Raw genomic sequence first — 57671 nt, 5'->3', positions numbered from 1 at the left:
GCCCGCGCCCGCCCACCCGCACAGCAGCCGCAGCACGCGCGGCCCGGGCAGCAGGTGCCAGGGCAGCAGCGCCAGCAGCGCCCCGACCCCGAACTGCCAGACCCGGGACGGTGTTCCGAGGTACGCCAGCGAGACGGAGTCGCCCGTCCAGCGCAGCGCCAGGGCGAAGGAGACCAGGGTCAGCACGGCGGTGACGGCGACGGCCACCGGCCGCAGGGCCCGGCCCCGGCGCACCGCGCGGGCGGTGAGGAGGGCGAGCAGGGCGAGCAGCGGGCCCCAGCACAGATAGAACTGCTCCTCCACCGCCAGCGACCAGAAGTGCAGCAGCGGGCTCTCGTCCTGACCGGCCGCCAGGTAGTCGGTGCGCTGGTGGACGAACCGCCAGTTGGCCACGGACAGGGCCGCCGCGACGACGTCGTTCTCCAGGTCCGTGCGGCGCAGCGGCACGGTCAGCCAGGCCCCGGCCGCCGCGACCGCGACCAGCACCACGGCCGCCGAGGGCAGCAGCCTGCGGGCCCGGCGCGAGAAGAACTCGCCCAGCCGGACGCGGCCGGTGGTGACGGCCTCCCGGACGAGGAGCCCGGTGATCAGGTAGCCGGATATGACGAGGAAGACGTCCACGCCGACGAAGCCGCCGGCCAGCCCCGGCACGGAGGCGTGGAAGGCGAGGACGGCCAGCACGGCGAACGCGCGCAGCCCCTCGATGTCGGGGCGGAAGCGGGTCCGGTGCGCGGGCGGGGGAGCAGGGGTGCGGCGGGCGGGCCGCAGGGCGGCGGGAGCGGACATCGCGGGTGAGGGCCTTTCAGCTCAGCCAGGGCAGCATGGGGTTGACCCAGCCGGACGCGAGCAGCGCGGTGAGCACGAGGGTGGCGGTGACCGCCAGCGCCTCGGGCCAGCGCCTGGGCAGGACGGCGGTGCGGGTACTGCGCGGGGCGCGGGCGGGCCGGGGCGCGGCGGCGGGGCGCAGTTCGGTGAGCAGGTCCCGGATGAGCGGGACGTTGATCTGGAGCTGGACCAGCAGATACAGGCCGAGCCCCCAGTTGGGCTCCCAGCCGTTGCGGGCGACGGCCAGGGCGAGTCCGGCGGACGCCGCCGAGGTGGAGCAGGCCAGCCAGCCGAGCGAGACGAGGACCACCCGGCGGGCCAGCGCGCCGGACTTCCCGCCGCCGGCCGCCCCGGTCGGCACCCAGGCGGCGCTGCGCCCGCGCAGGGTGTGCCAGACGGCGGCCCCGGCGGCGACGCTCATCAGGACGTTGGCCCGGATCACCTCGATCCGCCAGCGGGTCCGGCTGATCCGGGGCAGCAGCACGTGCCACAGCCACAGCGGCGCGAGGAGCGGCAGGACGTGCCAGGGCCGGATGTGGTCCGGGTACCAGATCATCATCACGAGCGGCGGCAGCGGCGCGGCGAAGGTGTTCACCACCGTCGTCAGGTAGCCGACGATCCCCTCGTGGAAGCAGAGCCGCATCCGCCAGGGCGCGCCCATCCGTTTGAGGACCGGCGTGCCCAGCAGGTGCAGGTTGCCCATCGCCCAGCGGTACTGCTGGTTGAGGTAGGAGGCGAGGTTGTCCGGCGAGGTGCCCTTGGCGACCAGCACCGGCACGTACAGGGTCCGGAACCCCTCGGCGTACAGGGCGAGTCCGGTGTACAGGTCCTCGCTGTGGTCGAGCCGGGCGAAGCCGCCGGCCCGGTCGACGGCGCTGCGCCGGTAGACCGCGTTGCTGCCGCAGCAGATCGCCGCGTCGCTCGCGTCCCGGGACGGCTGGATCCACCGGAAGAACCACTCCTGGGCCGAGCCCGCGGCGCGCTGGATCCACCCCATGGTCTCGTCGGTGTCGAAGCACTGCGGGCTCTGCACGATGCCGACGCCGGGGTCGGCCAGGTACGGCACGAGGTGGCGCAGGAAGTCGGGCCTGGGTGCGAAGTCGGCGTCCAGGATGGCGATGTGCTCGGCGCTGCTCAGGGTGAGCGCGTGGTTGAGGTTGCCCGCCTTCTTCAGGTGGCCCCGGTCGGGCCGTACGACGTAACGGAAGCCGTACGCACCGGCCAGCGCGGCCACCTCGGGGCTGTCGGCGTCGTCCAGCACCCAGACGGTCAGCGCGTCCGGCCAGTCCAGGGCGGCGACCGCGCGGTAGGCGTTGTCCAGGACGGCGAGCGGTTCCCCGCAGGTCGGCAGGTAGAGGTCGACGGTCGGCAGCTCGGGCGGGTCCCAGGCGTGGACGAGCACTTCGTGCGAACGCCTGGTCAGGCGGCGGGCGCGCAGGCTGTTGACCGACGAGAGCGCGAGCGCGACGACGTTCAGGGAGAGCACCGCGAGGAAGGCCCAGAGGGCCGGGGTGCGCAGGGCGAAGGTGAGCATGGTCGCCGCCGTGAGCACGAAGGCGAGCGAGGAGCTGATGAGTACCCAGCGGCGCTGCGGCCCGAAGTACCAGTAGAGCTCACGGTCGGACGGTGGTTGCGGCAAGTGATGCACGGTCATAAAGCCCCCCACGGCTGTGCATGTCCCGGTATCGGGTGACCCACCCTAGTGCCAAAGGTATAGACCACTTGCCGTCCGCCGGTGAATGAGACAGGGGTTGGCGCAAAGTCAGTGGTCTATACCCATTTCACGCCGGGAGGTGGAGCGGAGCGGAAAGTTCCAGGTCACGGCCGGGTGAACGGTCACTCAACATCAAGCCCACGAACGACCGGGACGCCGCGCACCCGCCACGGCACAATGGCCCCATGCCGATACCCAGCCGCGCCGCCCTCGTCGAACAACTCGTCCGTACGCGCATCGCGGGGGACGTCGCCACCCCGCGCGACAACAACCTCGCCCACTACCGCAGCCTGGCCAACGGGGACCGGCACTACTGGCTGGGCCTTGAGCTGGGCGACCGGTGGCGCGACGAGCAGGACGTGCTGGCCGTGATGGCCGAGCGGTGCGGGGTCAGCGACGATCCGGAGCACCGGTTCGGGCAGGACACCATCGACCCCGAGCTGACCGTCGACGCCCTGGACCGGGCAGCCGCCCGGCTCCGCAAGGCCGTCGAGGGCGCCGAACGGGTCCTCTTCGCGACCGGCCACCCGGGCGGCCTGCTCGACGTGCACCACCGGACGGCGCAGGCGCTGCGGGCGGCCGGCTGCGAGATCGTACGGATTCCCGGCGGTCTCATGGCCGACGAGGGCATGGTCTTCCAGTTCGCGGACGTCGCCGTCCAGGAGCGCGGCGCGACGCTCTGGCACACCCACTCCCCGGCCCCGATGGCCGCCGTCCTCGACGGCCTGGAGCGGGAGGGCCGCCCGCTGCCCGACCTGGTCGTCGCCGACCACGGCTGGGCGGGCTGTGCGGCGCAGCGCGGCCTGGACGCCATCGGCTACGCGGACTGCAACGACCCGGCACTGTTCCTAGGCGAGTCCGAGGGCACCCTTCAGGTGTGCGTCCCGCTCGACGACCACGTCCTGGACCCGCGCTTCTACGACCCGATGACGGACTACCTGCTGGACGCGGCGGGACTGCTCTGAGGCTTCACGGCCCCTCCTCCTCCGCCGCGCGGGCCCGGCGGCGCGCCTCCCGCCCCGAGGTGGGGTCCAGGTACACCCGCTTGATGGACGCGTACCGCTGCCGCAGCCGGCGCTCCGCCTGCTCGCAGGCCGTCTCGACCTGCTCGGCGCTCACCGTGTCCAGGAAGTCGACCTTCGCGGCCACCAGGATCTCGTCCGGCCCCTGGATGAGCGTGGTCAGCTCCATTACGGCGATGACGTGCTCCACAGCGAGCAGTTCCTCGCGGATGCCCTCCCGCATCGGCTCCGACACCGGCCGCCCGATCAGCAGCTGGACGTTGGACCGGCCGAGCACCCAGGCCACGTACACCAGCAGCACCCCGATCAGCAGCGAGGCGATGCCGTCCCACACGCCGGACCCCGTCAGCTGGCCGCCGAGCAGACCGCCCGCCGCGAGCAGCAGCCCCAGCAGGGCCGCCGAGTCCTCCATCACGACGGCCTTGACCGCCGTGTCCGGGGTGCGCCGGAAGTAGTGCCGGGCGGGCGCGCCGAGGCGCACGGCCTCCTCGCGGACCTGCTTCAGCCCGGTCCGCAGCGAGAAGCCCTCCAGCCCGAACGCCACCAACAGCACCAGGTACGAGAGCAGTGGGCTGCCCAGGTCCTCGCCCGCGAGCAGCGTGTGCACCCCGTCGTAGATCGAGAAGACCGCGCCGCCGACGAAGGTCGCGACGGAGGCGAGCAGTGCCCAGATGTACCGCTCGGGGCCGTACCCCAGCGGATGGTCCTCGTCGGCGGGCTTCTCGCTGCGCTTGAGCGCGGTGAGCAGCAGCACCTCGGTGACCGTGTCCGCGACCGAGTGGGCCGCCTCGGAGAGCATCGCGCTCGATCCGCTGATCAGCCCGGCGACCGCCTTCGCCACGGCGATGCCCAGATTGGCCAGCGCCGCGACGACGACGGTGAACGTGGACCCCCCGCCACTGCTTTTCGCGTCAGTCATGCCGGTGAGTATGTCCGCGACCGGCCCGCTCATGTCCGACGCGCGGCCGGTCACCGGGGGACCCGGACCACACCCTCCTGGATGACGGTGATCGCCAGGCGGCCGTCCTGGGTGTAGATGCGGGCCTGGCCGAGGCCGCGCCCGCCGGACGCGGACGGCGACTCCTGGTCGTACAGCAGCCACTCGTCGGCCCGGAACGGCCGGTGGAACCACATCGCGTGGTCCAGGCTGGCGCCGACGACGTCACCGACCGCCCAGCCGCCGCGCCCGTGGGCGAGCAGCACCGAGTCGAGCAGTGTCATGTCGGAGACGTACGTCGCCATGCAGACGTGCAGCAGCGGGTCGTCGGCCAGCTTGCCGTTGGTACGGAACCACACCTGCGACCTCGGTTCGCGCGGCTCGCCCACCGTGCCGAACGGCGGCGCGTCCACGTACCGCAGATCGACCGCGGCCCGGGCCTCGACCAGCCGGTCCACCATGCCGGGGTCGCTGAACCGGTCGGCGTAGCGGGGCAGCATCTCGGCGGCCGTGGGCAGCGTCTCCGGGTCGGGCGCGGGCGGCATGCCGGCCTGGTGCTCCAGGCCGACCTCGTACGTCTGGAAGGACGCGGAGAGGTGGAAGACCGGCTGCCCGTGCTGGACGGCGACGACCCGGCGCGTGGTGAAGGAGCGGCCGTCGCGGATGCGGTCGACGGTGTAGACGATCGGCGCGCCCGGGTCGCCCATCCGCAGGAAGTACGCGTGCAGGGAGTGGGCCGAGCGATCTGGGGGGACGGTGCGGCCCGCGGCGACGAGCGCCTGGGCCGCGACCTGTCCGCCGAAGACCCGGGGCACGACCGCGGAGCGGCTGGTGCCCCGGAAGATGTCCTGCTCGATCCGCTCAAGGTCGAGCAGATCGAGCAGGGAATCGAGTGCGGTGCTCATGGGAGGGAGGCGGTCCCTACAGGCCCATGGACTTGGCGATGATCGACTTCATGACCTCGCTGGTGCCGCCGTAGATGCGGTTGACGCGGTTGTCCGCGTACAGGCGGGCGATCGGGTACTCGTTCATGAAGCCGTAGCCGCCGTGCAGCTGGAGGCAGCGGTCGATCACGCGGTGCGCGACCTCGGTGCAGAACAGCTTCGCGGAGGCGGCCTCGGCGGCGGTCAGCTCACCGGCATCCAGCGCCTCCAGCGCGCGGTCGGCGACGGCCTGGGCCGCGTCCACCTCGGCCTGGCAGGCGGCCAGCTCGAACTTGGTGTTCTGGAACGAGGCGACGGTCTTGCCGAAGACGGTGCGCTCCTGGACGTACTCCTTGGCGAACCGCACGGCGGCGGCGGCCTGGGCGTACGCGCCGAAGGCGATGCCCCAGCGCTCGGAGGCCAGGTTGGTGCCGAGGTAGCCGAAGCCCTTGTTCTCCTCGCCGAGCAGGTCCTCGGCCGGGACCTTCACGTCGACGAACGCCAGCTCGGCGGTGTCGGAGACCTTGAGGCCCAGCTTGTCGAGCTTGCGGCCGATGGAGTAGCCCTCGGACTTGGTGTCCACGGCGAACAGCGAGATGCCGAAGCGGCGGTCGTCCTCGCGCGGGGCGGAGGTGCGGGCGCAGACGATGACGCGGTCGGCGTGCACACCGCCGGTGATGAACGTCTTGGCGCCGTTGAGGACGTAGTGCGTGCCGTCCTCGGAGAGCTTCGCGGTGGTCTTCATGCCCGCCACGTCCGAACCGGTGCCCGGCTCGGTCATCGCGAGGGCCCACATCTCCTCGCCGCTGACGAACTTCGGCAGCCAGCGCTTCTTCTGCTCGTCGGTGGCGAGCATCTTGATGTACGGCAGGCCGAGCAGCGTGTGCACGCCGGAGCCGCCGAAGGACACGCCGGCCCGGGCGGTCTCCTCGTAGATGAGGGCCTCGTACTTGTGCGAGTCGATGCCCGCGCCGTCGTACTCCTCGTCGACGTTGATCCCGAAGACGCCCAGCTCACCGAGCTGCTTGTAGAACTCGCGCGGCGCCTGCCCGGCCTCGAACCACTCGTCGTACACGGGCACGACCTCGGCGGCGATGAAGGCCCGGATGGTCTCCCGGAACGCCTCGTGGTCCTCGTTGAATACCGTACGGCGCACGGGGTGCCTCCCTGGTCGGCTACGTCTGCTGCGACTTCTACGCATGGCTAAGCGCTTGCTCAGCCATACTCAAAAGTTACCCGGCGGTCACGGGGCTGTCCAGGGTGATGCTGAGCACGCCCTTCTGAGGGCACATCCCGGCGGTGGTACGCGTGAGGCGGCGCCTGCGCTGATCATCTGTTCGGCAACCGAATCAAGGCGAGAGCGGTAGGTTTCGGGAGGCCGAAGTCGGTCCTCAGGCGCCCGGATGCCGGTGCCGGCCATTAGTCTGACCGCGAGAACATGCGAGAGGAGGACGCCGTGCTGCTGAGATTCCGTGTTGCAAACTTCAGGTCCCTTCGTGACGAGCAGGAGCTGTCCTTCGTCGCCACATCGGACGAAGGCCACTCGGTAGCCCGAAAAGTGGAGTTGGCCGACGGGCCCGTCTCCGTGTTCCCTCTGGTCGGCATCTTCGGCGCGAACGCCTCAGGCAAGTCGAACGTGCTCGACGCGCTCGCCGCGATGCGGACGGCGGTCCTCAACTCCTACGCGCAGTGGGCTTCGTATCAAGGCATCCCCCGCGAGGTCTTCGCACTGGACGCGAAGAGCACCGCCGAGCCGACCTTCTTCGAGGTCGACGTGGCCATCGACGGTGTTCGCTGGACCTACGGATTCGAGCTCGGCGAACAGCGCGTCGAGTCCGAATGGGTGCACAGCTACCCTCTGGGGCACCAGCAGGAGTGGATGGACCGGGACGCCTCGCGGTCCGACGTCTACAGGTGGCCGAGCAGCCGCGTGAAGGACCGCGCCCAGCTGGTTCGCCGGACCCGCCCCAACGCCCTGCTGCTCTCGACGGCGGGCACGGACAATCATCCGCAGTTGTCTCCGCTCTTCCACTGGTTCCGTAGCCTTTGGCAGATCGGCCCGGAGACGGAGCGCCCGCAACGCGAAGCCTTCACGGCCTCGAAGCTCACAGGTGAGCAGGGGTACCGCATCAAGGAACTCCTGCGCGTCGCCGACCTCGGTATCACGGACGCTGTGGTCGAACCGTCCGCGAACGGGCCCGGCAAGGTCCGGCTGCTGCACCGCGCGGCCTCCGGGGAGGTCGCACTCGACTGGCAGCGGGAATCCTTCGGCACCCGTTCCTGGTTCGCTCTCCTGGGCCCCATGCTGCTGACTCTCGACGACGGAGCGGTCCTTCTGCTTGACGAGCTCGACGCCAGCTTGCACCCCCGGTTCGCTGCCGAGGTCATCCGCCTCTTCAAGGACCCGCTGTCCAATCCGAAAGCCGCTCAGCTGGTGTTCACCTCACACGAGGCGACGGTGCTCGGCACGCCGACCGGAGAACGACTCCTCGACGCCGGACAGATCTGGTTCACGGAGAAGGACAAGGACGGCGCTACCGAGCTCTACCCCTTGAGCTCCATGTCGCCGGGCGCCCACGAAGACCTGGCGAAGTCCTACCTGGAAGGTGCGTTCGGCGGCGTTCCGTCGCTCCTGGCCGGGCAGATCGTCCGCCGCCTGGGGGCAGTGCGGGACGAGGGCACCGAGAGTGCGGAGCACGTCTGATGGCGAAGAGCACCAAGGGGAACGCGTCCCTCACATCGGGCAAGGCGCACGGCCGCGGGCGCAGCCGAGTCGTGTACGTCTTCACCGAGGGCAAGGTCACCGAGCCGGAGTACATCAAAGCCGTCCGGCAGCTCGGCACGCTGAAGCAACCGGGGACCACCGTCGACGTCCATATCGCCAATGCGTCGGACGAGGGGTCGCAGCGCAAGCCGCTGATCCTCGTCGAAAAGGCGATCGCTTTGCTTCGCGAGAAGAGCAGGGAGGCCAAGCGGGCCGGCCTGGCCAAGGGGCTGTGGCCCCAGGTCTGGTGCCTGTTCGACAGGGACCAGCACGAAGGGGTGGAGACCGCACTGTCCCGAGCCAAGAAGGCCGGCGTGGAGGTCGCCTATTCGCACCCCTGCTTCGAGATCTGGCGCGTGCTGCACCTGAAGCCCGTCACGGGCACCTTCGGCGGGGTCTGCGGTATGGCGGAGCAGCGGCTTCCCTCTGACTGGCACCAGGTGCCCGGCGGCATCAAGGCCGTCATCCCGAAGCAGATCGAGAACCGCTTCGCCGATGCCAAGAAGCACGCCCTCGACATGAATGCCGAGCACCCCGACTACATCGCGAAAGCTCACCGCGATCCCTACACGGACGTCTTCGATTTCGTCGAGAAGGGCCTCGGCATCGCGTCGTACTGACGCCCGCTGCCGGGGCCTCGGCACCGGACCAGCGGATTTCTGCCCCGGCCGGTGGCCGCCTTAAGGTGCCCTGGATATCTCAGTCTAGGGAGTCGGTACGTGGCCAAGCTCACGCTCGCGCAGTTGGAGCGGCATCTGTTCGCCGCTGCGGACATCCTCCGGGGCACGATGGACGCCTCCGAGTACAAGGACTACATCTTCGGCCTGCTGTTCCTGAAGCGGGCGAACGACGAGTTCGAGGCCGCCCGCGAACAGATCAAGGACCAGGCGGTCAAGGAGCTGGGCCTGTCCTCCGACGATCTCGAGGGCTACCTCGAAGAGGAGTCCGCCTACAGCGACCGCGACGTGCTGTTCGTCCCGAGGAACGCGCGCTGGAAGTGGATCTCCTCCGGCACCCACAACCTCGTCGAGGACCGGCTGCGCCCCGCTCTCCAGGCACTGGAACTCCAGAACAGCAAGCTCAAGGGCCTCTTCGACCACCTCGACTTCAACCGCATCGGCGGATCCGGCGCGGCGGCCGGCACGGCCAAGCTCGCCGACCAGCGGCTGAAGCTCCTCATTGCACACTTCGGGCGCATCCGGCTGCGCACGGACGACTTCGAGTTCCCGGACCTCATCGGCGCTGCGTACGAGTTCCTGATCAAGGAGTTCGCGGACACGGCGGGCCGTAAAGGCGGGGAGTTCTACACTCCGCGGGCCGTGGTCCGCATGATGGTGGAGCTGCTGCGCCCGCAACAGGGCATGCGAATCTACGACCCGTGTGTCGGCTCGGGCGGCATGTTGATCCACGCGAAGGAGTATGTGGAGGAGCACGGCGGCGACTCCTCGGACATGTTCTTCGCGGGCCAGGACGCGAACAGCGGCTCGTGGATCATGTCGACGATGAACATGGTGCTGCACGGGGTACGTCGCTTCGATCTGCGCACAGGGGACACGCTTGCCGAGCCGGCGCACGTCCCGAGGTCTGATGCGGACCGTTTCGACGGAGTCCTGAGCAACCCGCCGTTCTCCATGGACTACACGCTCAGCGACCTTGCGCATGTCGCGCAGCGCGCGACGTACGGGGCGACGAGCGAGCGCGGCAAGGCCGACCTGATGTTCCTCCAGCACATGCTGTGGGAGACGAAGCAGGAGGGGCGCGGGGGCATGACCATCACGGTTATGCCAAATGGGGTGCTGTTCCGCGGGGGCGGCGAGCAGGAGATCCGGACGAAGCTGCTGGACGAGGGGGCGATCGAAGCGGTCATCGGGCTGGCCCCGAACCTCTTCTACGGCACCGGTATCCCGGCCTGCATTCTGGTCTTGCGCCCGCCGAGGTGGCAGAACGCGGATGCAGAGAAGCCGGTGCTGTTCATCAATGCCGATCGTGAGTACCACTCCGAGCGAGCACAGAACGTTCTGCTGCCGGAGCATGCCGAGAAGATCACATCGGAGTTCCACGCTTACGTGGAAGCGCCGGACATGTACGAGGGAGTGCCTGGTTTCGCCCGCCTGGTGACCCGGAAGGAACTGCGCGAGAACGACGACAACCTCAACATTCGTCGCTACGTGGACAACACGCCTCCGCCGGAGCCGCAGGACGTGCGGGCTCACCTGGTGGGTGGAGTCCCGCGTGCGGAGATCGAGGCGAAGCGGGATCTGCTTGGCGCGTACGGAGTGGGGCTGGGGGACCTCTTCGCCGAGCGTGACCCGGTGGATCCTGAGTATGTGGACTTCCTGCCGGTGGGGGAGCGGCCGGACGCGGCGCGTCTGGCGGAGCTGGCACGCCCGAAGGAGGACGCGCTGCGGGCGGCGTTCGACCAGTGGTGGGAGTCGGAGGCCAAGCGCTTGGAGGCGGTGGCCGCTGACCCGGTACGCCTCGCCGAGACGACGCCCTCGGAGCGCAAGGCTGCACTGATGGCGGTGCGTGGCTCGCTGATCGAGTCGTTCGTGGAGAAGCTGGACAGGGTGGGATTGCTGGACCGGTATGCGCTGGCGGGCGCGGTGGCCGGCTGGTGGTACGAGGCCAAGTACGACCTGCTCGCGTTGTCGGAGAACGGGTTCGCGGGGGTGCTTGACGGGTGGGTGGAGAACGTCGACACGATGCTCGCTCCTGAACAGGACCCGAAGACGCGGAAGTTGCGTAGGCGCACAGCCGCCGAGCGGCGTCAGGCGTATAGCCACAAGGTGGTCGCGGCGATCGCTCCGGAGTTCCTGGAGGAGCTCGCGGCCGCGGACGCGCGGGACGCGGATTTGCGCGAGAGTTGGGCGGAGCTGCGGGCGGAGACGGGGGATCCGGAGGACGGCGCGGCCGAGGGTGACGGCGCTGCTGCACGCGAGGATGCTGCCTTGAGAGCCGAGCGGTCGGCGGTACTCAACAATGTGAAGAGGGAGCGCGCGAACGCGGCCAAAGTGACCAAGCATCTTGAGGCGGCGTTTTGGTTCCCGTGGCCGAGCGACCCACCCAAGATGGGCGAGGAGGCACCGAGACTGTTCCAGGCGAGGGCCGTGCTGGACGCGGAGGGGGAGCGCCGGACGGTCACGGAGACCCTGCGCAAAGGGCTGGAGGACAGGCTCGATGCGCTCGTGCGGGACCGACGCCAGGAATTCCTGCGGTCCTACGAGAATTGGTGGGACAAGTATGGCCTGTCATTCCGGGAGATCGAGCAGCAACTGACCGGAACCGCGGGAAACACCTTCGCGAGCCATCCCTGGTCTCAGCAGAGTGCCTGGGACCTGATGGCCGATCGCGCAAGCATGATGGACGACCGGAATGTCGTCGCCAGAATCGTCCACTCGTTGATCGATGCCGAGAAGTCCGTCGAAGGGGAACTCGCCAAACTGGACGTCGGTGAACTGATGTTGCTGCTTCCGCTGGTCGACCCCGGTGCGTCAGGCCAAATGCGTTGTCCGCTGCGCGAGGTGGTCAAATCGGCGCGGACCGGAGGCATTCACCGGCTGGAGGGCCGGTCCGGAGTGCTGGTCGTCAGGGCGGCAGACCTGACCGATCGTGAACTGAAACTGTCCGGGCCTCGGTCCGACAGGGCCGGACTGCATTCGCGTATCTATCGAGGAGACGAGATGTTGAGTCCCGAGGATGTCTTGCTCGCCGCCGCTGACGTAAAAGGGCGAACGTTTCGCGCCGCGGTATGGCGGGACCGGCAGGCGCAGGCGACACACAGCGGCAACGTCATACGTCTTAGGCCCGACACCAGCCGCCTGACCGCGGACTACCTGGTGGCTTGGTTGATGCTTCCCGCGGTCCAGAAGCGAATCCACCTGGTGGCACGGTCCGTTGATAGTTTGCATGTTGTCCATCCGAGCAGACTGCTCGACGTCGACATAGAACTACCCAGCAGGGCCGAACAGGAGGTCTTCGCTCAGGGCCTCGCCGCCCTGACCGGGGAAAGGCGAGTCCGTAGTGCCCAGCTTGCGAAACTTCACCGGGTGAAGGAGATCCTGATGAACAACCTCACGCAATCGGGGCGCGAGTAGCTGCGGTGAGCGACGGCCTGATCGGTTCCGCCGAGTCCGGTGATGCACCCGGTGGGCTTGCTCCGAGTGCTCGCCTGTACCGCAAGGCGATCCACAGCTCCATGTGGACGTCCAGGTGGTTCCGGTCCCGGTCGAGGAACGCCGTGTAGTGAGATCCAGACGCGAAGCGTCTCGGTGCGCGGCTCGGCCCCGAGAGTCCAACCGGGCTGGGGGGAGTCGTACGGTTCCGGTCCGGCGGTTCCAGGGCTGTCGCCGGCATGTGACGAGACCCTTGACATGACATTGGCCGGGAGTCCTTGGGGGTTCAGGCGGGAAACGTGCCGTCCTTGACGGCCGTGACGAACGATGACCAGCCGGCCGCCGGGAAGAGCAACGCAGGGCCGCGAGGGATCTTTGAGTCGCGGACGGGGACGCCCATCGGGTATCCGTCCAGTACCTCGACGCAGCTGCCTCCTTCGGTGTTGCTGTAGGAGGACTTGCGCCATCCGGTCCACGCGGAAGCGTCTCGAATGATGTGCTCAGTCATGAGATTCGTAGTCCTTCGCCGTCGCCCGCAGCAGGGTAAGTGACTGTCTGAGCGGCAGTGCGTCGCTCATCGCGAGATCGTAGATGCCCTGCAGGCGTGTGACCATGGCCGGGGAATCGTGCAACTTGCCCATGTGGAGGCCCTCCGTGTACGCCACCGGAGGCTGGTCCTCAAACCACATCAGGGTGAGCATGCTCTGGACGAGCTGATACGCCCCGACGCTGTACGGCATCACGTGGATGCGCGTGCGCCCCCGTTCCGCCAAGTGGACGAGATGCTTGAGCTGCTCCGACATGACATCTGGGCTGCCGACCGTGCGATGCAGTACACCCTCGTCCAGCAGGGCCCAGACTACTGGCGACACCGGGTTGTCCAGGACCTTTGCGCGCTCAAGTCGCGTGACGACGAGCCGGTCACATTCCGCTTCACTCACAGGGGGGAAGGCCGCGCTCAGAACAGCCCGCGCGTAGCTCTCCGTCTGAAGGATCCCGGGGATGAATGAGTACGCGAACTCGCGGATCATCGTCGCCTGTTGTTCGAGCAGCCGGGCCGCCTCGAAATAGTTGGCAACCGCACTGTCGTCCCCCGGCAGGGAACTGCTAAGCACATTCCCCGTGCCCAGCGCCCTGTCCAGCCGTCGCGCGTCCTCCTTCGAAGGGATGCGGCGTCCCGCCTCGATGTGCGCGATGTGCGAACGGGTCATGACCGCCGCGTCGGCCAGCTCCTGCTGCGTCATTCCCGCTGCCAGGCGCTGTTCCTTGAGCCAGTCCCCATAGCAATTACTCATCGTCAACCCCCGTGTGACAGATCATTCGTCACCAAGTGACCCCTGGCGAGCCTAGCCCGATCTGTCTCACTCTGTGAGTGGATCGCTACACAGTGCTGCCGCCCCGCTGTCCGCTACGGCGAGGAGGGGCGTGCCTGCTGCCGGCCCGCACGCGCAGGACCCCCGCGACCGCTGCACACGGCCCGGGGGCATGGCCATCAACCGAACCTGACGGAGTTGACGACGTGTTGGACTGTATCGACCGAATTTTCGAGCCGCTGCTACGGCTCCTGGCACCCGCCCCGGGCCCTCATCGCCCCACCGGGGCAGACCTCGCCCCGCCACCCCTGCGCGCGCCCGCCGCTCCGCGACCACGGCACACGTACACGCTGCGGGGCGAGGACACCGCACTGGTCCGCCCGTACCTCCTGGCCTTTGAACGAAGCGAGGAGATGCGCCAGCAGCGCGCACGCCGCCGTGCCCTCTGGCTCGCCGTGCACGGCGTAGACGTCGGCCCGCGCGTCATCCACGGCATGGCGGTGCCCGCATGATCAGCGGCAGGGGCGGCGCCCTTCGGCTGCTTCCGTGGGTCGACCCGGAAGGCAAGCCCTGTTACCTCGATACGGACGGGACCGGATACGTTTCCCGCCTCGCCGATGACATCGAGGCCGTGCAGCTCTCCATGTGCCGGGAGCTACTCGACCACGCGGCCGACATGATCCCCGACCGCCAGGTGACCTCCGCCCAGCTCCGCTTCCTCGCGGCCAGGATGGCCGAGGCCCTGCGTGACGTTCAACGGATCGCCGAGAGCAGAGGCGCCCGCCTCTCCGTAACCGCGTACGACGAGTCCGCGTCCGGGGACTGACCCGGTTTCGGCCTGGGGAGGTGGGGGCGTATCGGTACATACCTGGTACGCCCCCGGTCCGCCGTGCCCGGACGGCCTGAACTCTCCCCTTCCGACCTGCTCAGGCGCAGAATGGATCACCTGAGCGGTCGGCGGAAGGTGTGGGGGCGTGGTCGTGTAGGTGGAGCGGGATGAGGTGGAGCGGCCCTTCGTCGCGCAGCTGGAGGCGATGGGGTGGACCCACGTACCCGGTAGGGAGGTCGGGACCCTCGATGTCTCGCAGCCGTTGCTGACCGGACGGCTCGCCGATGCCCTGAGGCGTATCAACGTCCTTACGGAAGGCCGGAAACCGTGGATGGACGACCACGACGTCCGCCGGTCCGTGGCGGAACTCGCCTCGGGGCAGGCCATGATCCCGGCGTTGTTGATCACGATGCCGACGTCGCGCCCCGAGGCCAGGAACCGGTTGGCGAAACCGCGGACGCTGTCGAGGTCCGACAGGTCGAGGTCGTCGACCTCCACACCGTCGATGCCCTCGACGGCCTCCTGGGCGACCGCCCGCCGCCGCGCGGGGACGATGACATGGGCCCCGGCAGCCGCCAGGGCACGTGTCGCCTCCAGGCCGAGCCCCGAGTAGCCGCCGGTGACGATCGCGGTGCTGCCGGACAGATCGAACCCGTGCAGGACGTCGTCCGCGGTGCTGCGGGCGTCGAAGCCCGAACCGATCTTGTGCTGAGGTGTCGTCGTCATGAGGGGGCGGTAGGCGTTGAACCGCGCTCTAAGGCATGGGCAGTTGGCGGCGAACGTCCGATGCCGGCCGCTGCTTCCGTGCTTCCGTGCTGCCGGTCAACGGGATCACTCCTGGCGCAGGGCGAGCCACAATTCCGTACGCACGTCGATGTCGTCCAGATCCGTTCCCAGCAACACCCCGCACCGCGCGATGCGCTGGCGGACGGTGTTGCGGTGGACGGACAGGGCCACCGCCGTCCGGTCCCAGCTGCCGTGCAGGGAGAGCCAGCAGCGCAGGGTCTCGGTGAGCGGGGCGGTGAGCGGGGCGAGGAGGGTGCGGGCGCGGTCGGCCGCCGGGCCGGGCGGGAGCAGGGCGGCGAGGCCGGTGACTGGGGTGTCCACGGCCAGCGGGGCGCGGGTCGCCGCCGCCCGGCCGAGCGCGCGCCCGGCCAGGGTGTCCGCGGCGCCCAGGGCGTCGGCCGCGGCGGGGGACGAGACGCCGAGCGTCCAGCCCGGCTGCGGGGTGATCCGGCCGCCGCCCGGAACCAGGACCCGTACCGCCTCGCCGGCCCGGCCCGCGTCCACGAGCGCCGAACCCAGGGCCGCACCGAGTGCGCCCGCCGTGAGCGGGTCCGGGGCCGTGCCGTCGCTGCGGCGCGCGTGCACCACCGTCCACCGGCCTTCGCCGCCCAGCAGGGGCGCGGCGTCCGCCGGCTCCGCCCCGAGCAGCAGCCGGACCAGGGCCGCCGAGCGGTTCGCCGCGTCGGCGCCCTGGTGCGGGGCGGTAAGCAGGGAGAGCAGGACGACGGCGGTCCCGGCGACGGTGTGGTCGCCCGGCTCGCGGTGGTCCGTGGCCAGGGTGAGGGCGAGCCCCTGCCCGCCGCCCAGCGCGTACGCCGACAGCCGGGTCCCGCCGACGGTGTCGGTGGCCGAGGCGGGGGCGGGGGCGGGCCGGCTGGCCGGTGCGAGGACCCGGGCGAGCCGGATCAGGGCCGCCCGCGTCTCCGGGGCCGGTGGCCGGCCCGCCGTGTGCAGCTCCTCGCCGTCGGCCGTCAGTAGGGCCGCCCGCCCCGGCAGCCGGACCGCCAGCTGGTGCAGCACCGCCGGAACCGGGTCCGGCCGCGCCGCCGCCGCGGCCAGGGCCTGCTGGGCCCGGGCCACCCGGTGCAGCTCGCGGTGGCGCGCCGCGGCCATCTGCCCCCACACGGCCCGCGCGATCGCGGTGAACGGGGTCCCGGGCGGCACCTCCACCAGCGGCAGCCCGTACCGGTCACACGCCCCGACCAGCGCGGGCGGCACCGTGTCGTGCACAGGCCGCACCCCGAAACCCAGCGCCGCCGCCCCCGCCTCCACCAGCCGGGCCACATAGGTGTCCGGGTCCGTGAGCAGCACCCCGGCACTCAGCAGCAGCTCCCCGCCGAGCAGGTACGGGTACGGGTCCGCCATCTCCGAGGTGTGCACCCACGACAGCTCGGCGTCGGCCGGCCCCGCGATCAGGCGCAGCCCGAGTTCCTCCAGGGCCAGCAGCCCGGCCAGTGGCACGGGCGGGGTGGGCGGTCCCGCGGGGGAGCCGGAGTCGGGCATGGATGTGTCATCCGTTCCAGGAGTCGGGAGTGGAGGAAACATACACTTATGGGCGGCCATCCCGCCGCCTACCGTCGTCCGCGGACCCGCACGCGTGGTTCCGTACCGTTCCGGGGGATCCGGCACACTCGAAGCAGCGCGTCAGTGAGGGAACCAGCAGAACCGAAGGCGTCGACGAAGGCGCCATCGAAGGCATCGACCAAGGCACCACGGAAAGGCCACCCGCCCCATGAGCAGCAACGACACGCCGCGCGGCCCCGTCGACTCCTCGCGCATCCCGCGGTATGCCGGGCCCGCGACGTTCGCCCGGCTGCCCCGGCTCGACGAGGTCGGCACGGCGGACGTCGCCGTCGTCGGGGTGCCGTTCGACTCGGGCGTCTCCTACCGGCCCGGCGCCCGCTTCGGAGGCAACGCGATCCGCGAGGCCTCCCGGCTGCTGCGCCCCTACAACCCGGCGCAGGACGCCTCGCCCTTCGCCCTGGCGCAGGTCGCCGACGCGGGGGACATCGCGGCCAACCCGTTCGACATCGAGGAGGCCGTGGAGACCGTCGAGGCGGCGGCCGACGCGCTGCTCGACACCGGCGCCCGCCTGATGACCCTCGGCGGCGACCACACCATCGCGCTGCCCCTCCTGCGGTCCGTCGCCAAGAAGCACGGCCCGGTCGCGCTGCTCCACTTCGACGCCCACCTCGACACCTGGGACACCTACTTCGGCGCCGCCTACACGCACGGCACCCCGTTCCGCCGGGCCGTCGAGGAGGGCATCCTCGACACCTCGGCGCTCTCCCACGTCGGCACCCGCGGCCCGCTGTACGGCAAGCAGGACCTGACCGACGACGCCAAGATGGGTTTCGGCATCGTCACCTCCGCCGACGTGATGCGGCGCGGCGTCGACGAGATCACCGACCAGCTGCGCCAGCGCATCGGCGACCGGCCGCTGTACATCTCGATCGACATCGACGTGCTGGACCCGGCCCACGCGCCCGGCACCGGCACCCCCGAGGCCGGCGGCCTCACCTCCCGCGAGCTCCTGGAGATCGTGCGCGGCCTGTCCTCCTGCCACCTGGTCTCCGCCGACCTGGTCGAGGTCGCCCCCGCGTACGATCACGCGGAAATCACCTCCGTCGCCGCCTCGCACACCGCGTACGAGCTGACGACGATCATGACCCGCCAGATCGCGGAGGCCCGGCAGCGTTGAGTCACGACCACCACGACGAGCGGCCCGAGCTCACCCCGGCGCAGATCGAGGCCGCGCTGAACCCCCCGTCCGGGCGCACCGGCGGCGACCTCGTCGTCGAGACCCTGCGCGGCCTCGGCGCGACCACCGTCTTCGGGCTGCCCGGACAGCACGCGCTGGCCCTGTTCGACGCGCTGCGCCGCTCGTCGCTGGAGTACGTGGGGCTGCGCGTCGAGAACAACGCGGGCTTCGCCGCCGACGCCTACGGGCGGATCACCGGCGAGGTCGCCCCGCTGTTCCTGTCGACCGGGCCCGGCGCACTGACCTCGCTCGCCGCGCTCCAGGAGGCGGCGGCCGCCTCCGCGCCGGTCCTCGCGGTCTCCAGCCAGATCCCGGTCCGGGGCCTGGGCGGCGGACGCCACGGCCACCTCCACGAACTGCGCGACCAGCAGGCGTCGTTCCGGGACGTGGTGAAGTCCGTCCACACCGTGCGCGCGGCCTCGCAGATCCCGTCCGCGATCGCCGCCGCCTGGGAGTCCGCGCTGACGGCCCCGCACGGCCCCGTCTGGGTCGAGATCCCGCAGGACGTCCTGGACGCGGCGACCGGGCTGCCCGTCGTCGTGGCCCCGGACGCCACCCCGCGCGAGCTGCCCGCCCGCCCCGAACTCGTCGCCGTGGCCGCCCACCTCCTGTCGCACGCCGAGCGCCCGGCGATCGTCGCGGGCGGCGGAGTCGTACGCTCCGACGCCTCCGGCAAGCTGCGCGCCCTGGCCGAGAAGCTCGACGCCCCGGTCGTCACCACGTACGGCGGCAAGGGCGCCTTCCCCTGGCAGCACCCGCTCTCGCTCCAGTCGTGGGTGGAGGACCGGCACGTCACGGACTTCCTGGAGGACGCCGACGTCCTGCTCGTCATCGGCTCCGGACTGGGCGAACTCTCCTCGAACTACTACACCTTCGCCCCGCGCGGCCGGGTGATCCAGATCGAGGCGGACGCCGGCAAGCTGGAGGCCAACCTCCCGGCGCTCGGCATCCACGCGGACGCCCGTGACGCGCTCGCCGACCTCATCGACGCCGTCGCCCCGCGCGAGGACCCGGCAGCGGCGGACCGCGTCGCCGGGGTGCTCGACCGCGTACGGGAACGGATCGCCGGGCAGGGACGCGACCTGGAGCAGGACCTCCTCGCCGCGATCCGCACCGCCCTGCCCGACGCCTCGCCCAGCTTCTGGGACATGACGATCCTCGGCTACTGGGCCTGGGCCGCGTTCGACGCCCGCCGCCCGAACACCATGCACTCCGCCCAGGGCGCCGGCGGCCTCGGCTACGCGTTCCCGGCGGCGCTCGGCGCGGCGGTCGCCGACCCGACCCGGCCGGTCCTCGCGGTCTCCGGCGACGGCGGCGCAATGTACTCGGTCGCGGAACTGGCCACCGCCCGGCAGTACGGCCTGCCCGTCACCTGGCTGATCGTCGACGACGGCGGCTACGGCATCCTCCGCGAGTACCTCACCGGCGCCTTCGGCGAGACCACCGGCACCGAACTGGCCCGCCCGGACTTCACCGCCCTCGCCCAGTCCTTCGGCGTCCCGGCCGTCCGTACGAGCCCCGAGACGCTCGCCGCCGACCTGGCCGAGGCATTCGGACGGCCCGGCCCGTCGGTCGTCGTACTCCCGGCCCACCTGACGATGTTCGAGCCGACGCACCTGTAGAGCCCGAGGCGTGGCGGCCCCGGGCCGGCTCACTTCGCGGCGGCCTCCAGCGCCTTCTCCTGCGCCGGCCACCCCTGGTAGAAGTCGTCGCGCTGCGCTTCCCCGGGACCCGTATTTGTTGCGGCGGGATGAAATCGGCAGCGCACCGCGTTGGTGCCTTCCGTCGGATCAGGTCGGACGGGAGGCACCGGGTGGCGGACGCACAGGTGACGGAGCGCGGGCAGCGGGGCGGCTGGGCGCGGAGGCTGAGCGGCTACGCCTGGAACTACCGGCGCAACGTCCTGCTGTCGCTCGGCTCCTCGCTCGGCGGCATGGCCGTCATGGCCCTCGTCCCACTGGTCACCAAGGTGATCATCGACGACGTGGTCGTCGGCCACACCCGCTCGCTGGCCGTCTGGACCGGGCTGCTCATCGTGGCGGCGGTCCTCGTCTACGCCTTCACGTACATCCGCCGCTACTACGGCGGCCGGCTCGCCCTCGACGTCCAGCACGACCTGCGGACCGGCATGTACGCGACGATCGCCCGGCTCGACGGCAAACGCCAGGACGAGCTGTCCACCGGGCAGGTCGTCGGACGCGCCACCAGCGACCTCCAGCTGATCCAGGGCCTGCTGTTCATGCTCCCGATGACCATCGGGAACGTCCTGCTCTTCCTGATCTCCCTCGTCATCATGGCGTGGCTGTCGCCGCTGCTGACGCTCGTCGCCGTCGCCGTCGCCCCCGCCCTCTGGTACATCGCCCGCCGCTCCCGCTCCCGCCTCTTCCCCGCCACCTGGTACGCCCAGTCCCAGGCCGCCGCAGTCGCCGGCGTCGTGGACGGGGCCGTCTCCGGCGTCCGCGTCGTCAAGGGCTTCGGCCAGGAGGACCAGGAGACCGGCAAGCTGCGCGAGGTAGGCCGCAAGCTGTTCGCCGGCCGGCTGCGCACCATCCGGCTGAACTCCCGCTACACCCCCGCCCTCCAGGCCGTGCCCGCCCTCGGCCAGGTCGCGATGCTGGCCCTCGGCGGCTGGCTGGCCACCCGGGGCGAGATCACCCTCGGCACGTTCGTCGCGTTCTCCACGTACCTCGCGCAGCTCGTCGGCCCGGTCCGGATGCTCGCCATGGTCCTCACCGTCGGCCAGCAGGCCCGCGCCGGCGTGGAACGCGTCCTGGAACTCATCGACACCGAGCCCTCCATGAAGGACGGCACCAAGGAGCTGCCCGCCGACGCCCCGGCGAGCGTCGAGTTCGACGACGTGCGGTTCGGGTACGCTCCGCTGCGCTCCGCCTCCGCCAGTGACGAGGACCTTGGAGGCGGAGCCGAGACGCGCCGCCCGGTCCTCGACGGCTTCTCGCTGACCATCGAACCCGGCGAGACCGTCGCCGTCGTCGGCGCCTCCGGCAGCGGCAAGTCCACTGTCTCGCTGCTCCTGCCGCGCTTCTACGACGTGACGCACGGCGCGGTCCTCGTCGGCGGCCACGACGTGCGCGAGCTGACCCTCGACTCGCTGCGCGCCGCCATCGGGCTCGTCCCCGAGGACAGCTTCCTGTTCTCCGACACCATCCGCGCCAACATCGCGTACGGCCTGCCCGACGCCACCGACGAACAGATCGAGCAGGCCGCCCGCTCCGCCCAGGCCGACCGGTTCATCGCCGAGCTGCCGAACGGCTACGACACCAAGGTCGGCGAGCACGGGCTCACCCTCTCCGGCGGCCAGCGCCAGCGCCTCGCGCTCGCCCGCGCCATCCTCACCGACCCCCGCCTGCTCCTCCTCGACGACGCCACCTCCGCCGTGGACGCCCGCGTCGAGCACGAGATCCACGAGGCCCTGCGCCAGGTGATGGCCGGCCGTACGACGCTGCTCATCGCCCACCGCCGCTCCACCCTGAACCTCGCGGACCGGATCGCGGTCCTGGACAACGGCCGCCTCGCCGACCTCGGCACCCACGAGGAGCTGGAGCGCCGCAGCGCGCTCTACCGGCGCCTGCTCACCGACCCGGACGAGCTGGGCACCCCCTCGCCCGGCCACCGCCCGGCGGCGGCTCCCGCAGCCGTCGAGAACTCCGCGCGGGACCGTGCGCTCCACGAGGAGATCGCCGCCGAGGCCGAGGCCGAGCGCGGGATCACCCCCGAGCTGTGGGTCCGCAAGGAGGACGACCGGGACACCGACGCGGCGGGCATGCCCGCCACCCCCGAACTGCTCGCCCAGGTCGACGCCCTGCCCCCGGCGAACGACGTCCCCGACGTCGACGAGGCCCGTGCCGTGCACTCCGAGGACTCCTACGGGCTGCGCAGGCTGCTGCACGGCTTCGGGCTGCCGCTGCTGGTGAGCCTGGGCCTGGTCGCCGTCGACGCCGGGGCCGGGCTGCTGCTCCCCGTACTGATCCGCAACGGCATCGACGACGGCGTCACCAAGCTCGCGCTGGGCGCGGTCTGGGCGGCGTCCGCCTTCGGCCTGGTCGTCGTCCTCGTGCAGTGGGCGGCCCAGATCGGCGAGACCCGGATGACCGGCCGCACCGGTGAGCGGGTGCTGTACGCGCTGCGGCTGAAGATCTTCGCCCAGCTCCAGCGCCTCGGGCTCGACTACTACGAGCGCGAGCTGACCGGCCGCATCATGACCCGGATGACGACGGACGTGGACGCGCTGTCCACGTTCCTCCAGACGGGCCTGGTCACCGCCTTCGTCTCCGTCGTCACCTTCCTCGGCATCATGGTCGCGCTGCTGGTCCTCGACGTGGAACTGGCCCTCGTCGTCTTCGCGACCCTGCCGGTCCTCGTCGTCGGGACGGTCTTCTTCCGCCGCAAGAGCGTCAAGGCGTACGAGCTGGCCCGTGAGCGGATCAGCGTCGTCAACGCCGACCTCCAGGAGTCCGTCGCCGGGCTCCGGATCGTGCAGGCGTTCCGGCGCGAGCGGGACGGCGGCGACCGGTTCGCCGCGCGCAGCGACGAGTACCGCGAGGCCCGGGTGCGCGGGCAGTGGCTGATCTCGGTCTACTTCCCGTTCGTCCAGCTCCTGTCGTCGGTCGCCGCGGCCGCCGTGCTGATCGTCGGCGCGGGCCGGGTCGACGACGGCACGCTCACCGCCGGTGCGCTGGTCGCCTACCTGCTCTACATCGACCTGTTCTTCGCGCCCGTCCAGCAGCTCTCCCAGGTCTTCGACGGCTACCAGCAGGCCGCCGTCTCCCTCGGCCGCATCCAGGAACTCCTGCGCGAACCCGCCTCCACCACGGACCGGGGCGACACCCGGGACGTACGGGAGCTGCGCGGCGAGATCGCCTTCGAGGACGTGTCCTTCGCGTACGGGGACGAGGAGGCCGCCCTCCGGGGCGTCGACCTGCGCATCCCGGCCGGCCAGACCGTCGCGTTCGTCGGGGAGACCGGGGCCGGCAAGTCCACCCTGGTCAAGCTGGTCGCCCGGTACTACGACCCGACGGACGGCCGGGTCACGGTGGACGGCACCGACCTGCGCGGCCTCGGCCTCACCGCGTACCGGCGCCGGCTCGGAGTCGTACCGCAGGAGTCGTACCTCTTCGCCGGGACCGTGCGCGACGCGATCGCGTACGGGCGGCCGGAGGCCACCGACGCGGAGGTGGAGGCGGCGGCCCGGGCGGTCGGCGCGCACGACATGATCGCCACCCTGGACGGCGGCTACCTCCACGGGGTCGCCGAGCGCGGCCGCAACCTCTCGGCCGGGCAGCGCCAGCTGATCGCGCTCGCCCGCGCCGAACTCGTCGACCCCGACATCCTGCTGCTCGACGAGGCGACCGCCTCGCTCGACCTCGCCAGCGAGGCGCAGGTGAACCGGGCGACCGACCGGCTCGCGGGCCGCCGCACCACGCTCGTCGTCGCCCACCGCCTGACCACCGCCGCGCGCGCCGACCGGGTCGTGGTGATGGACCACGGCCGGGTCGTCGAGGACGGCACCCACGACGAACTCCTCGCCCGCGACGGGCACTACGCGGTGCTGTGGCGCACGTTCATAGGAGAGGACGAGCCGGCCGGGGTGTGAGCGCTATTCCCCGTCGCGGATCGCGGAGATCTTCCCGGTCGCGAGGTCGGAGCGCACGGTCAGGTACGTGTACGAGGGGCTGTCGGCGGACCCCCAGGTGAGGCGGACCGTGGACCAGGTGTGGCCGGCGCCGCTGTGGCCCGGGACGACCCGGTAGTCCGCCGGGACGTCCTGGGAGAGCAGCACGCCGTCCGCGTGGTTGGCCGCCTCCCAGTCGTCGAGGCGGGCGCGCAGGGCGGGCGTGAGGTAGAAGCCCCGCAGCGCGGTGGCGGCCCCGCCCCCGTCCTCGGCGGCCACGGCGTCGGTGTACGCGCCGTAGAAGTGGTCGACCAGCCGGGACTCCTGGGTGGCCGTCTCGTCGATGACCGGCGCCGCCGGGGCCGTCGCGCGCGGGGCCGCCGCGGAGGCGGGTACGGCGACGGCCGCGGCCAGGAGCGCGGAGGCGAGCAGGGTACGGGCGGCGGTGCGCCGGGCGGAGCGGGTGCGGGTCATGGCGGTTTCTGCCTTTCGTGATGGTCTGTCCTGCCGGCTCCATGGTGGGCCGCCCCGGTCCCCGGGGACGCCGGGCCCGCCGGATGCAACCTCCGGATGGCCTCTCGCGTCGTACGCAGGTACACGCATATGCGCTCAGGTGTCGGGCAGGAGCGCTCATGTTCGAGGAAGCGATGGGGCTGCTGTGACCAGAGGGACCGAAAGACATGCCTGGGGTACGCGGCAGGGACTCCGCCGCCGGTTCCTGGTCCTCTCCCTGGCAACCGCTTTCGCACTGGTACTCGGCGGGGCGGTCGCGGGCAGCGCGGACGCGGCAACGGTGTGCGCCGGGCGTCCGAAGAAGACGGTGAAGTTCGCCACGGGCGAGCTCCGCGTCTACAAGACCCGCGCCTACGCCTGCGCCACCGCCGTGGCCGCCAAGCCCGGCAAGCGCCGCCCTATGTCCGTGACCATCCAGCCCCGCGGCGGCCACCCCGTCACGGACCGCGGCCGCTACACCGAGCGCGCCGGCCCGGTGACCGTCCACGCGCTGAACCGGTGCGTGCGCGTCTCCGGCTCCGTCGAGGGCAAGGGCGGCCGCACGAGCTGGATCCTGTGCTGACCGGGTGACACCTCCGGGGCCCCTGCAAGGGGGTCTGGTGGTACGTGTGTTGCGCCGCTAGGTTCACCGCGTCAGCTGTGAACCAAGAGGCGTCTCGCGGGACCCGGTCGTGCTCGGCGGGACGCCTCCCAACGGGAGGACGCGCATGCGCAAGGCGCTCAGAGGAATCCTGTCGCTCGCGGTGCTCATCGGCACGGTCGGTGCGACGGGCGCCTCGGCCGGGGCGGCCACCGCCGCCGTACCGGCCTCGCTCGGCACCGCCGCGAGCGACAGCGGGACGAGCACGGACATCAAGGACCGCATCCTGGCCATCCCGGGCATGAGTCTCATCGAGGAGAAGCCCTACGCGGGCTACCGCTACTTCGTCCTCAACTACACCCAGCCGGTCGACCACCGCCACCCGTCCAAGGGGACGTTCCAGCAGCGCATCACCCTGCTGCACAAGGACACCTCCCGCCCCACGGTCTTCTTCACCGGCGGCTACAACGTCTCCACCAACCCCAGCCGCTCCGAGCCCACCCGGATCGTCGACGGCAACCAGGTCTCGCTGGAGTACCGCTACTTCACCCCGTCGCGCCCGTCGCCCGCCGACTGGTCCAAGCTGGACATCTGGCAGGCGGCCAGCGACCAGCACCGCGTCTTCACCGCGCTCAAGCGGATCTACTCCGAGAACTGGCTGACCACCGGCGGCTCCAAGGGCGGCATGACCGCCACGTACTACGAGCGCTTCTACCCGAAGGACATGGACGGCGTCGTCGCCTACGTCGCCCCCAACGACGTGGTGAACAAGGAGGACTCGGCGTACGACCGGTTCTTCGCGAAGGTCGGCACCAAGGAGTGCCGCGACAAGCTCGGCGGCGTCCAGCGCGAGGCCCTGATCCGTCGCGCGCCGCTGGAGGAGAAGTACGCCCGGTACGCCGCCGACAACGGCTACACCTTCGACACCGTCGGCTCCCTGGACAAGGCGTACGAGGCCGTCGTCATGGACTACGTGTGGGCGTTCTGGCAGTACAGCCTGCTCGCCGACTGCGAAAGCCTCCCGGCTGACGCGAAGAAGGCGTCCGACGAGGAGATCTGGGACTCGGTCGACTCGATCTCCGGCTTCTCCGCCTACGCCGACCAGGGCCTGGCCAACTACACCCCGTACTACTACCAGGCGGGCACCCAGCTCGGCTCCCCGGACATCAAGCAGCCCTGGCTGGGCAAGCTCAGCCGCTACGGCTACCAGCCGCCGCGCAACTTCGTGCCGCGCTCCATCCCGATGAGGTTCCGGCCCGGGGCGATGCGGGACGTCGACAGCTGGGTGAAGCACCACGCGACGCACATGCTGTACGTCTACGGCGAGAACGACCCGTGGGGCGCGGAGCGCTTCCGGCTCGGGGCGGGCGCCCGTGACAGCTACGTGTTCACCGTGCCCGGCGGGAACCACGGCTCGAACGTCGCGGGGCTCGTGCCCTCGGAGAACGCCACGGCCACGGCCGCGATCCTGCGCTGGGCGGGCGTCGCCCCGGCCGCCGTACAGCAGGACGAGTCGAAGGCGAAGCCGCTCGCGAAGTTCGACGCGCGGCTCGACGGCAAGGACCTGACGACCGACCACCGCCTCGGCGTCCGGCGCCCGTGAGCTGAACCGTACGGGGCTCCTTCCCACCGCACCGGCGGTGGGAAGGAGCCCCTGCGCGTACCGCCCGCTACGCCGGTTCCGCGAGGCGGACGCGGGCCCGCTCGGCGTACGGGGACCCGTCCAGGCCCGCGCAGAGCGCCAGGTCGGTCCGGGCGCCGTCGGCGTCGCCGCTGCCGGCGCGGCAGTCGGCGCGTTCCCACAGCAGCTCGGCCCGGTCACCGTCCGGCAGGTCGAGGGCGGCAGTGAAGTCGTCGATCGCCTCCTGCCACCGCCCGGCCGAGCGATGCACGTAACCCCGGTTGTAGAGCAGGGACGCGTCCGGCCCGACGAGTCGCAGCGCGCTGCTCAGGTCCTCGACCGCGTCGTCGGCCCGGCCCTGCTCCTGGGCGATGACCGCACGGTTGGCCAGCGCCTCGTAGAGGGCCGGGTCGTGCTCCAGGGCAGCGGTGAAGTCGGCCAGGGCGGCGTCGGGGTCGCCGTCCTCCAGGGCGAGCAGGCCCCGGGTGCAGAGCAGGTCGGCGCTGTCCGGGTGGTGGACGAGGCCCTCGGCCACGTCCGCGCGGGCGCCGTCGAGGCCGCCGTCCTCCAACAGCAGGGACGCGCGGTTGATCCGGGCGCGCAGGTAGTCCGGCTCCAGCTCCAGTACGTACCCGAAGTCGGCCAGCGCCCCCTTGGTGTCGCCGAGTTCGGCGCGCAGGTCGCCCCTGTTGTAGTACGCCTCGGGGAACGGCGGGCTGACGTCGATGGCGGCCTGGTAGTCGGCGAGGGCCGCGTCGGTGTCGCCCGAGCGCCGGTGCAACGAGGCCCGGTCGAAGTAGTATTCCGGGTGGTTGGGGTCGGCGGCGATCACGCGGGAGATGTCGGCGACACCCTCCTCGATCCGGCCCAGCGCGGCCCGCACTTGGCCCCGGTTGTGCAGCAGGACCGAGCGGTGCAGCTCGTGCTCGCCCGGCGCCAGGTCCGCGTCCAGCCGGGCCAGCCCCTCGGTCACCAGCTCCTCGGCCCGGTCCAGGTTGCCCATGTGCATCTCGACCAGGGCCAGCCCGTTCTGCTGGAAGACCTTCTGGAACGAGCGGGACGCCTCCGGCATCTGCGACGCCAGGGCGATCGCGGTGTGCAGGTGGACCCGGGCGGTGAGGTGGTTGCGGGAGTCGGGCGCGCGGTGGCGGGTGTACAGCATGCCGAGCGCGTAGTTGGAGAACAGGTGCACCATCGGCGTGGTGAAGCGGCTGCGCAGATCGAAGTAGATCTCCTCGGCCTCGTCCACCTGGCCGAGGACGGCCAGCGAACTGGTCAGCCTGGTGCTCGCCGTGCAGTACGCCTCCTCCTCCCGCTCCGGGTCGGCCAGCGCCAGCGCCCGGCGGCCCAGCTCCGTCGCCGCATGGTAGAAGCCCATGTCCACACAGTGGCCGGTCGCCTCCAGCACCGCCCGCAGTCCGGCCCCGTGCGGGTCGCTCCCGTGCTCCAGGTGGTACGGCAGGGCGCCGAGCCGGTGGGCCTGCGGCAGGGTCCGCGCCAGCTCGGCGGCCCTGGCGTCGTGCAACTCGGCCCGTATCCCGGCGGGCGCGGTCTCGTAGGCGGAGCGCTCGCCGGGGTCGTCGGAGGTGCCGTCGGACTCCACGTAGGCCCGGACCCGCTCGACGCCCGGCCGCGGCACGGCGGGGGCGGCGCTCTCCGGCGCGTCCACGCGTACGGCGTACCGGGCGAGCGCACCGGCGAGTTCGGCGGCGTGGGCCGGCAGCGCCTCGGCGGTGGTCGCCACGACGAGGCGCAGCCGCGCGGGGTCGGTCCGGCGCAGGGCGATGGCCAGCAGCTCCTGCTCGGTGGCGTCGGCCGCGTGCACGGCGTCGAAGCGTACGGTGACCGGCTGATCGGAGTCGGCGGCCCAGTGGTTCAGGAACTCCACCACCCCGTGTGCCAGCCGCCGGGTCCGCGCCGGGCCGTAGAAGCGGGTGCGTTCCTCCGGGATGGCCAGCGAAGTGAGGGTTTCGCGGGACGGCTCGACGACGGATTCCAGGTCCGGGGCGACCGACAGCAGTTCGACGTCGTGGGCGGTGACCAGGTCCGGCGCGTTCGCCCGTACGTGGGGCACGACCAGGTTCAGCAGGGCGGCGGTCCCGGCGTAGGGGCCACGGCCGAGGCGGTGGCTGCTGACCGCGTGGAACTCGCCGGCGGCGGACGGGGGGAGGGCGGTCTCCAGCGCCGCGTCACGGTCCCGGCGGGTGCCACCGACGATCCACAGGTGGGCGGGTTGCTCGCTCATCGGCTGTGTTCCTGTTCTGCGTGAAGGGGTGCGGTGGTGGGCGCGGGGTCCTGGACCGCTTCCGGGCGGTTCCCGTCGCGCCGCTGCTCACGGGCGCGGGAGCGGTCGCGCAGGGCCACCACGCCGACGAGACCGAACTGCACGACACTCAAGGCCAGGAAGCCGACGGAGTCCCAGAAGCCGGAGTCCGGGTGCTTGGGGTGGCCGAGCCGGTCGACGAGGAGGTGGACGAAGTGGGCGAGGACGGGGACCGCGGTGGCGGCCGCCGTCGCCAGCATCACCAGGACGCCCGCCGCCGCGAAGGGCGCGTACCAGCGCGCGACCCTGCGGTCCCGCTCCGACCACTGCTCCGGGTCGACCATGCGGTTCCGCAGGCCGAGCAGACGGCAGACGGTGTTCCGGATCAGCGCGCGCGTCGCGTCGTGCAGGGCCACGCAGCCGAGAGCCGTGGAGAAGACGTAATAGAGGTCGGTGCGCAGAAAGAGGTAGAACTGCCAGACGAACCGCAGCGCGGTGACGAATGCGAGGCCCACCGCGAAACGCCCGAGGTAGGAAAGTCCGCCGCCGCTGTGCTGTGCGTCGACGGCGGCGGTGCAGACCAGCAGACAGAACACCAGTGCATCGGCGACCATACCGGCGAGGAAAGGCAGATAACGATTTCTCCGGGGGACTCCGAGCAATCCGTTCAGCGTTGTCTCGAACACCACGAAGTAGAGTCGCCGCCCGACACCGAGGCTGGAGGGAATGCCGATGCGGCGGCCGGCGAGTGCGTGGAAGGACTCGTGGAGGAAGACGAACGGAAGTTGCGCGAAGAGCAGGCCGACTTGGACCAGCAGCAGCGAATCGGTGAAGAAAAGGGTCTTCGGATAGGGGCGCACTTCGGGCATCCGCACCAGGAGCACCACGCACACCACGGCCAGCGCCGCGTAGGCGATCCAGGCGGCCGGCGAGAAGACGGCCCGGCCGAGCCGCCGGTACCGCACGGCGGCCGGTGCCTCCGCGACCGGATCATCGCCGTCGCCCCGAAGAAACCCCAGGTCGCCCAGGGTCTCCAGGAAGTCGTCCATGTCGACGGGCTCGTCATAGGCGTCGTTGTACCAGGCGACCGCGTCGGCCGGGGGCATACCGGTGGTGAGCTTGTGGAGCAGCATCGCGCCGTCGGCGGGAAACAGGGCGTACGAATCGGTGTCGGCCCGGCCGATGAGCACCCCGTCCCCTTCGGGGACGAAGGACAGTTGATGGAAGGCAGGCCCCGCGGTCTGCCGAGTATCGGCCATGCCGTCTCCGTGTCGGATCAGCCGGCGACTTCCCGGCATCGTGTGGGGAAATCGACGTGGTGCCCGGAATTCGATGAATTCCGGGCACCACGTCCTGAATTAGTTCTGGCCCGCGATGCACATGGGCGGCCAGTAGGCACTCGCGCTCGTGGTGAGCTTCACACCGCCGGTCTTGCGCACGACGATCTTCTTCATCGGGTTCCCCCTTTTTGATGGGTGATCTTTCACGGTAGGCGCGTGGGCTGTTGAGAATTCATTCAGTCCTGGGCCTGGGGCTCGTTGTTTATAGCACCGGCCCTCGGTTTGTGACCAGGGCGTGAAGTCGCGCATGCGGTCCGTGGGATTTGTTTTCGGCCGACGTCCGGTGTGCGGGTTTGACGCGGCGGTTTTCCACTCCACCTGCCGATCGGGCGGCGGGCGGGGTTGCCGGGGGCGCTGCCGCGTACCGCGTACGCCCGCGCGCCCGTCCGCCCGGCACGTATGGGCCGGGCTGGACCAATCGGCAGGCCGGGAGGGTTCCCGCCGCCGGCGGCGGACCTGAAATCCGAGGTCACGGGCGGCCGGGACGCGGCGCCCGGCGCCTGCCGTCCGAAGAACCGGCGCCCACCCCGGTCCGCACACACGACGTTCCGCGCGGTACGGACCCGGCCGCCGCGCTCCTCGCCCCACCTGGCCGGAAACCGTCATCGGCACACCACACGGGCGGAAGGGTGCGCCCGTATTGTGGAAGCCCTGTGAACCTTCACCGAGCGTTCCGGGCCCGCGACCGGGCCCGGAACGCTCGCCGCTCTAGTACTTCAGCCCGTACCCCACCGGGTACAGCACCTTCGACGGGTCGTCCGCCCGCTGCACCGGGACCGGCAGCCTGCCCTCGGGCCGGACCCGGCCCGCGATCACCCGGGCCGCCGCGCGCAGTTCGACGTCGGTCCAGGAGTACGCGGCCAGGTGCGCCTTGTGCCCGGTGCCCGCCAGCCGCGCGATGTCGTACGGGTTGCGGATGGCGATCGTGATCACCGGGACGCCCGTCGCGGCCAGCGCGCTGACCAGGGTGCGCTGCGAACTGGTCGCCGAGACGTTGTACGTCCCCACGACCACCGCGTCCTTGCCCTGGGCAGCCGCCACCGCCGCGTCGATGGCCGCCTTGGTGGGCGCGGTCCCCGTCGGCAGCGCGGTCGCCGTGAAGCCCAGCTCGTCGAACGCCTCCGCGAGCGTCGTCGTCGGCGGGCCCGTGGTGCCCGAGGGCGATGCCGGGTCGGCGCCCACCACCAGCAGGTTCCGGTGCGAGCGGCGCGACAACGGCAGCAGGCGGCCCTCGTTGGCCAGCAGCGTCGTCGTGTGCTCGGCGATCCGGTCGGCTTCGGCCAGGTGCGCCCGGGTGCCGACCGTGCGGTCCACCCCGCGACCGGTGACGAACGGCCGGTCGAAGAGCCCCAGCTTCGCCTTCAGGCGCAGGATGCGCAGGATCGATTCGTCGAGCCGGGCCTCGCTGACCTCACCGCTCTTGACGGCCGCCAGCAGCGCGTTCCACGAGACGTCCAGGCTCGGCGGGTTCAGCAGCTGGTCCACGCCCGCCTGGAGCGCGAGGACCGGCACCCGCTCGTCCCCGTACTTCGTGCGCACGCCCTGCATGCCGAGCGAGTCGGTGACCACGACCCCGTCGTAGCCCAGCTCCTCGCGGAGGATGCCGGTGAGGATCGGCTTGGAGAGGGTCGCCGGGTCCTCGGCCGGGTCGAGCGCCGGCACCACGATGTGCGCGGTCATGATCGAGTCGATGCCCGCCGCGATGGCCGCCCGGAACGGGGGCGCGTCCAGCTCCGCCCACTGCTCGCGGGTGTGGCCGATGACCGGGAGCCCGGTGTGGCTGTCGGTGCTGGTGTCGCCGTGGCCCGGGAAGTGCTTGGCCGTGGAGGCGATCCCCGCGCTCTGATACCCCTTCACCTGCGCCGCGACCATCCCGGCCACGGACTGCGGGTCCGAGCCGAAGGACCGTACGCCGATCACCGGGTTGGCCGGGTTCACGTTGACGTCCGCGTCCGGCGCGTAGTTCTGGTTGATGCCGATCGCGGCCAGCTCGGCGCCCGCGATCTGCCCGGCCCTGCGGGCGTCGGAGCGCGAACCGCCCGCGCCCAGCGCCATCGCGCCCGGCATCAGCGTGGCGGGCTCGCCGACCCGGCAGACGATGCCGTGCTCCTGGTCGGTGGAGATCAGCAGCGGCAGCGGGGTCGGCCCCGCGAGGCCCGCGCGCTGGATGCCGTTGGAGAGCCCGGCGATCTGGTGCGGGTCGCGGGTGTTGTGCGCCCAGGCGAAGTAGATGATGCCGCCCACGTGGTACTTGGCGATCATCTCGGCGGCCGTACGCACCCCGATCTCGGCGAGGTTGGCGTCGATGTCGGCCTGGTCGGGGTCGGTGGCGGAGTGCCCGTAGACCCGCATGACGAAGAGCTGGCCGACCTTCTCCTCCAGGCTCATCCGGGAGATGAGCCGCTTCAGCCGCCGGGTCGTGGCGGCGGAGGTGTGGCTGCTGTGCGCGGAGCCCTGGGAGGCGAGGGCCCCGGGGGCGTTCGCCATGCCCGCTGCCGCCGCGACGGCGGTGGCGGCTGTGGCGGTGAGGAGGGTGCGTCTGGAGGTGCGGTGGTGCACGTGAGCTCCTTCGGCCGTTCTCGGTGACGAGGGGGTGGTGAAAGAAACTGCCAAGGAGCACGGATATCCAGAAAATAACTTCCGGTCAAGGGTGCGGGCCGTTTTGAGCGCGTCCCCGTCCGGTCGTCGGGTGTCGTCTCCGCTCGTCGCGTACCACCGCGCGCCCGCACCCCCGCCTGAGACCGCTTACTGCTTGGGCGCGCCCAGCCGCAGCAGGTGCTCGCGCCCCGCGCCCAGCAGCCCTGGCAGCTCCGCCGCCTCCGGGTACCAGCGCTTCTCGTACTCCCAGCAGACCCAGCCGTCCGGGTCCACGGTGTCCAGGCACGCCCGCAGCGGCAGCACGCCCGCGCCCAGGGCCAGCGGCGTGGTGTCGTCGGCCGACGCGATGTCCTTCACCTGTACGTAGCCGAGGTGCGGGGCCAGCACCGCGTGACTGGCCACCGGCTCCTCGCCCGCCAGCCAGGTGTGCATGACGTCCCACAGCGCGCCGACGCTCTTGTGCCCCACCGTCCCCGCCACCCGGGCCACATCGGCCCCCGCCCGGTGCGAGTCATGGGTCTCCAGGAGGAGGCGTACGCCCAGGTCGGCGGCGTACGGGGCGGCGGCGCCCAGCCGGCGCGCGGCGATCTCGTCGGCCTCCGACGGGTCCTGGTCGCCGCCACCGGGGAACACCCGGACGTAGGGCGCGCCCAGGTCCCGGGCCAGCTCGGTCAGCGCGGCCAGCTCGTCCAGGACCGGCTGGTCGTAGCCCTCGGCGGCGACCTTCGCGTACCCCGCCACGCCCAGGATCTCGACCCCGCCGCGCTCGAACTCGGCGACCACCGAGGCGCGTTCGGACTGCCCGAGGCCCAGGTGCACCGGCTCCTCGGGGTCGGCGCGCAGCTCCACGCCTTGGTAGCCGTTCCCGGCGGCGAGCCGGACGACGTCGGCGATGGGCAGCCCCGGAACCCCGAGGGTGGAGAAAGCGAGCTTCACGTGCATATTCCTTCCGTCGTTCCGTGCCGCCCCGTCCGGCGGGAGGCGGGGCGCCCCGACGCGTACCCCGCCCCGGGGGCGCTCACCCCCGGGGCGGCGCCGTCGATCCGCGCACCATCAGCTCGGCCGGGATCAGCGCGATGCCGCCCGGCGGCGGGTCCTCCTTGCCCATGGCGAGCCGGCCCGCCCGCGCCCCCGCCTCGACGAGCGGCAGCCGTACGGTCGTCAGGGCCGGGACCACGTCCACCGAGAACGGCAGGTCGTCGAAGCCGGCCACCGAGATGTCCTCCGGGATGCGCAGCCCCCGGTCGCGGATCGCCGCCGCCGCACCGAGCGCCACGGTGTCGTTGGCGGCGACGACGGCGGTGATCGCCGGTTCGCGGCGCAGGAGCTCGACGGTCGCGTCGTAGCCGGAGCCCCGGTCGTACGAGCCGTGCACGGTCAGCCGGTCCTCGTCGCCGGCCGCCCCCGCCCCGCGCATCGCCTCGCGGTGGCCGGCCAGGCGGTGCCGGGTCGTGGTGCGCTCCAGGGGGCCCGCCACATAGCCGATCCTGCGGTGCCCGAGGGAGAGCAGATGCCTGGTGAGCCGCTGGGCGCCGCCCTGGTTGTCGAAGGCGAGCGCGGCCACCACGGCCGCCCCGTCCGGCAGCGGCGGCCGCCCGCAGAGCACGACCCGGGTGCCCGCCTCCGCGAGCTTCGCCAGCTTCGCGGCCATCGCCGTCTGGTGCTCCGGGTCCTCCACCGCGCCGCCGGTGAGGACGACGGCCGCGGCGCGCTGACGCTGGAGCAGGGTGAGGTAGGTCAGCTCGCGGGCGGGGGAGCCGCCGGTGTTGCAGACGACCGCCAGTTTCTCGCCGCCCGCCCGGCCGGACCCGTCGCCGGGCCCGCCGATCTCGGTCTGCGCCGCGCCCGCCATGATCCCGAAGAACGGGTCGGCGATGTCGTTGACGAGGATGCCGACCAGGTCGGATGTGGCCGCCGCCAGGGCGCTGGCCTGCCCGTTCAGCACGTAGTCCAGGTCGTCCACCGCGCGCAGCACCCGCTCCCGGGTGGATGCCGCCACCGGGTAATTGCCGTTCAGTACACGGGAGACGGTGGCCGGGGACACCCGGGCGCGGGCCGCCACGTCCGCCAGGGTGACTGTCATCGCTTTCCTCCGTGGCCTGTGACCGATTGACGGGCCCCCTCTTGTCCGGGCCGCTGTCGGCAGGCTAGCGTCATCCCGCATAGAAAGCGCTTGCTACGGCTGTACGGAGGGAACTTTCGTGACACGCAGGACAGTGCGCATCGCCATGAACGGCGTCACCGGGCGCATGGGATACCGGCAGCACCTGGTGCGCTCGATCCTCGCGATCCGCGAGCAGGGCGGCCTCGACCTCGGCGACGGCGACGTGCTGTGGCCGGAACCGATCCTCGTCGGCCGCCGTGCCCACGCCCTGGAGGAGCTGGCCGAGCGGCACGGCCTGACCGAGTGGTCGACCGACCTCGACGCGGTGCTCGCGGACGACACCGTCGACATCTACTTCGACGCCCAGGTCACCCAGGCCCGGGTCGAGGCGATCAAGAAGGCCGTCGCCGCCGGCAAGCACGTCTACACCGAGAAGCCCACCGCCACGGACGTCGAGGGCGCCCTTGATCTCGCCCGCCTGGCCCAGGAGGCCGGCATCAAGCACGGCGTCGTCCAGGACAAGATCTTCCTGCCGGGCCTGCTGAAGCTGAAGCGCCTCATCGACGGCGGCTTCTTCGGCGAGATCCTCTCCGTACGCGGCGAGTTCGGCTACTGGGTATTCGAGGGCGACTGGCAGGAGGCGCAGCGCCCGTCCTGGAACTACCGCGCGGAGGACGGCGGCGGCATCGTCGTCGACATGTTCCCGCACTGGGAGTACGTGCTCCACGAGTTGTTCGGCCGGGTCACCACGGTCCAGGCGCACGTCCAGACCCACATCCCCGAGCGCCGGGACGAGCGCGGCGAGCCGTACGCGGCGACCGCCGACGACGCCGCCTACGGCATCTTCCAGCTGGAGGGCGGCGCCGTCGCCCAGATCAACTCCTCCTGGACGGTCCGGGTCAACCGTGACGAGCTGGTCGAGTTCCAGGTCGACGGCACCCACGGCTCCGCCGTCGCGGGCCTGCGCAACTGCCGCGTCCAGCACCGCTCGGCCACCCCGAAGCCGGTCTGGAACCCGGACCTCCCGGTCACCGAGTCCTTCCGCGACCAGTGGCAGGAGGTCCCGGACAACGCGGAGTTCGACAACGGCTTCAAGGCCCAGTGGGAGCTGTTCCTGCGCCACATCGTGCTCGACGAGCCGTACGCCTGGGACCTGATGGCGGGCGCCCGTGGCGTGCAGCTCGCGGAGCTGGGCCTGAAGTCCCACGCGGAGGGCCGCCGCCTGGACGTCCCGGAGCTGTCCCTGTGACCAGCCGCCCGCCCCTCGGCCCCCTGGAGTCGTCGCCGTGACCATCCATCTCCCGCAGGGCCCGTACGAACCCCGGGCCACCCCGCTCGACCTGGCCCCGGCCGGGTCGCCGCTCGCCTCCCGTACGGTCTTCTCCGCCGCGCACGTGGTGGCCGACCCGTACGCCGACGTCACCCCCGACTCGCCGGCCGCCGTCGACTGGGACGCCACACTCGCCTTCCGCCGCCACCTCTGGTCGCACGGCCTGGGCGTGGCCGAGGCCATGGACACCGCGCAGCGCGGCATGGGCCTGGACTGGGCGGGCGCCGAGGAACTGATCCGCCGCTCGGCCGCCGAGGCCAGGTCCGTCGGCGGGCGCATCGCCTGCGGCGTCGGCACCGACCAGCTGCCGCCCGGCCCGGCCACGCTCGCCGAGGTCCGTTCCGCGTACGAGGAACAGCTCGCCGTCGTCGAGGAGAGCGGCGCCCAGGCCATCCTAATGGCCTCCCGCACCCTCGCGGCCGCCGCGAAGGGCCCCCAGGACTACCTGGACACGTACGCCCATCTGCTGCGCCAGGCCACCGAACCGGTCGTCCTGCACTGGCTCGGCCCGATGTTCGACCCGGCGCTCGACGGTTACTGGGGCTCCACCGACCTCGACCTGGCCACCGACACGTTCCTCCAGGTCATCGCGGAGCACCCGGACAAGGTCGACGGCATCAAGATGTCCCTGCTCGACGCGGACCGCGAGATCGACGTGCGCCGCCGGCTCCCGGGCGGGGTCCGCTGCTACACCGGGGACGACTTCAACTACCCGGAGCTGATCGCCGGCGACGACCGGGGCTTCAGCCACGCGCTGCTCGGCATCTTCGACCCGCTGGGCCCGCTGGCCGCGCACGCGGTGCGGGTGCTGGACACGGGCGACACGAAGGGCTTCCGCGAACTCCTCGACCCCACCGTCGAGTTGTCCCGGCACCTCTTCCAGGCACCGACCCGGTTCTACAAGACGGGCGTGGTGTTCCTGGCCTGGCTGGCGGGCCACCAGGACCACTTCACGATGGTGGGCGGCCTCCAGTCGGCCCGCTCGCTGCCGCACCTGGCGAAGGCGTACGAACTCGCGGACCGCCTCGGCCTGTTCCCGGACCCGGAGCTCGCGGAGTCCCGGATGCGCGCGCTCCTCACGGTCAACGGAGGCCCCCGATGAGCGACGGCCGTCTTTCCGTCAACCAGGAGACCATCAAGCAGTGGTCGCTGCCGGAGCTGGCCGAGGGCTGCGCGAAGGCCGGCGTCGACAAGGTCGGCCTGTGGCGGGCCCCCGTGCAGTCGTACGGGGTCGAGGCCACGGCCCGGCTCCTCTCCGACCACGGCCTGACCGTCACCAGCCTGTGCCGGGGCGGCTTCTTCACCGCCCCGGACCCGGCGGAACGGGCCCGCGCCCTGGACGACAACCGCGCCGCGCTCGACGAGGCGGCGGGCCTGTCCACGGACACCCTGGTCCTCGTCTCGGGCGGCCTCCCGGAGGGCAGCAAGGACCTGTACGGCGCACGCGAACGCATCGCGGACGCCCTGGCCGAGCTGGCCCCGTACGCTGCCGAGCGCGGGGTGCGCCTGGCCATCGAGCCGCTGCACCCGATGTTCGCCTCGGACCGGTGCGTGGTCTCGACGCTCTCCCAGGCCCTGGACATCGCGGAGCGCTTCCCGGCCGAGCAGGTGGGCGTGGTCGTGGACACGTACCACCTCTGGTGGGACGACCAGGCCCCCGCCCAGATCGCCCGGGCCGGCGCGGGCGGCCGCATCCAATCCTTCCAGCTCGCCGACTGGATCACCCCGCTCCCGGCGGGCGTCCTGCTGGGCCGGGGCCAACTGGGCGACGGCAGCGTGGACTTCCGATTCTTCCGGGAGGCGGTGGAGGCGACGGGCTTCGACGGGCCGGTCGAGGTGGAGATCTTCAACGAGGACCTGTGGGCGCGCGACGGCGCGGAGGTCCTGGCGGAGGTGGCGGCCCGGTACGCCGAGCACGCCTGCTGAGTCCGTTTCCCCCGGGGCCCGGCTGTGCGGTCCGGGCCCCGGGGAGGGCGGGCCCTACTGGGGCGGAGCCTCGATGGTGACGGGCTGCCCGAGGTCGTAGAAGTGCTGGACGTACGTGTTCGACTTGCCGGCCGTGTTCGACGTGTTCTGGACGCCCACCGGGGTGCCGTCGTCGTCCAGCCACACGATGTACTCGACCACCTCGGAGCCCTCGTAGTCGAAGTGCCGGGCGTTGGTGACGCGCCACGCCTGCACGTCCTTGCCGTTCTCCAGGGAGATCAGCGCCTTCTCGGTGTCGACCTTCCAGGTCGCGAACGAGCCGACCAGGTCCGGGATCCCCTGCGGATCGGAGACCGTCCGGTACTTCTTCCCCAGCTCGGCGTCGACCGCCTCCTTGGAGTCGCTCTTCTCCCAGGCGCCGTCGGACTTGATCCACTCCTCGCCGCCGATCGACACGTACGAGTTCGCGGCGTGCTTCCCGTCCGCCCCGTCGACGTCCCCCGCCAGCGCCGGGTCGTCCCCGACCCGGAACCGCGTGGTGCCCGACCGGTCCCCGACGAGCAGGTTCTCCGTGCCCGTCCCGTACGCGGCGAACGCCGCCCGCACACAGGCGGCCAGGTCCTTCCCGGCGAGCGTCGCCTCCGACTTGAGCCCGAGGCCCGCGCACTCGGCGGGCTCGGTGTATGGGGTGGCGGACCGGCTCTCCGCCGGTGCGGGGGAGGACGCGGAGGCCGCCGCGGCCGGGGACGAGGCCGCCGGTTCCGCCGCGTCGGTGTCCGGATCGCCGGACGAGCATCCGGTGAGGAGGGCGGCGCCGGCCGCGGTGATCGTGAAGGCCGATATGAGGTGCTTCGATCTACCCATGTCCCGGATGCTATCGGGGCGTTGGGCCCCCGGCCCTACCCTCCGGAGACGGTCCCGCAGGTGATGACGCCGTCGACGGTGATCGACTCGCCGCTGGGGTCGGTCGGCCCGAGCTTCAGCCCGGCCACGGTGACGACCCAGGTGTCGCCGCTCCTGCTGCCGCTGATCCCGGGCGCGGAGGCGTGCAGATAGCTGGCGCCGTCCTTCGTGGTGAGCGTGGTCATCGCCTTGTCACCGCTCATGACGGCCGTGAACGAGGGCTTCGCGGGGGTGCTGCTGTCGGCACTGTCGGGTGCGGTGATGGCGGCGAGCTTCCCGTCCATCACGGCACAGCGCACGCTCTCGATGGTGAACTCCCCGCTCTTCCCACCGCTGTAGTGCAGCTTCGCGGCCCCCTTGCCGTCCCCGTCCGGCACACTCACCGTGGCCTTGCCGGTCCCGTCATCCGGAACGCCCTTCCCGGACCCACCGTCGTCCGACGAGCACCCGGTGAGCACCACCCCGGCGGCGGCAAGGGCAACGACGGAGAAGCTCAGTGCACGGGACCTGGACACGCGAAACCTTTCGACCACCTGACGGACGTTTCACCGTACAGGCGGCCCAGGAGCGGACGACAGGACTCCGGGCCCCACCAACTGCTCAGCCGCCGAAACGCCCCTCCTTGACCGCGCCGACGAACGAGGCCCAGCCGTCGCCGGAGAACACGACGGCGGGACCGGCGGGGGCCTTGCTGTCGCGGACGGGGACGGCGGCATGGCCGGCGGCAACCTCAAGGCACTCACCTTGACCACCGCCGCTGTAGCTGGACTTGAACCACCCGGTGAGGGTGGACGAGTCCGCGACACTGCGCCTACTGCTGACCATGTTCGTGTTCCTCTGCTGCCGCCCGCACAAGGGCCAGTGATTCCTGGTGCGACAACGCGTCGCTCAAGGCAAGATCGTAGGCCGTGCGGCTTGAGGCCACCAGGCTCGGCTCGTCCATCAAGTTGCCTGTCTGGAAGCCCTCAACGTACGCCACCGGTGCCGAGTCGGTGAAGCTCAGCAAGGTCAGCAGGCTCTCTTGGAGCGAGTGGGCTCCCACCTCGAACGGCAGTACGTGCAGCCGCAACCGGCCGCTCTCGGCCATGTCCGCGATCTTGTTCAACTGCTCCGCCATGACTTGCGGTCCGCCAACGCGCCGCCGAAGTACGGCTTCGTCCAACATCGTCCAGAGGACGGGGTTCAGCGGACTGTCCAGGACGCGGGCACGCTCTGTTCGGATGACAACGTCCCTGTCAACCTCCTCCCGGCAGTGGTTGGGCCGGTACGCCTGGAACAGGGCACGGGCATAGCCCTCGGTCTGGAGCAGCCCCGGTACCAGCGAGAGCGCGAACTGCTGGATGAGTGTCGCCTGCTTCTCCAGCTCCGCCACGGCCGCGAAGTGGTCGGCATACTTCGATTCCAGGTCCTCCAGCCACCGGGCGAAGAACCCGTCCGTGCGCAGAGCGCGGTCGATCCGCTGCGCGTCCTCGGGGCTCGGCAGACGCCGCCCCGCCTCGTAGTGGCTGATGAGCGTGGGCGAGCAGACCACTGTCTCGCCCAGGGCTTCCTGCGTGAGCGCCGCCGCGATACGCCGCAGCTTCAGCTCCTCGCCGTACTTCTCCCGGGGTGTACGCGGCCTTCGTTTCGTTCCCATGCGGCCCAGCTCCCCGTCTTGACGCACGTGCTGTCATCCCCGACCCCCTGGCAGCGTAGCGATTTGTGACCCCACTCTGTGATGAGTTCGCTACAGAAAGCACCCTCGCGTAGGAAGCAGACAGAAGATGAAGGAAAACGACGCGCAGACGATCAGGCTGCTTCCCTGGGCGGGCCAGGGCGGCAAGCCCTGTTACGTCCTCGGAGACGGCAACGGCTACGTCTCGCGGCTTGCCGATGACATCGAGAGCGTCCAACTCGGCATGGCCGACGACCTACTGGGCCACGCGGCCGACCTCCTCGCCGACCGGAAGGTCACCGGACCGGAGCTGCACGTTCTGGCGAGCCGTCTGACCGAGTCCCTCCGGGACGTGCGGCGCGTCGCGGAGAGCAGGGCCTCCCGGACGGTGGCTGCATCGCGCCAGCACCCGGACGAGCCGTAGCGGCAACGCTCAGTACTCCTTCAGCTGTCCGGGCCGCTCGAAGCAGAAGCCGCGCGGCCCATGCGGGACGCCGCCGTCCTTCGGATGGGGAGTCGGCGCGACGCCCTCGATCAGCGTGTCCATGGAGACGGCCATGGCGCCTCACCCGCCCGCTTCTGCCTCTGCGACGGACTCGCGGAGGCGTCGGGCGTTGGCGGGTGAGTGCAGCAGGTGGTGGGTCTCCTGCCATGAGGCTTCCGTCTCCGGTCGCGCCTCGTCCACGCGCTCGAAGGCCCTCCTGGCTCGGTCCTGCTCATTCATGTAGGCCCGCGCGGCGATCACCATGTAGGCGGAGACGCTGAGCCCGGCATCCGCCGCGTACTGCCTGATCCGGGCACGGAGCTCGGCCGGCAGGCTGATCGAAATCCGCTCGGTCGCCATGCCCTCACCGTAGCCCCGCCCGGCACCCACGTACCGCTGTCGGCGCCACCCGGTAGCGTCGCGCCATGGCCACCACGACGTCCCACACCCCCAACCTGGCCGTCCTCGAGGGCGTGCTCGAACGCATCACGTACGCCAACGAGGAGAACGGGTACACCGTCGCCCGCGTCGACACCGGGCGGGGAGCCAACGACCTGCTCACCGTCGTGGGGGCGTTGCTCGGGGCGCAGCCGGGGGAGTCCCTGCGGATGGAGGGGCGTTGGGGCTCCCACTCGCAGTACGGCAAGCAGTTCCACGTGGAGAACTACACGACCATCCTCCCCGCCACCATCCAGGGCATCCGGCGCTATCTCGGCTCCGGGCTGATCAAGGGCATCGGGCCCGTGATGGCCGACCGGATCACCACCCACTTCGGTGTGGACACGCTCGACATCATCGAGCAGGAGCCGAAGCGGCTGATCGAGGTCCCCGGACTCGGGCCCAAGCGGACGAAGATGATCGCCGCCGCGTGGGAGGAGCAGAAGGCGATCAAGGAGGTCATGGTCTTCCTCCAGGGCGTCGGCGTCTCGACGTCCATCGCGGTGCGGATCTACAAGAAGTACGAGGACGCCTCGATCTCCGTCGTGAAGAACCAGCCCTACCGGCTGGCCGCCGACGTCTGGGGCATCGGCTTCCTGACCGCCGACAAGATCGCCCAGGCGGTGGGCATCCCGCACGACAGCCCGGAGCGGGTCAAGGCCGGGCTGCAGTACGCGCTGTCGCAGTCCACGGACCAGGGGCACTGCTTCCTGCCCGAGGAGCGGCTGATCGCGGACGCGGTGAAGCTGCTCCAGGTGGACACCGGGCTTGTCATCGAGTGCCTGGCCGAGCTGGCCGGGGAGCCGGAGGGCGTCGTACGGGAGAAGGTGCCGTCGCCCGAGGGCGGGGAGCCGGTCACGGCGGTGTATCTGGTGCCGTTCCACCGGGCGGAGATCTCGCTCGCCGCCCAGGTGCGGCGGCTGCTGCGGACGCCGGAGGAACGGATGCCCGCCTTCGCGGACGTGGACTGGGACAAGGCGCTGAAGTGGCTCGCGGGCCGGACCGGGGCCAAGCTGGCGCCCGAGCAGGAGGCCGCCGTGCGGCTCGCGCTGACCCGGAAGGTCGCCGTGCTGACCGGCGGGCCCGGCTGCGGCAAGTCGTTCACGGTCCGGTCCATCGTGGAGCTGGCCCGGGCCAAGAAGGCGAAAGTGGTGCTGGCCGCGCCGACCGGGCGGGCCGCCAAGCGGCTGTCCGAGCTGACGGGGGCCGAGGCGTCCACCGTGCACCGGCTGCTCGAACTGAAGCCCGGCGGCGACGCGGCGTACGACAAGGACCGTCCGCTGGACGCCGATCTGGTCGTCGTCGACGAGGCGTCGATGCTCGATCTGCTCCTCGCCAACAAGCTGGTCAAGGCGGTGGCACCGGGTGCCCACCTGCTGCTCGTCGGCGACGTGGACCAACTGCCCTCGGTGGGGGCGGGGGAGGTGCTGCGGGACCTGCTCGCGGACGGTGGCCCGGTGCCGGCGGTCCGGCTGACCACCATTTTCCGCCAGGCCCAGCAGTCGGGCGTCGTCACCAACGCGCACCGCATCAATTCCGGCGTCCCGCCCCTCACGCAAGGGCTCAGTGACTTCTTCCTCTTCGTCGAGGACGAGACGGAGGACGCCGGGGTGCTCGCGGTGGACGTGGCGGCCCGCCGCATTCCGGCCAAGTTCGGGCTGAACGCGCGCCGCGACGTACAGGTGCTCGCGCCGATGCACCGGGGCCCGGCCGGGGCCGGACATCTCAACGGGCTGCTCCAGCAGGCGATCACCCCGGCCCGGCCCGGAGTACCGGAGAAGCGGTTCGGCGGCCGGGTGTTCCGCGTCGGGGACAAGGTCACCCAGATCCGTAACAACTACGACAAGGGCGAGAACGGCGTCTTCAACGGCACGGTCGGCGTCGTCACCGGCCTTGACCTGGACGAACAGCGGCTGACGGTCCTCACCGACGAGGACGAGGAGATCGGCTACGACTTCGACGAGCTGGACGAGCTGGCCCACGCGTACGCGATGACGATCCACCGTTCACAGGGCAGCGAGTACCCCGCCGTCGTCATCCCGGTGACGAAGAGCGCCTGGATGATGCTCCAGCGAAACCTGCTGTACACGGCCGTGACCCGGGCCAAGAAGCTCGTCGTGCTGGTCGGCTCGCGGCAGGCGATCGGCCAGGCGGTCCGCACTGTTTCCGCAGGCAGACGCTGTACGGCGCTGGATCACCGGTTGCGCGGAGGCGGCGACGGAGGATCGTCGGTAAAAATGATCGATCAAAACGGTGGGAAACATCACGGAGGGCTTCCGGAACCGCAGTCAAGGGGGCAGGATGGCTAAGTTCGCGGCACTCAGTGCCGCGAGTAGGTCCAATGGACGACCCCGAGTGCACTCTCCTGAGCCAAATGGGGGAGGGTGGAGACAGTCAGGGAACCTCGAAGAAGAGGCACTACGTCGGTGAGGGATGACGTGAGCGAGCACACCAACAACGCTGTGGTACTGCGGTACGGCGATGGCGAGTACACCTACCCGGTGATCGACAGCACCGTCGGCGACAAGGGCTTCGACATCGGGAAGCTCCGGGCGAACACCGGCCTGGTGACGCTGGACAGCGGATTCGGCAACACCGCTGCCTATAAATCGGCCATCACCTACCTCGACGGCGAGCAGGGCATCCTGCGCTACCGCGGTTACCCGATCGAGCAGCTCGCCGAGCGCTCGACGTTCCTCGAGGTCGCGTACACGCTGATCAACGGTGAGCTTCCCAAGGTCGACGAGCTGTCGACCTTCAAGAACGAGATCACCCAGCACACCCTGCTGCACGAGGACGTCAAGCGGTTCTTCGACGGCTTCCCGCGCGACGCCCACCCGATGGCCATGCTGTCCTCGGTCGTCAGCGCGCTGTCCACGTTCTACCAGGACAGCCACAACCCGTTCGACGAGGAGCAGCGCCACCTCTCGACGATCCGGCTGCTCGCCAAGCTCCCGACCATCGCCGCGTACGCGTACAAGAAGTCGATCGGTCACCCGTTCGTCTACCCGCGCAACGACCTCGGCTACGTCGAGAACTTCCTGCGCATGACCTTCTCGGTCCCCGCCCAGGAGTACGAGCTCGACCCGGTCGTCGTCTCGGCGCTCGACAAGCTGCTCATCCTGCACGCGGACCACGAGCAGAACTGTTCGACCTCCACCGTGCGCCTGGTCGGCTCCTCGCAGGCGAACATGTTCGCCTCGATCTCCGCCGGCATCTCCGCGCTCTGGGGCCCCCTGCACGGCGGCGCCAACCAGTCCGTCCTGGAGATGCTGGAAGGCATCCAGGCCAACGGCGGCGACGTCGACTCCTTCATCCGCAAGGTGAAGAACAAGGAGGACGGCGTCCGCCTGATGGGCTTCGGCCACCGGGTGTACAAGTCCTTCGACCCGCGCGCCAAGATCATCAAGGCCGCCGCGCACGACGTGCTGTCCGCCCTCGGCAAGTCCGACGAGCTGCTGGACATCGCGCTCAAGCTGGAGGAGCACGCGCTCTCCGACGAGTACTTCGTCTCGCGCAACCTCTACCCGAACGTGGACTTCTACACGGGCCTCATCTACCGCGCGATGGGCTTCCCGACCGAGATGTTCACCGTGCTCTTCGCGCTCGGCCGCCTCCCCGGCTGGATCGCCCAGTGGCACGAGATGATCAAGGAGCCGGGTTCCCGCATCGGCCGCCCGCGCCAGATCTACACCGGCGAGGTCCTGCGCGACTTCGTCCCGGTCGAGGGCCGCTGAACGCACCCTCACGCATCACCCCGGCCCTGACTGACGCCGGACCCCTCGCCCCCGACTGCCGCGCCCCCGCCCCGAGCGACGCGGAGCCGGGGGCGTCGTGCGTCTGCGGCTCGATGGTGCATCGGGGGGCGCGTGCGCTGCTACGGGCGTGCGCCGGGCGTACCGCGCCATGTGGGTACGCCGGGAGCGCTCCCGCGTAAAGCGAGAAGCGCCCCGCCATCGATCCCCCCACGGGCCGACAGCGAGGCGCTTCCCATATCCCGGAGCGGATTCCCCCCACGGGATCCGGCCGGGCGTTCTGTGGGAGCCGTAGCTCCTGGGCCTGCCTCGGTACTGCTCGTCCTGCTCTCCTGCTGTGGTCTGCCGGGGTACGTACGGACGGGAGGGCCGCTCAAAGCTCCCCGGTGTACGTGCCCCGGCCCACTTGCCCGGAGCATCCCCCAAGACGCTCCGCCGGACGTCCCCCAAGACATCCTTGGCATCGCACTCTAAGACTTACGAACCCATCGAATGGTTACCCTGAAACCGATGTGATCTGGATCTCATTGTGGATATTAAGTGAAGGACCGCAGGCGCAGGCTGTTCGTCACGACGAAGACCGATGAGAAGGCCATCGCCGCTCCGGCAATCATAGGGTTGAGCAGCCCAAATGCCGCAAGGGGTAGAGCGGCCACGTTGTAGCCGAATGCCCAGAAGAGGTTGCCCCTGATGGTGATGAGGGTGCGCCTGGAGAGGCGGATGGCGTCGGCTGTCACCTTGAGATCTCCACGAACGAGGGTGAGGTCGCTCGCCTCGATCGCCGCATCGGTGCCGGTGCCCATCGCCAGGCCGAGGTCGGCGGTGGCCAGCGCGGCCGCGTCGTTGACCCCGTCGCCGACCATCGCGACGACCCGTCCCTGAGCCTGCAGACCCCGGATGACGTGCGCCTTCTCCTCGGGCAGCACCTCCGCGCGGACCTCGTCGATCCCGATCTCGCGCGCCACGGACTCCGCGACGGCGCGGTTGTCGCCGGTCAGCAGGATCGGCGTGAGACCGAGCTCCCGGAGCGCGGCGACGGCCTCCGCGCTCGTCTCCTTGACCGCGTCGGCGACCTCCAGGACCGCGCGCGCCTCGCCGTCCCAGCCGACCGCGATGGCCGTACGCCCTTGAGCGGCGGCGTCCGTGACGGCGGCGGCCAGGGTGCCGGGGAGGGCGATCCCGGCGTCGGTGAGCAGCCGGGGGCGCCCGACGAGGACGGTGTGGCCGTCGACGGTGCCCCGGACGCCGAGGCCGGGCACGTTGGTGAAGTCCTCGGGGGCGGGGAGGGGTGCGCCGGTGCGGTCGGTGGCCGCGGTGGCGACGGCTTGGGCGATGGGGTGTTCGGAGGCGTGTTCCAGGGCGCCGGCCAGGCGGAGGGCGTCGGACTCGGTGGTTCCGGGGGCTGTGTGGACGGCCTGGAGGGTCATGCGACCGGTGGTGACGGTGCCGGTCTTGTCCAGGACGATCGTGTCGGCGCGGCGGGTGGACTCCAGGACCTCGGGGCCCTTGATGAGGATGCCGAGCTGGGCGCCGCGCCCGGTGCCGACCATGAGGGCGGTGGGTGTGGCGAGGCCCAGGGCGCAGGGGCAGGCGATGATCAGGACGGCCACCGCCGCCGTGAACGCCGCCGTCACGTCGTCCGTGGTCAGCAGCCAGGCGATCAGGGTGGACAGGGCGATCAGCAGGACGACCGGGACGAAGACCGCCGACACCCGGTCGGCCAGCCGCTGCACCTCGGCCTTGCCGTTCTGCGCGTCCTCGACGAGCTTCGCCATCCGGGCCAGCTGGGTGTCCGCGCCGACCCGGGTCGCCTCGACGACGAGCCGGCCGGAGACGTTCACGGTGGCCCCGGCGACCTGGTCCCCGACGCCCACGTCCACGGGGACGGACTCGCCGGTGAGCATGGACGCGTCCACGGCGGAGCCGCCTTCGACGACCGTGCCGTCCGTCGCGATCTTCTCGCCGGGCCGGACGACGAAGCGGTCGCCCACGACGAGCCGGCCGACGGGCACGCGCACCTCGGCCCCGCCGCGCAGGACGGCCACGTCCTTGGCGCCCAGGTGCATCAGCGCCCGCAGCGCGGACCCGGCCCTCCGCTTGGACTTCGCTTCCAGGTAGCGGCCCAGCAGGATGAAGGTGACGACGCCCGCCGCGACCTCCAGGTAGATGGTCGTCGAGCCCTCGGTCCGGGAGGCCGTCAGGTCGAAGCCGTGCCGCATCCCGGGCATCCCGGCGTCGCCGAGGAACAGCGCCCAGAGCGACCAGCCGAAGGCGGCGAGGGTCCCGACGGAGACGAGCGTGTCCATGGTCGCCGCGCCGTGCCGCAGGTTGGTCCAGGCGGCCCGGTGGAAGGGCAGGGCGCCCCAGACCACGACGGGCGCGGCGAGGGTGAGCGAGAGCCACTGCCAGTTGTCGAACTGGAGCGCGGGGATCATCGCCAGGGCGACGACGGGGGCGGCGAGCACGGCGGAGACGATGAGCCGCTGCCGGAGGGAGGTCGGGGCGGGGTCGGGGTCGGTGCGCTGTGGTTCCTCCGGTTCCGGTTCCGCTTCCGCTTCACGTGCCGGTACGCGGTCCGGTTCACGTACCGGTACGCCTTCGGGTTCCCGCGTCTCCGGCGGTTCCGGGCGGGCGGCCTCGGCCCGGGAGGGTGCGGCGGTCTGCGGCGCGGGCCGGGGCACCGGCTTCGCCGTGTAGCCGGTCTTCTCGACGGTGGCGACGAGGTCCTGTACGGAGACGCCGGCGCCGTCGTAGCTGACGCGGGCCTTCTCGGTGGCGTAGTTGACCGTGGCGGTGACGCCGTCCATCCGGTTGAGCTTCTTCTCGACGCGGGCCGCGCAGGACGCGCAGGTCATGCCGCCGATGATGAACTCGGCCCGTGAGGGCTCCGCCGCCGGGGTCCCGGCCTCCGTCGCGCTGTGCGTATCCGATGCGCTGTGCATGTCCGAACTCCTGGAACGCCGACCGGGCCGTACCCCACCAGTATCTGCTGGTCGGTCCGGCCCGGCGATGACGGGTGGTGCGGGTGGTGCGGGGGTGTGGGTGACTCCCGGGGCGGTCAGGCGCGGCCGGTGAGCTCGTACCCCGCCTCGTCGACGGCGGCGCGGACGGCCTCGTCGTCCAGCGGGCTCTGCGAGACCACCGTCACCTGCCCGGTGGACGCCACGGCCTTCACCGAGGTGACACCCTCGATGGCGGAGACCTCCTCGGAGACGGCGCCCTCGCAGTGTCCGCAGGTCATGCCGGTCACCTGGTAGACGGTGGTCACGCCGGCCTGTCCGGCGTCCGTGCCCGCGCTGTCGTGGCAGGAGCCGCTGGGCGAGCAGCAGGAGCCGGTCGCCTGGGGGAGCTGGGTCTCGGCGGTCATGGTGTTCTCCTCTTCGACGGGCACACGGGGTGGAGGGGCGCACACCGGTGCGCCTCCATGCTCCCCACTTTATACCCCTAGGGGGTATGACGCGACCTGGGGTGCGTGACCGTGTCGCGGTGCTCCCCGGGGACCTCCGGCCGAGGCACCGGCGTCGCGGCGCGCGGCGAGCGGCGTTCGGGCGGCGGGCGAGCCTCGCCACGCGGGAAATCGGGTGTCACGGGCAGGTCCGTATGACCGTACAAATGATTGACGGGGATCGTAGAGGAGAGTGTGAAGGGGAGGGAGCGGGGACGGAGGCAGCCCGCCGCTGCGGCAGCCGCCTCCGCCGGCAGCCCCATGGGTGCCCAGCAGAAGGGACGCTGCATGACTGAGCAGCCGTACGACGTGATCACCATGGGGCGGATCGGGGTGGACCTGTATCCGCTGCGGACGGGTGTGCCGCTGGCCCGGGTCGATACCTTCGGGAAGTTCCTCGGCGGCTCCCCGTCCAACGTCGCCGTCGCCACGGCCCGCCTCGGCCGGCGCTCCGCCGTGGTGACCCGCACCGGCGCGGACCCCTTCGGTGACTACCTGCACGAGCAGCTGCGGGAGTTCGGGGTGGACGACCGCTGGGTGACGCCCGTCGCCGCCTACCCGACCCCGGTCACCTTCTGCGAGGTCTTCCCGCCCGACGACTTCCCCCTCTACTTCTACCGGCAGCCCAAGGCCCCCGACCTGGAGATCCACGCCTCCGAACTGGACCTGGAGGCGGTCAGGGCCGCCCGGGTGTTCTGGATGACCGGCACCGGCCTGTGCGCCGAGCCGAGCCGTACGGCGACGCTCGCCGCACTGCGCGCCCGCGACCGCACCGGCATCACCGTCTTCGACCTCGACTGGCGCCCGATGTTCTGGCCCTCCGACAGCTCCGGACCGAGCCCGTCCACCCGCTACCGCGAGGCCCTGGCGTACGCGACCGTCGCCGTCGGCAACCTCGACGAGTGCGAGGTCGCGACCGGCGAGCGCGAACCGTACGCGGCGGCCCGTGCCCTCATCGAGGCCGGCGTCGAGCTGGCGGTCGTCAAGCAGGGCCCGGCGGGCGTCCTCGCCGTCCACCGGGACGGGACCGTCGCCGACGTGCCGCCGCTCCCCGTCGAGGTGGTCAACGGCCTCGGCGCGGGCGACGCGTTCGGCGGCGCGCTCTGCCACGGGCTGCTGGGCGGCTGGGACACCGCCCGCATCATGCGCTACGCCAACGCCGCCGGAGCCATCGTCGCCGCCCGGCTCGCCTGCTCCTCCGCCATGCCGTTCCCGCACGAGATCGAGGCCGCCCTCAGGACCCCGCGCGAGGCCGTCACCGAGGGCGCGGTCACCGCACACAGCGAAAGGGCCTGAGCATGCGTGGCGAACCGACGTACCACCTCCCGGCGGGCAGTACCGCGCACGGCCCGTACGCCCTGGACATCGGGCCGGAGCAGGCCGGCTGGGAGAGGTCGAACCTACGAGTGCTGGAGCTCGAACCGGGAGGAGTTCACACACTTGTCACCGGGGAGAGCGAGTGGATCGTACTGCCGTTGACCGGCAGCTGTACGGTGCACATCTCAGATGAGATCTTTGAACTGCTGGGCCGTAGGAGCGTGTTCAGCGGCGTTTCCGACTTCGCCTACGTACCGCGCGACGCCCACGCACAGATCGCCTCCGGCGCAGGAGGCCGCTTCGCCCTGGCAGGAGCGAAGTGCGAGCGACGACTCCCCGCTCGCTACGGTCCCGCGCCGGAGGTACGCATGGAACTGCGCGGGGCCGGTACCTGCTCCCGCCAGGTCAACAACTTCGCCGCCGCCGACGCCTTCGACTGCGACCGGCTGATCGCCGTGGAAGTCCTCACCCCCGGCGGCAACTGGTCCTCCTACCCGCCGCACAAACACGACGAGCACCACCCCGGCGAGGAATCCGTCCTGGAGGAGATCTACTACTTCGAGGTCGAGGACGGCGGCCTCGGCTACCACCGTGTCTCCCCGTCCCGCCCCGGCGGCACGGACGTGCTGGCCGAGGTCCGCAGCGGTGACGCCGTCCTCATTCCCGACGGCTGGCACGGCCCGTCCATCGCCCAGCCCGGCCGCACCCTGTACTACCTCAACGTCATGGCGGGCCCCGGCGAGAAGCGGGAGTGGCTGATCCGCGACCACCCCGACCACACCTGGGTCCGCGACACCTGGCCGTCCCAGCCGGTCGACCCCCGGCTGCCGCTCCACGGACCGGAGGACCCCGCATGACCGCGACGCCCGGCACGGCCCAGGCAGCCGGGACGGCCACCCGCCGCCTCACCACCGCCCAGGCCCTCGTCGCCTTCCTCGCCCGCCAGTACACCGAACGCGACGGCCGGCGCCACCGCCTGATCGCCGCCACCTGGGGGATCTTCGGCCACGGCAACGTCGCGGGCATCGGCCAGGCGCTCCTGGAGACCGGCCCCGCCATGCCCTACCTCCAGGGCCGCAACGAACAGGCCATGGTGCACGCGGCCGTCGGCCACGCCCGCCAGTCGGGCAGGCTCTCCGCCCACGCCGTCACCACCTCCATCGGCCCCGGCGCCACCAACCTCGTCACCGGCGCCGCCCTCGCCACCGTCAACCACCTGCCCGTCCTGCTGCTGCCCGGCGACACCTTCGCGACCCGCCCCGCCGACCCCGTACTCCAGCAGCTGGAGGTGCCGTACGCGGGCGACGTCTCCGTCAACGACTGCCTGCGCCCCGTCTCCCGCTACTTCGACCGGATCACCCGCCCCGAAGCCCTGATCCCGGCCGCGCTGCACGCCATGCGGGTCCTCGCCGACCCGGCGGAGACCGGCGCGGTGACGCTCGCGCTGCCGCAGGACGTACAGGCGGAGGCGTACGACTGGCCGGCGGAGTTCTTCGCGGAGCGCGTCTGGCACGTACGCCGCCCCGCCCCCGACCCGTACGAACTCGACCGGGCGGTACGGGCGGTGCGCGCCGCACGCCGTCCGCTGGTCGTCGCGGGCGGCGGGGTCCACCACAGCGCCGCCGAGGACGCCCTCGCCGCGTTCGCCGCAGCCACCGGCGTCCCCGTCGCCTCCACCCAGGCGGGCAAGGGCTCGCTGCGCCACGACCACCCCGCCGACGTCGGCGGCATCGGCCACACCGGCACCGCCACCGCCGACGACCTCGCCCGCACCGCCGACCTCGTCATCGGAATCGGCACCCGCTGCACCGACTTCACCACCGCGTCCGCGACCCTCTTCGCGCACCCGGACGTCCGCTTCCTCAACATCAACCTCACCGGCTTCGACGCCCACAAGCTCGCCGCGCTCCCGCTCGTCGCCGACGCCCGCACCGCCCTCGAAGCCCTCACGGACGCCCTGACCGGCCACCGCACGGACCCCGCGTACGAGGCCGGGTACACGGAGGCCAAGGCCCGCTGGGAGCGGCGCGTCGACGCCGCGTACGCCACCCCCGACCCGCACGCCCGCCCCACCCAGACGCAGGTCCTGGGCCTGCTGGACGAGCTGGTCACCGACGAGGACATCCTCATCAACGCGGCCGGTTCGCTCCCCGGCGACCTGCACAGACTCTGGCGGACCCGCTCCCCGCGCCAGTACCACGTGGAGTACGGGTACTCCTGCATGGGCTACGAGATCCCGGCCGCGATCGGCGTGAGCATGGCGGCCCCGGACCGTCCCGTCTGGGCGCTCGTCGGCGACGGCACGTACCTCATGAACCCCACCGAGATCGTCACCGCCGTCCAGGAGAACGTCCCCGTCAAGCTCGTCGTCCTCCAGAACCACGGCTACGCGTCGATCGGCGGGCTCTCCGAGGCCACCGGCGGCGAACGCTTCGGCACGGACTACCGCCACCGCGACGCCGACACCCGCTTCACCGGCCCGCCGCTCCCCGTGGACCTCGCCGCCAACGCGGCCTCGCTCGGCATGCGGGTGCTGCGCGCCGGGACCGTGGGCGAGCTGCGCGCGGCCCTCGCCGAGGCCCGCGCCGCGGACCGGCCCGTCTGTGTGCACGTGGAGACCGAAACACCCGGCGCCGGACAGGGGCCTCCGGAGGCACAGGCGTGGTGGGATGTTCCCGTGGCCGAGACGGCCACCCGCCCCGCGGCGGTCGAAGCACGGAAAGAGTACGAACGACACCGCACCGGCCGACGCCGTCACCTCTGAAGGAGTCACAGCATGAAGACCGTGAACCACTGGATCGGTGGCAAGACCGTCGAGGGCACCTCGGGCAACTGGGGCGAGGTCACCGACCCCGCCACCGGTGCCGTCACCACCCGGGTCGCGTTCGCCTCGGTGGAGGAGGCCGGGACCGCGGTGGCCGTAGCGAAGGACGCGTACCGGACGTGGCGCGACTCGTCGCTGTCCGCCCGCACGGCGGTCCTGTTCCGCTACCGCGCGCTGCTGGACGCCCACCGGGACGAGATCGCCGCGCTGATCACCGCCGAGCACGGCAAGGTGCACTCCGACGCGCTCGGCGAGGTGGCGCGCGGCCTGGAGATCGTCGAGCTGGCCTGCGGGATCACCACCCAGCTCAAGGGCGAGCTGTCCACGCAGGTCTCGACCCGGGTCGACGTCTCCTCGATCCGCCAGCCGCTCGGCGTGGTCGCCGGGATCACGCCGTTCAACTTCCCGGCCATGGTGCCGATGTGGATGTTCCCGCTGGCCGTCGCCTGCGGCAACACCTTCGTGCTCAAGCCCAGCGAGAAGGACCCGTCCGCCGCCAACCTGCTGGCCGAACTGGCCGCGGAGGCCGGGCTCCCGGACGGCGTGCTGAACGTGCTGCACGGGGACCGGGTCGCCGTCGACGCCCTGCTGAACCACCCGGACGTCGCCGCCGTCTCCTTCGTCGGCTCGACGCCCATCGCCCGCCACATCCACGCCACCGCCTCGGCCAACGGCAAGCGCGTGCAGGCGCTCGGCGGTGCGAAGAACCACATGCTGGTGCTGCCCGACGCGGACCTGGACGCCGCCGCCGACGCCGCGGTCTCCGCCGCGTACGGCTCCGCCGGTGAGCGCTGCATGGCGATCTCCGCCGTCGTCGCCGTGGGTGCGATCGGAGACGAGCTGGTCGCCCGGATCAAGGAGCGGGCCGGGAAGATCAAGATCGGCCCCGGCACCGACCCGGCCTCCGAGATGGGCCCGCTGATCACCGCCGCCCACCGCGACAAGGTCGCCTCCTACGTCACCGGCGCCGCCGCCCAGGGAGCCGAAGTCGTCCTCGACGGCACGGGGTTCACCGTCGAGGGCTTCGAGGACGGACACTGGACCGGCCTCTCGCTCCTCGACCACGTCTCCACCGACTCCGACGCGTACAAGGACGAGATCTTCGGGCCGGTCCTGTGCGTGCTGCGCGTGGAGACGTACGAGGAGGGCGTCGCCCTCATGAACGCCTCGCCGTACGGCAACGGCACCGCGATCTTCACCCGCGACGGCGGCGCGGCCCGCCGCTTCCAGCTGGAGATCGAGGCCGGCATGGTCGGCGTCAACGTGCCGATCCCGGTGCCGGTCGGCTACCACTCCTTCGGCGGCTGGAAGGACTCCCTCTTCGGCGACCACCACATCTACGGCAACGACGGCGTGCACTTCTACACCCGCGGCAAGGTCACCACGACCCGCTGGCCCGACCCGGCCGACGCCCCGGCGGGCGTGGACCTGGGCTTCCCCAGGAACCACTGACCCGCTGGTACGGGCCGGAGCCCCCGCCCCGGCCCGTACTCAGCCCAGCTCCAGCACCCCGACCGTCTGGCCCCCGCTCGTCTCGCCCGTGGTCCGGAAACCGAGCCCCAGGTAGAAGCCCTCGGGGCCGTCGTCGCCCGGGTGCCAGGTGACGTACATCCGGGTGCCGCCGCGCCGGCGGATCTCGGCGGCCACGGACTCGACCGCGAACCGGCCGCAGCCGCGGCCCTGTTCGTCCGCCGCGATGTTCAGGCGCCACAGTCCGGAGCGGATGTGGTGCTCCTTGGCGTCGTTCTCGAAGTCGATGTCCAGGAAGGCCATCAGGAAGCCGACGAGCCGGTCGCCGTCCAGGATGAGCCGGGGCCAGGCGACTGCCTGATGCACGTACGCCTCCGCGAGGGACGTCGCGACCGGCTCCACCAGATGCTCCTGGTCGGGCCGGATCCTGAGGGTGATCGCGGCATCGACGTTGTCGGCGGTGACCTCGGCCAGCCTGAGCGAAGTAGTCATGTGAAAACGGTAAACGGCGAGGTCAAACGGTTTTCGCCGCGTACATGACCGCAGGGCCGCTCCCCCCGGAAGCGGCCCTGCGGAGTCCTGTCGGACGGTCAGCGCTCCGAGGAACCGGCCTCGGCGGCGATCATCCGCTCCATCGGTACGACCCCGACGCGCCCCGAGACGAGGAACGCCAGCACCATCGTGCCGATCATGAGCACCGTCCCGGCCCACACCATCGTCTCGACCGGCACGGTGTACGCCCCCACGGCCCGCACCGCGCACTCGGCGAGCAGCGCCCCTCCCCACACCGCCGAGAACCGCGTCTCGGCCCGCCGGAACGCCGGCGAACCGGCGGACAGCCGCTCCCAGGCAGCCGTCTTGGCGGCCTCGCCCCGGGTCAGCCACGGCCGCAGGCCCGCCGACAGCATCGGCCGCCCGCGCAGCGCCGTCACCAGGAACGCCAGCCCGACGATGCTGCTCACCCCGCTGTCCTTGAGGAGCATCAGCCGCGGGTCACCGGCCACAAGCCCCAGCAGCAGCGAGACCACGTTGACCGACACCATCAGCGCGGCGAGGCCGTTGAGCCGGCGCTCGCGCACCGCACCCCACACCGTGCGGACCGCCGGGACCACGCTGCTCCAGGCCAGCGCGCCGAACGTGCCGAGTCCTGCCGACTTCAGCGCGTAGTAGGTGGCGAGCGGCAGCGCGACGTCCACCAGCAGCGGCTTCAGGCTGTCCAGGAGCGCCTTGCGGGGGGCGATCGGGGTGGCGGCCGCCGGGACGTCGACGAGGGGGGCGGTGAGTGTGGCGGCCGGGCTGCTCATGTCGGTTCCTCCCGTTTCGGCGGCGCCCTCGCGGCTCCCGCTCTCGACACGTACAGACTGCTCCGCCGGGCCCCCTCCCCGGCAGAGCCGCGTGTACCGACCTCCGCATGACGAATGTCATCGCGTTCGGGTGCGGACGTACGGCTCCGAGCGCGTGACCGGAGAAACCCGTTGGCCGTCCCCCGCCGCACGGTGCTGTGATGCTCGTATGACCGCATCCACGTCCGTATCCACCCCGCCCCGGCATCAGATCCGCGCGCTCCACACTGCCGGCACCGTGACCGTCTACCAGGCGTACACCCCGTCGCTCGGCCTGCCCGCCGCCCGCGACGGGCGCTTCCCGGCAGCCTGGAAGCGCGACCGCATGACGTGGATCAAGCCGAGTTTCCTGTGGATGATGTACCGCTGCGGCTGGGGGACGAAGGAGGGCCAGGAGACCGTCCTCGCCGTCGAGATCATCCGCGAGGGCTTCGACTGGGCCCTCGCCCACGCAGAACTCTCGCATTACGAGAGGGACGTGCACCCGGACCGCGCCACCTGGCAGCGCGACCTGCGCCGGGCGCCCGCCCGCGTCCAGTGGGACCCCGAGCGCGACCTGTACCTGAACCGCCTGTCGTACCGCTCGCTCCAGCTGGGCCTGGCGGGCGAGGCGTCACGGCGTTACGCGGACGAGTGGACGGTCGCGATCCGCGACGTCACCCCGCTCGCCCGTGAGATCCACGCATTGGTCCGGGCGGGCGAGACGGAGGCCGCGACCGCGCTGCTGCCCGCCGAGTCGCCGTACCCGCTGCCGCAGGGCGCCCCCCTGCCCACGCCCCGGGCCGCCGCCTAGACCGCCACCCACCCCGTCAGGGCCACGATCTCCCGCGCGATGTCCACCACCGTCCGCCCGTCCGTGGCCACCCGCACCGTGTCCGCCGGGGCGTGCTCGTCGAGCATCCGGGCCCTGCGCATGCTGCTGCGCAGCTCGTGCTCCAGCTCGGAGCCGATCTCGCGGCCGGTGAGCCGCTGGGCCGCCGTCGCGTCGGACGCGGTCAGCAGGACCCGTACGCACCGGACCCCGGCCCCCATCGCCCGCTCGAACATGGGCGCCGAACCGGCCAGCACGCTCACCGTGTTCGTGTAGACGAGGCGGCGCAGGCCCAGGTCCGCGTAGTTGGCCCAGACCGCCGTCAGATTGCGTTCGGTGATCAGGGAGCGGTGCGGGTCGCCGTCCGGTGCGGGATGCACGGCGCCTATGAAGTCGCCGTCGACGACCGCGTGCGCGGCGCCCGCCTCGCGCAGCCGCGCCGACACCTCCCAGGCCACGGTCGTCTTCCCCACGCCCGCGCGGCCGCCGATCAGCAGTACTTCAGGGTGATCCATGGCGGCAGCGTTCCAGAGCGTGGCGGCCGTGCGCGACGCAATTGGCGCCCGGCCGCGGGGCCTTCGCGCATACCGCGTGCGGAGTACGAGCGCCTTCCGCGTACGCCTTGAGGATGCCCGGGAGTTCCGCCCGGCGGCAGGTGGGGCGGGGCGCGGGGCCGCATAGGCTCGGCGCATGGACTCCCCTGATGCGCGTACGTCCCGGTGGCGGCGCCTGCTGCCCCGCACCCGAGGCCGGTGGGCGGTGGCCGGTGCCGCGCTCCTCGTGCTCGCCGGTGCGGGCACCTGGACGGCGGTGGCCGACGACAGCGCGCCCACCGTGCACCGCCAGGACCGGATGATGCGCGTCGACGGGGTGTCCCTGGACACCTCCTACTTCACGGCAGGCGGCAGCGGGCGCCGGCCCGCCGTGCTCATCGGCCACGGATTCGGCGGCAGCAAGGCGGAGACCCGGGCGCAGGCCGAGCAGCTGGCCCGCGACGGGTACGCCGTGCTCACCTGGTCCGCACGCGGCTTCGGTAAGTCGGGCGGCAAGATCTCGCTGAACGCCCCGGACCGCGAGGTCAAGGACGTGTCCCGGCTGATCGACTGGCTCGCCGGCCGCCCCGAGGTACGGCTGGACGCCGAGGGCGACCCCCGCGTCGGCATCACCGGGGCGTCCTACGGCGGTGCCGTCTCGCTCCTCGCCGCCGGCTACGACCACCGCGTCGACGCCATCGCCCCGCAGATCACCTACTGGAACCTCGCCGACGCGCTCTTCCCGGACGGGGTGTTCAAGAAACTCTGGGCCGGGATCTTCGTCAACTCCGGCGGCGGCTGCGG

The 57671-nt window shown here is 71.4% G+C and carries 48 protein-coding genes (2 of these 48 running past the window's edge); 22 read left to right on the top strand and 26 right to left on the bottom strand.

Annotated features, from left to right (window positions below; genetic code table 11):
• A protein-coding gene (locus OG242_RS10140; RefSeq protein WP_405897837.1) for an SGNH hydrolase domain-containing protein crosses the window boundary here: on the bottom strand, positions 1-786 show its beginning. Its footprint begins 2145 nt before the window's first position; only the first 786 of its 2931 coding nucleotides appear in the window; it begins with the start codon at positions 784-786; the stop codon falls past the left edge of the window.
• Between the two features lie 16 nt (positions 787-802).
• Positions 803-2479, bottom strand: a complete 1677-nt coding sequence (locus tag OG242_RS10135; protein ID WP_405897836.1) for a glycosyltransferase family 2 protein — start codon at positions 2477-2479, stop codon at positions 803-805.
• Between the two features lie 245 nt (positions 2480-2724).
• Between OG242_RS10135 and OG242_RS10130 the strand changes: the two genes are divergently transcribed.
• Entirely contained in the window at positions 2725-3504 is a 780-nt protein-coding gene (locus OG242_RS10130; RefSeq protein ID WP_405897835.1) for a phosphatase, read from the top strand.
• A 4-nt stretch (positions 3505-3508) separates the two neighbouring features.
• On the opposite strand, the gene OG242_RS10125 is transcribed toward OG242_RS10130, so the two are convergent.
• The 3 genes from OG242_RS10125 to OG242_RS10115 are packed head-to-tail and all read right to left on the bottom strand — an operon-like array spanning position 3509 to position 6577.
• A complete protein-coding gene (locus tag OG242_RS10125; RefSeq protein WP_405897834.1) occupies positions 3509-4480 on the bottom strand; it encodes a cation diffusion facilitator family transporter in 972 nt (323 codons plus the stop codon).
• 50 nt (positions 4481-4530) lie between these two features.
• The gene (locus OG242_RS10120; RefSeq protein ID WP_405897833.1) at positions 4531-5403 is read right to left on the bottom strand and encodes an acyl-CoA thioesterase; all 873 of its coding nucleotides are present in this window, start codon (positions 5401-5403) and stop codon (positions 4531-4533) included.
• 16 nt (positions 5404-5419) lie between these two features.
• Positions 5420-6577 carry an acyl-CoA dehydrogenase family protein gene (locus tag OG242_RS10115; RefSeq protein ID WP_405897832.1) on the bottom strand — a complete coding sequence of 386 codons (1158 nt, stop codon included), beginning with the start codon at positions 6575-6577 and terminating at the stop codon, positions 5420-5422.
• A gap of 402 nt (positions 6578-6979) precedes the next feature.
• On the opposite strand from OG242_RS10115, the gene OG242_RS10110 reads away from it, so the two are divergent.
• The 3 genes from OG242_RS10110 to OG242_RS10100 all read left to right on the top strand — a co-directional run bounded on the left by OG242_RS10110 (position 6980) and on the right by OG242_RS10100 (position 12279).
• Entirely contained in the window at positions 6980-8125 is a 1146-nt protein-coding gene (locus OG242_RS10110; RefSeq protein WP_405897831.1) for an ATP/GTP-binding protein, read from the top strand.
• Complete coding sequence (locus OG242_RS10105; RefSeq protein ID WP_405897830.1) at positions 8125-8805, top strand: RloB family protein; 681 nt, start codon at positions 8125-8127, stop codon at positions 8803-8805. The genes OG242_RS10110 and OG242_RS10105 overlap by 1 nt, the downstream gene beginning before the upstream one ends.
• 99 nt (positions 8806-8904) lie before the next feature.
• On the top strand, positions 8905-12279 hold the full coding sequence (locus OG242_RS10100) for an N-6 DNA methylase (RefSeq protein ID WP_405897829.1): 3375 nt from the start codon (positions 8905-8907) through the stop codon (positions 12277-12279).
• 304 nt (positions 12280-12583) lie between these two features.
• On the opposite strand, the gene OG242_RS10095 is transcribed toward OG242_RS10100, so the two are convergent.
• Both OG242_RS10095 and OG242_RS10090 read right to left on the bottom strand, forming a co-directional pair.
• On the bottom strand, positions 12584-12805 hold the full coding sequence (locus OG242_RS10095) for a DUF397 domain-containing protein (protein ID WP_405897828.1): 222 nt from the start codon (positions 12803-12805) through the stop codon (positions 12584-12586).
• On the bottom strand, positions 12798-13592 hold the full coding sequence (locus tag OG242_RS10090) for a Scr1 family TA system antitoxin-like transcriptional regulator (protein ID WP_405897827.1): 795 nt from the start codon (positions 13590-13592) through the stop codon (positions 12798-12800). The genes OG242_RS10095 and OG242_RS10090 overlap by 8 nt, the downstream gene beginning before the upstream one ends.
• 224 nt (positions 13593-13816) lie before the next feature.
• Here OG242_RS10090 and OG242_RS10085 point away from each other — a divergent pair, with 224 nt between their 5' ends.
• Positions 13817-14122 carry a hypothetical protein gene (locus OG242_RS10085; protein ID WP_405897826.1) on the top strand — a complete coding sequence of 102 codons (306 nt, stop codon included), beginning with the start codon at positions 13817-13819 and terminating at the stop codon, positions 14120-14122.
• 143 nt (positions 14123-14265) lie between these two features.
• Here the strand turns inward: OG242_RS10085 and OG242_RS10080 are convergent, their stop codons facing one another.
• Positions 14266-15165 carry an SDR family NAD(P)-dependent oxidoreductase gene (locus tag OG242_RS10080; protein ID WP_405897825.1) on the bottom strand — a complete coding sequence of 300 codons (900 nt, stop codon included), beginning with the start codon at positions 15163-15165 and terminating at the stop codon, positions 14266-14268.
• Between the two features lie 105 nt (positions 15166-15270).
• Entirely contained in the window at positions 15271-16728 is a 1458-nt protein-coding gene (locus tag OG242_RS10075; protein WP_405897824.1) for a PucR family transcriptional regulator, read from the bottom strand.
• A 229-nt stretch (positions 16729-16957) separates the two neighbouring features.
• Between OG242_RS10075 and speB the strand changes: the two genes are divergently transcribed.
• From speB to OG242_RS10060, 3 genes are all read left to right on the top strand, one after another.
• Positions 16958-17926: an agmatinase gene (gene speB, locus OG242_RS10070; protein WP_405897823.1), complete on the top strand. Its 969-nt coding sequence runs from the start codon at positions 16958-16960 to the stop codon at positions 17924-17926.
• Positions 17923-19608, top strand: a complete 1686-nt coding sequence (locus OG242_RS10065; protein ID WP_405897822.1) for a thiamine pyrophosphate-binding protein — start codon at positions 17923-17925, stop codon at positions 19606-19608. The genes speB and OG242_RS10065 overlap by 4 nt, the downstream gene beginning before the upstream one ends.
• A 191-nt stretch (positions 19609-19799) precedes the next feature.
• Positions 19800-23597: an ABC transporter ATP-binding protein gene (locus tag OG242_RS10060; RefSeq protein WP_405897821.1), complete on the top strand. Its 3798-nt coding sequence runs from the start codon at positions 19800-19802 to the stop codon at positions 23595-23597.
• Positions 23598-23600: 3 nt separating this feature from the next.
• Here the strand turns inward: OG242_RS10060 and OG242_RS10055 are convergent, their stop codons facing one another.
• Positions 23601-24089 (bottom strand): hypothetical protein, encoded by a 489-nt coding sequence (locus OG242_RS10055; RefSeq protein WP_405897820.1) that lies wholly within the window; start codon positions 24087-24089, stop codon positions 23601-23603.
• 184 nt (positions 24090-24273) lie between these two features.
• Here OG242_RS10055 and OG242_RS10050 point away from each other — a divergent pair, with 184 nt between their 5' ends.
• Both OG242_RS10050 and OG242_RS10045 read left to right on the top strand, forming a co-directional pair.
• A complete protein-coding gene (locus tag OG242_RS10050; protein ID WP_405897819.1) occupies positions 24274-24690 on the top strand; it encodes a hypothetical protein in 417 nt (138 codons plus the stop codon).
• Positions 24691-24835: 145 nt separating this feature from the next.
• Positions 24836-26311 carry a S28 family serine protease gene (locus tag OG242_RS10045; RefSeq protein ID WP_405897818.1) on the top strand — a complete coding sequence of 492 codons (1476 nt, stop codon included), beginning with the start codon at positions 24836-24838 and terminating at the stop codon, positions 26309-26311.
• 67 nt (positions 26312-26378) lie between these two features.
• On the opposite strand, the gene OG242_RS10040 is transcribed toward OG242_RS10045, so the two are convergent.
• The 5 genes from OG242_RS10040 to OG242_RS10020 form a co-directional block, all read right to left on the bottom strand.
• The gene (locus OG242_RS10040; RefSeq protein ID WP_405897817.1) at positions 26379-28574 is read right to left on the bottom strand and encodes a tetratricopeptide repeat protein; all 2196 of its coding nucleotides are present in this window, start codon (positions 28572-28574) and stop codon (positions 26379-26381) included.
• The gene (locus tag OG242_RS10035; RefSeq protein ID WP_405897816.1) at positions 28571-29851 is read right to left on the bottom strand and encodes a hypothetical protein; all 1281 of its coding nucleotides are present in this window, start codon (positions 29849-29851) and stop codon (positions 28571-28573) included. Before OG242_RS10035 ends, OG242_RS10040 begins: the two co-directional genes overlap by 4 nt.
• Before the next feature lie 789 nt (positions 29852-30640).
• Complete coding sequence (locus OG242_RS10030) at positions 30641-32491, bottom strand: glycoside hydrolase family 3 protein (protein ID WP_405897815.1); 1851 nt, start codon at positions 32489-32491, stop codon at positions 30641-30643.
• 186 nt (positions 32492-32677) lie between these two features.
• Positions 32678-33466 (bottom strand): sugar phosphate isomerase/epimerase family protein, encoded by a 789-nt coding sequence (locus tag OG242_RS10025; protein WP_405897814.1) that lies wholly within the window; start codon positions 33464-33466, stop codon positions 32678-32680.
• An 82-nt stretch (positions 33467-33548) separates the two neighbouring features.
• Positions 33549-34613: a LacI family DNA-binding transcriptional regulator gene (locus OG242_RS10020; RefSeq protein WP_383748542.1), complete on the bottom strand. Its 1065-nt coding sequence runs from the start codon at positions 34611-34613 to the stop codon at positions 33549-33551.
• Between the two features lie 118 nt (positions 34614-34731).
• Between OG242_RS10020 and OG242_RS10015 the strand changes: the two genes are divergently transcribed.
• From OG242_RS10015 to OG242_RS10005, 3 genes are read left to right on the top strand one after another with little or no spacing between them, the layout of a single operon-like run.
• On the top strand, positions 34732-35883 hold the full coding sequence (locus OG242_RS10015; protein WP_405897813.1) for a Gfo/Idh/MocA family protein: 1152 nt from the start codon (positions 34732-34734) through the stop codon (positions 35881-35883).
• 37 nt (positions 35884-35920) lie between these two features.
• Positions 35921-37066 (top strand): dihydrodipicolinate synthase family protein, encoded by a 1146-nt coding sequence (locus OG242_RS10010; RefSeq protein WP_405897812.1) that lies wholly within the window; start codon positions 35921-35923, stop codon positions 37064-37066.
• Positions 37063-37890: a sugar phosphate isomerase/epimerase family protein gene (locus tag OG242_RS10005; RefSeq protein ID WP_405897811.1), complete on the top strand. Its 828-nt coding sequence runs from the start codon at positions 37063-37065 to the stop codon at positions 37888-37890. The genes OG242_RS10010 and OG242_RS10005 overlap by 4 nt, the downstream gene beginning before the upstream one ends.
• A 54-nt stretch (positions 37891-37944) precedes the next feature.
• On the opposite strand, the gene OG242_RS10000 is transcribed toward OG242_RS10005, so the two are convergent.
• From OG242_RS10000 to OG242_RS09985, 4 genes are all read right to left on the bottom strand, one after another.
• On the bottom strand, positions 37945-38754 hold the full coding sequence (locus OG242_RS10000; RefSeq protein WP_329025383.1) for a hypothetical protein: 810 nt from the start codon (positions 38752-38754) through the stop codon (positions 37945-37947).
• A 35-nt stretch (positions 38755-38789) separates the two neighbouring features.
• Entirely contained in the window at positions 38790-39308 is a 519-nt protein-coding gene (locus OG242_RS09995; protein WP_405897810.1) for a hypothetical protein, read from the bottom strand.
• Positions 39309-39393: 85 nt separating this feature from the next.
• A complete protein-coding gene (locus tag OG242_RS09990) occupies positions 39394-39618 on the bottom strand; it encodes a DUF397 domain-containing protein (RefSeq protein WP_405897809.1) in 225 nt (74 codons plus the stop codon).
• The gene (locus OG242_RS09985; RefSeq protein WP_405897808.1) at positions 39605-40429 is read right to left on the bottom strand and encodes a helix-turn-helix domain-containing protein; all 825 of its coding nucleotides are present in this window, start codon (positions 40427-40429) and stop codon (positions 39605-39607) included. Before OG242_RS09985 ends, OG242_RS09990 begins: the two co-directional genes overlap by 14 nt.
• A 127-nt stretch (positions 40430-40556) precedes the next feature.
• Between OG242_RS09985 and OG242_RS09980 the strand changes: the two genes are divergently transcribed.
• The gene (locus OG242_RS09980; RefSeq protein ID WP_405897807.1) at positions 40557-40871 is read left to right on the top strand and encodes a hypothetical protein; all 315 of its coding nucleotides are present in this window, start codon (positions 40557-40559) and stop codon (positions 40869-40871) included.
• A gap of 9 nt (positions 40872-40880) precedes the next feature.
• On the opposite strand, the gene OG242_RS09975 is transcribed toward OG242_RS09980, so the two are convergent.
• Positions 40881-41006: a hypothetical protein gene (locus OG242_RS09975; RefSeq protein ID WP_405897806.1), complete on the bottom strand. Its 126-nt coding sequence runs from the start codon at positions 41004-41006 to the stop codon at positions 40881-40883.
• Between the two features lie 6 nt (positions 41007-41012).
• A complete protein-coding gene (locus OG242_RS09970) occupies positions 41013-41291 on the bottom strand; it encodes a ribbon-helix-helix domain-containing protein (RefSeq protein WP_405897805.1) in 279 nt (92 codons plus the stop codon).
• Positions 41292-41356: 65 nt separating this feature from the next.
• On the opposite strand from OG242_RS09970, the gene OG242_RS09965 reads away from it, so the two are divergent.
• Complete coding sequence (locus OG242_RS09965; RefSeq protein WP_405897804.1) at positions 41357-43678, top strand: ATP-dependent RecD-like DNA helicase; 2322 nt, start codon at positions 41357-41359, stop codon at positions 43676-43678.
• A 129-nt stretch (positions 43679-43807) separates the two neighbouring features.
• Positions 43808-45106, top strand: coding sequence for a citrate synthase (locus tag OG242_RS09960; RefSeq protein WP_405897803.1), 1299 nt, complete (start codon positions 43808-43810; stop codon positions 45104-45106).
• A gap of 554 nt (positions 45107-45660) precedes the next feature.
• Here the strand turns inward: OG242_RS09960 and OG242_RS09955 are convergent.
• Entirely contained in the window at positions 45661-48066 is a 2406-nt protein-coding gene (locus OG242_RS09955; RefSeq protein ID WP_405897802.1) for a heavy metal translocating P-type ATPase, read from the bottom strand.
• Positions 48067-48182: 116 nt separating this feature from the next.
• A complete protein-coding gene (locus OG242_RS09950; protein ID WP_405897801.1) occupies positions 48183-48491 on the bottom strand; it encodes a heavy-metal-associated domain-containing protein in 309 nt (102 codons plus the stop codon).
• 366 nt (positions 48492-48857) lie between these two features.
• Between OG242_RS09950 and iolC the strand changes: the two genes are divergently transcribed.
• Genes iolC through OG242_RS09930 form a run of 4 tightly spaced genes read left to right on the top strand, consistent with a single transcriptional unit; the run spans position 48858 to position 54162 of the window.
• Positions 48858-49865 (top strand): 5-dehydro-2-deoxygluconokinase, encoded by a 1008-nt coding sequence (iolC, locus tag OG242_RS09945; protein ID WP_405897800.1) that lies wholly within the window; start codon positions 48858-48860, stop codon positions 49863-49865.
• Between the two features lie 2 nt (positions 49866-49867).
• The gene (gene iolB / locus OG242_RS09940; protein ID WP_405897799.1) at positions 49868-50743 is read left to right on the top strand and encodes a 5-deoxy-glucuronate isomerase; all 876 of its coding nucleotides are present in this window, start codon (positions 49868-49870) and stop codon (positions 50741-50743) included.
• Complete coding sequence (gene iolD / locus OG242_RS09935; RefSeq protein ID WP_405897798.1) at positions 50740-52650, top strand: 3D-(3,5/4)-trihydroxycyclohexane-1,2-dione acylhydrolase (decyclizing); 1911 nt, start codon at positions 50740-50742, stop codon at positions 52648-52650. Before iolB ends, iolD begins: the two co-directional genes overlap by 4 nt.
• A gap of 12 nt (positions 52651-52662) precedes the next feature.
• Positions 52663-54162, top strand: coding sequence for a CoA-acylating methylmalonate-semialdehyde dehydrogenase (locus OG242_RS09930; protein ID WP_405897797.1), 1500 nt, complete (start codon positions 52663-52665; stop codon positions 54160-54162).
• 39 nt (positions 54163-54201) lie between these two features.
• Here the strand turns inward: OG242_RS09930 and OG242_RS09925 are convergent, their stop codons facing one another.
• Positions 54202-54672, bottom strand: coding sequence for a GNAT family N-acetyltransferase (locus OG242_RS09925; protein ID WP_405897796.1), 471 nt, complete (start codon positions 54670-54672; stop codon positions 54202-54204).
• A gap of 98 nt (positions 54673-54770) precedes the next feature.
• On the bottom strand, positions 54771-55484 hold the full coding sequence (locus OG242_RS09920; protein WP_405897795.1) for a VC0807 family protein: 714 nt from the start codon (positions 55482-55484) through the stop codon (positions 54771-54773).
• A 208-nt stretch (positions 55485-55692) separates the two neighbouring features.
• On the opposite strand from OG242_RS09920, the gene OG242_RS09915 reads away from it, so the two are divergent.
• Positions 55693-56316: a DUF4291 domain-containing protein gene (locus tag OG242_RS09915; protein ID WP_405897794.1), complete on the top strand. Its 624-nt coding sequence runs from the start codon at positions 55693-55695 to the stop codon at positions 56314-56316.
• On the opposite strand, the gene OG242_RS09910 is transcribed toward OG242_RS09915, so the two are convergent.
• Positions 56313-56849 carry a hypothetical protein gene (locus OG242_RS09910; protein ID WP_405897793.1) on the bottom strand — a complete coding sequence of 179 codons (537 nt, stop codon included), beginning with the start codon at positions 56847-56849 and terminating at the stop codon, positions 56313-56315. The genes OG242_RS09915 and OG242_RS09910 overlap by 4 nt on opposite strands.
• A 175-nt stretch (positions 56850-57024) precedes the next feature.
• Here OG242_RS09910 and OG242_RS09905 point away from each other — a divergent pair, with 175 nt between their 5' ends.
• Positions 57025-57671: the start of an alpha/beta fold hydrolase gene (locus OG242_RS09905; RefSeq protein ID WP_405897792.1), read on the top strand. 2014 nt of this gene lie beyond the right edge of the window; 647 of the gene's 2661 nt are visible here — the first part of the coding sequence; it begins with the start codon at positions 57025-57027; the stop codon falls past the right edge of the window.

Source organism: Streptomyces sp. NBC_00727 (genome assembly GCF_045161745.1).
In the GTDB taxonomy this organism is placed as follows: domain Bacteria; phylum Actinomycetota; class Actinomycetes; order Streptomycetales; family Streptomycetaceae; genus Streptomyces.
The sequence above is the reverse complement of the archived record's forward strand: the minus strand, read 5'-3'. Positions and strand labels throughout refer to the sequence as shown.

What these genes read in the sequence shown, in the direction of transcription:
- OG242_RS10135 (WP_405897836.1), bottom strand. Translation starts at nt 2,479, where the DNA reads ATGACCGTGCATCACTTGCCGCAACCACCGTCCGACCGTGAGCTCTAC.
- OG242_RS10130 (WP_405897835.1), top strand. Translation starts at nt 2,725, where the DNA reads ATGCCGATACCCAGCCGCGCCGCCCTCGTCGAACAACTCGTCCGTACG.
- OG242_RS10125 (WP_405897834.1), bottom strand. Translation starts at nt 4,480, where the DNA reads ATGACTGACGCGAAAAGCAGTGGCGGGGGGTCCACGTTCACCGTCGTC.
- OG242_RS10120 (WP_405897833.1), bottom strand. Translation starts at nt 5,403, where the DNA reads ATGAGCACCGCACTCGATTCCCTGCTCGATCTGCTCGACCTTGAGCGG.
- OG242_RS10105 (WP_405897830.1), top strand. Translation starts at nt 8,125, where the DNA reads ATGGCGAAGAGCACCAAGGGGAACGCGTCCCTCACATCGGGCAAGGCG.
- OG242_RS10095 (WP_405897828.1), bottom strand. Translation starts at nt 12,805, where the DNA reads ATGACTGAGCACATCATTCGAGACGCTTCCGCGTGGACCGGATGGCGC.
- OG242_RS10090 (WP_405897827.1), bottom strand. Translation starts at nt 13,592, where the DNA reads ATGAGTAATTGCTATGGGGACTGGCTCAAGGAACAGCGCCTGGCAGCG.
- OG242_RS10080 (WP_405897825.1), bottom strand. Translation starts at nt 15,165, where the DNA reads ATGACGACGACACCTCAGCACAAGATCGGTTCGGGCTTCGACGCCCGC.
- OG242_RS10075 (WP_405897824.1), bottom strand. Translation starts at nt 16,728, where the DNA reads ATGCCCGACTCCGGCTCCCCCGCGGGACCGCCCACCCCGCCCGTGCCA.
- speB (WP_405897823.1), top strand. Translation starts at nt 16,958, where the DNA reads ATGAGCAGCAACGACACGCCGCGCGGCCCCGTCGACTCCTCGCGCATC.
- OG242_RS10055 (WP_405897820.1), bottom strand. Translation starts at nt 24,089, where the DNA reads ATGACCCGCACCCGCTCCGCCCGGCGCACCGCCGCCCGTACCCTGCTC.
- OG242_RS10045 (WP_405897818.1), top strand. Translation starts at nt 24,836, where the DNA reads ATGCGCAAGGCGCTCAGAGGAATCCTGTCGCTCGCGGTGCTCATCGGC.
- OG242_RS10040 (WP_405897817.1), bottom strand. Translation starts at nt 28,574, where the DNA reads ATGAGCGAGCAACCCGCCCACCTGTGGATCGTCGGTGGCACCCGCCGG.
- OG242_RS10035 (WP_405897816.1), bottom strand. Translation starts at nt 29,851, where the DNA reads ATGGCCGATACTCGGCAGACCGCGGGGCCTGCCTTCCATCAACTGTCC.
- OG242_RS10020 (WP_383748542.1), bottom strand. Translation starts at nt 34,613, where the DNA reads ATGACAGTCACCCTGGCGGACGTGGCGGCCCGCGCCCGGGTGTCCCCG.
- OG242_RS10005 (WP_405897811.1), top strand. Translation starts at nt 37,063, where the DNA reads ATGAGCGACGGCCGTCTTTCCGTCAACCAGGAGACCATCAAGCAGTGG.
- OG242_RS10000 (WP_329025383.1), bottom strand. Translation starts at nt 38,754, where the DNA reads ATGGGTAGATCGAAGCACCTCATATCGGCCTTCACGATCACCGCGGCC.
- OG242_RS09990 (WP_405897809.1), bottom strand. Translation starts at nt 39,618, where the DNA reads ATGGTCAGCAGTAGGCGCAGTGTCGCGGACTCGTCCACCCTCACCGGG.
- OG242_RS09985 (WP_405897808.1), bottom strand. Translation starts at nt 40,429, where the DNA reads ATGGGAACGAAACGAAGGCCGCGTACACCCCGGGAGAAGTACGGCGAG.
- OG242_RS09980 (WP_405897807.1), top strand. Translation starts at nt 40,557, where the DNA reads ATGAAGGAAAACGACGCGCAGACGATCAGGCTGCTTCCCTGGGCGGGC.
- OG242_RS09975 (WP_405897806.1), bottom strand. Translation starts at nt 41,006, where the DNA reads ATGGCCGTCTCCATGGACACGCTGATCGAGGGCGTCGCGCCGACTCCC.
- OG242_RS09970 (WP_405897805.1), bottom strand. Translation starts at nt 41,291, where the DNA reads ATGGCGACCGAGCGGATTTCGATCAGCCTGCCGGCCGAGCTCCGTGCC.
- OG242_RS09965 (WP_405897804.1), top strand. Translation starts at nt 41,357, where the DNA reads ATGGCCACCACGACGTCCCACACCCCCAACCTGGCCGTCCTCGAGGGC.
- OG242_RS09955 (WP_405897802.1), bottom strand. Translation starts at nt 48,066, where the DNA reads ATGCACAGCGCATCGGATACGCACAGCGCGACGGAGGCCGGGACCCCG.
- OG242_RS09950 (WP_405897801.1), bottom strand. Translation starts at nt 48,491, where the DNA reads ATGACCGCCGAGACCCAGCTCCCCCAGGCGACCGGCTCCTGCTGCTCG.
- iolC (WP_405897800.1), top strand. Translation starts at nt 48,858, where the DNA reads ATGACTGAGCAGCCGTACGACGTGATCACCATGGGGCGGATCGGGGTG.
- iolB (WP_405897799.1), top strand. Translation starts at nt 49,868, where the DNA reads ATGCGTGGCGAACCGACGTACCACCTCCCGGCGGGCAGTACCGCGCAC.
- iolD (WP_405897798.1), top strand. Translation starts at nt 50,740, where the DNA reads ATGACCGCGACGCCCGGCACGGCCCAGGCAGCCGGGACGGCCACCCGC.
- OG242_RS09930 (WP_405897797.1), top strand. Translation starts at nt 52,663, where the DNA reads ATGAAGACCGTGAACCACTGGATCGGTGGCAAGACCGTCGAGGGCACC.
- OG242_RS09925 (WP_405897796.1), bottom strand. Translation starts at nt 54,672, where the DNA reads ATGACTACTTCGCTCAGGCTGGCCGAGGTCACCGCCGACAACGTCGAT.
- OG242_RS09920 (WP_405897795.1), bottom strand. Translation starts at nt 55,484, where the DNA reads ATGAGCAGCCCGGCCGCCACACTCACCGCCCCCCTCGTCGACGTCCCG.
- OG242_RS09915 (WP_405897794.1), top strand. Translation starts at nt 55,693, where the DNA reads ATGACCGCATCCACGTCCGTATCCACCCCGCCCCGGCATCAGATCCGC.
- OG242_RS09910 (WP_405897793.1), bottom strand. Translation starts at nt 56,849, where the DNA reads ATGGATCACCCTGAAGTACTGCTGATCGGCGGCCGCGCGGGCGTGGGG.